The following is a 56,856-nucleotide window of genomic DNA, read 5'->3' on the forward strand; positions in this document are numbered from 1 at the left end:
GGCGCCGGGCCCACCGGACGTGCCCGCCGCTGGGCTCGGCGCCGGCCGTCAGGCGCCGCGGGGTCGGCGCCCAGGTCGGAGCCGCCGCCCCGCGGCACGGGCAGCACCGGCAGCACCGGCAGCACCGGCGGTACCGCCGCGAACGTGGCGGACATGCCCGTCACCCAGCTGTCCCCGCCGCCTGTCGCCTCGCCGCCGCCGATCCCAGCCCGGACCCCGCCGCCGATACCGGCCCGGACCTCCCCGCCGCGTGGACAGCCCGGGTCGGTACCCCCGCATCCAGCAGGAACCCCACACCCGCCGGCACCCAGCCCATCACCACCGGCCCCATCACCACCGGCCCCATCCAGGCTGCGGTGGTCTCGGACGGCACTGCTCGTCGCCGGACTCGCCATCGCGATCACCGCCGCAACGGTGCTGATCATCGTGCCGCGCGGCGGTGGCCCGTCGCCGGTGTCGGCGGCCGACCGCGCGTCCATCTCGTCGCGCCTGGCCGCGGACGCGGCGGCCCAGCGGGCCCGGCAACCGGACCTGGCCGGCCGGCTGAGCCTCGCGGCCTACCGGATCGCCCCGACGGAGGCCGCGCGCGCGGCCGTCCTCGCGTCCTTCGCCCAGTCCACCGCCGCGCGGATCCCCGCCGGCCCCGCGGCCTTCTCCGACATCGCGCTCAGCCCGGACGGCACGACCCTCGCCGGCACCGACGACACCGGCAGCCTCCACCTCTGGAAGGTCGACGCTGCCGGCCGGCCCACCGCCACCACCGGGGGCTCCGCGAACGACCATGCGCACGGCGTCGTGTTCGACCGCTCGGGCACCCGACTCGCGACGGGTGGGGAGACCGACGCCGGCCGGCTATGGGACATCGCCGATCCGGCGCGCCCCCGGCCGCTCAGCACGCTCGACCCCCAGGCCACGCCGGTCCATCGGCTCGCGTTGTCGAGCAGCGCGCATCTGCTCGTCACCGCCGGCGAGGACTGGTCGGTGGGGCTGTGGGACGTCGCCGACCCGGCGCGGCCCGTCTCGATCCAGTTGCTGATCGGCCGCGCCGGGCCGGTGACGGATGTGGCACTGCGGCCGGACGGCGCCGTCCTCGCCATCGCCGGCGCCGGCGGCCCCGTGCAACTGTGGAACGTCCGCGACCCCCGCAGGCCCGTCCAGACGGCCTCGGTGCCCGGCCACACCGGTGCGGTGAACACCGTCGCGTTCAGTCCGGACGGACGGCGGCTGGCCACCGGCGGCGACGACCGGATCCTGCAGGTCTCCGACGTCGGCGATCCCGACCATCCGCGGGTCCTGCGCCGGCTGTCCGGCCACACCGCCCCCGTCGCCGCCGTCGCCTTCACCACCGACGATCATCTGGTGAGCGCGGACGGCGGTGGCGCGGTCGCCTACTGGGACCTCTCCGCCCCCACACCCCCGATGACCCCCCTGGGCGTCCTGGACGCACCCGCCCGGGCGGTGGCCGGGACCGGCACCGAGACCGTCGCGCTGACCACCGACAAGGGGTCGGTCCTCCTCGGGACGCTCGACCCGGCCAGGCTGCGCCGGCTGGCCTGCGCCAAGCCGGGCGCGGCCCTGAGCCCGGCCGAATGGAGCCGGCTCGTTCCCCGCCTCCCCTACACCGACTCCTGCTCCGGTTAGGACCGCTCCCCGGTCCGGTTAAGGCCCGTTCTCCCGCTCCGGTGCGGACCGCTCCCCGGCGCCGTCCGGCACGTCACGCCCCGGGGCCCGGCGACGCCGACAGCCGAGCTCACCCGCACGCCCGGTCCTCACCCGCGGCCGCTCGCCGGTGACCGCCCCCGCACGCGGGGGCGGTCGGGGGCGGGGGCGGCTAGGCCGGTACGGGTCCCACGCCGGCCGTCAGGCTCGCGAGCTTGGCGACGTTCTCCCCGACCGTGTCGTCGTTGCGGGGGACGTAGTGCGCGTCGAAGGCGATCTTCCGGCCGTTCGCCAGGTAGTAGCGCAGGAAGGCGGCGGTCGCTGGCCGGCGCAGGGCGTCCGTGCGGGCGTAGACGAACAGCGGCTTGCACAGCGGCAGGTAGAGGCCGGTACCGACCGACACGGCGTTCGGCGCGACGCACCCGTCACCATTGTTGATTTCGACACCGCGCAGCTTGGTGCCGAAGGTCTCGTAGGTGGGGAAGTCGAGGTAGCCGATGGCCGAGCGGTCGGCGGCCACGTCGTTGGCGACCCCGCTGAGATCGGTCTGCCGGTAGTCGCGGGACCGGTCACTGGCGTCACTGATCGTGGCGTTGAACACCTGCGCCTGCACGGAGCCGCGCGGCGGCCCGACAAACGTGATCGGCTCGTCCGGGAACGACGGGTCGATCTGGCTCCACCGGGTGACGGCGGAACCGGCCCCCCACACCTGCTTGACCTGCTGCAGGGTCAGACAGTGCAGCCAGGTGTTCCGCGGGTTGACCACGATCGGCAGGGTGTGGTGCGCCACCTCGAACCCGACGACCTTCTTCTCGCAGTCGGGGTTCTTGATGAACCCGGGATTGAGTTCGAACGAGGCGTCGGCGATGTCGGCCTTGCCGCTGCACAGCGCGGCGAAACCGTCCTCGGTCGTCGTGGACTCGATGCTGACGGTGACGTTGCGCTGGACCTGACGAAATTCGTTATAGGCGGTCTCGGTAATCGGGGCGACCTCCGAGGATCCCGCCACCCGGACGAGGTTCGCGGCGGAGGCGGGTGGCCCGGTCGGGCCGGTGGCGGATGGGGCCGGCGACGCGGTGACCGCCGGGGCGGCCACCGCATCCGCCCCGGAGCCCGCCCCGGAGTCACGGCCGGTCAGCACCACGGCGAAGGTCGTCCCGAGAGCCAGGAAGAGGACCACGACAATGGCGGCGACGACCGCGGCCCGCCGGGAGCCGAAGATTCCCCGGCCGTCCCCGGCGGAGGCACCGTGCGGGCCGCCCACACCGCCCGTCGAGAAGTCCGAGGGCAGGTCGAGCTTCCCCGGCGGCCCGAGCAGAACGTGGTCCCGATCGGCGCCCACCGTCATGAGGCCGGGTGGGATCCGGTGACCGGACGTGTCGGACGGGCCCGGCCCGCCGACGACGATCCCCGGCGGCGGGGAATCCGCCGCGCCACCCGAGGAGATCATCGTGTCGTCCCCGGCGCCCAAGCCGTGCGGCGCGGAGCCGTCCGGGCCGCTGAGCACCGTCGCCGCGGCCGTCACGCCGTCCGCCTCCGGCACGCCTCGGATCCCGGCCGGACCCGCCGCGCCCGCGAACCCCCTCGGCCCGGACAGCCCCCTCGGCCCGGACAGGAAGGGCGGCCGCGAGACCAGGTCCGCGGCGTCCGGCGGCCGGATCACCGCGGTGACGTCGGAGGGTTCCTGAGCAGAGGGTTCCTGGGCGTCACCGACCTCGCCCGACGCGCCGAAACCGCCGGCGGTCACCGCCCCGACGGCTCCAAAGGCCGCGGGCGCACCCGGAACACCCGGAACACCCGGTGCACTCCCGGCGCCGACGGCGCCGAACCGGTCAGCGAGGTCGGCGGCGAGCAGTGCCGCGCCCATCGCCACATCCGCGTCCGAACCGTGGTCGATCCGGCCGATCCCGCTGAAGGTCTCCCGCAGCCGGCGGGCCACCAGCGGAAGGTGGGAGATCCCGCCGGACAACAGGATCCGGGACAGCTCGGCGGAGGTCACCGGCACCGAGCGGAGCGCCCGGCGAAAGGTCATGATTGTGTCATCGACAATCGGGCCGATGAGGGTCTCCAGCTCCGCCCGGCTCAGCGTGACGAAGGTATCGGCTCCGGGAAGGGAGACCGGAACGTCAACCTCGTCCTCACCGGAAAGGATCTCCTTCGCCTGCGCGCATTCCCGCCGCAGCCTGCCGAGCGCGGTCCGGATCATCGGGTCGGAACGGTCGAGCGCCGCACGCTCGACACCCGCGCCGGTCAGCACCCGGTCGACCAGGAGCTCGTCGAGCTCGAGGCCGGYGCCGTGGCGCAGACCCGCGGCCAAGCCGAGCAGCTGGAACCCGAACGGCGAGAAGGACAGGATCCCCGTGTCGAGGAAGCCGGCGCCGAAGTCGTACCATCCGACCAACTCGACGGTCTGGGTCGAGGAGCCGTGAGACAGCAGGGTTCCGATCGCGTCGGCGGCCGGGAACGCCGCGACGGGCACCGTGACATCGGAGAGCTGGCTCACGGCGTCCGCGAACACCTCGCGCCGGGCCGCCGACCAGAACGTCGGGAACGTCACGACGACCTGGTCCGGTTCCGACCCGAGCTGCTCGGTGGCGGCCGTGACGAGGTAGGACACCAACCGGGCAATCAGCCCCTCCCGGCTGTAGGCGGCACCCCCGAGCAGAACGGGACCGCTGTCCCCGAGCGGGCGCAGGAGGTCGGTTGCGGCACGCTCGGGGTCGACCAGCGACCGGCGGTCCGCCGAGCGCGCGAACTGCAGGCCACCGGCCGGGGCGGCGTAGATCACCGACGGCAGGCGACGCTGACCGCTCAGTTCGAGCACGCGGGGCCAGCCTCCGTCCGCCACCCCGACGATCGTGTTCGCGGACCCGAGGTCGATACCCAGCTGATAGCTCACCGCGTCTCCCGAAACCCACGCGATCATCACGGCGACCGGAGCCACGGTACTCCGCTCGGCCGCCGGAGATCCTTCCACTCCCGTTACCACGATCATCGTAGACGTTTGACCAGGCAATATTTGTGTCCGGGAGCGGACAAAATATTTCCGGCTCCCGTTGAGCCGGTGAGCAGGTCCCTGAGTTGCCGAATGGTGCCGGACGGTGCCGAATGGTGCCGAGCCCCGGCCCGACCGGCCTGCCGTGGGCGGAACTGTGGAGGGTTAGGCACAGTCCAGCGGCCGTGGGCCGTTCCTAACCCTCCACACTTTTCCGTCGTGGCTTTCCGTCGCGGCTTTCCGCGGCGTCGGAGGGTGCCGCGGCCCGGCCCTCGTGGGCGGCCAGGCCATCATGCGCGGCGAGGATGGCGTCGGCGGCCAGGCTCGGGGGGAGGGTGCCGTCGCGGACCCGCCGTTCAAGGTCCGGAGTGATCTCGCGGACCCCCGGATCGGCCCGCAGGCCCGCGAGCAGCCGATCGTGGACCATCGCCCACATCCAGTCGACCTGCTGGCGGCGGCGGCGGGCGGCGAGTTCGCCGGAGGCGTCGAGGGTGTCCTGATGCTTGACGATCTGCGCCCAGACAGTGTCCAGCCCCGTCCGCTCCACCGCGCTGCACGTCAGCACCGGGGTGTTCCAGTCCCGGAGACCGGCGGGGCCCTGCAGCAGCCGCAGCGCGCCGGCGAGTTCCCGGGCGGCACGGCGGGCGTCGAGCTCGTGCGGCCCGTCGGCCTTGTTCACCGCGATGACGTCGGCGAGCTCCAGCACCCCCTTCTTGATGCCCTGGAGCTGATCCCCCGTGCGGGCCAGGGTCAGGAACAGGAAGGTGTCGACCATGTCGGCGACGGTCGTCTCCGACTGGCCGACGCCGACCGTCTCGACCAGGACAACGTCGTAGCCCGCCGCCTCCATGACGACCATCGCCTCGCGGGTCGCCTTGGCGACGCCACCGAGCGTCCCCGCGGTGGGCGAGGGCCGGATGAACGCCGCCGGATCGGTGGACAGCGCCGCCATCCGGGTCTTGTCCCCCAGGATGCTGCCGCCGGTACGCGTCGAGGAGGGGTCGACGGCGAGCACCGCCACCTGGTTTCCCTTCCCGGTGAGCATGGTGCCCAGCGCGTCGATGAACGTCGACTTGCCCACCCCGGGCACCCCGGTGATGCCGATCCGACGGGCCTTGCCCGCGTGCGGCAGCAACGTCACCAGCAGCTGCTGCGCGAGCTCCTGGTGGTCGGGCCTGGTGGACTCGACGAGGGTGATGGCCCGCGCGATCCAGGTCCGCGACGAGGCCAGCACCCCGTCGGCGTACTCACCCGGATCGATCGGTCGTCGGGTCACCATGCCGGATACCATGCCGGATCTGCCGTCACTCGGGGCGGGTCAGGCCGCGGGGTGAGCGGGGTGAGCGGGGTGACCGAGCTGGGCCGACAGGGTCGCGAGCAGGTCCAGCGCGGCGTCGGCGATGACCGTGCCGGGCGGGAAGATCGCGGCGGCGCCGGCGGCCCGCAGCTCGTCGAAGTCGCCGGGAGGGATGACCCCGCCGACCACGATGAGGATGTCGGGCCGATCGAGCGCGGCGAGCTCCTCGCGCAGCGCGGGCACCAGGGTGAGGTGGCCGGCGGCCAGCGAGTTGACGCCGATGATCTGGACGTCCGCCTCGACGGCCTGGCGGGCGACCTCGGCCGGGGTCTGGAACAGCGGGCCGACGTCCACGTCGAAGCCGAGGTCGGCGAACGCGGTGGCGATCACCTTCTGGCCGCGGTCGTGACCGTCCTGGCCCATCTTCGCGACCAGGATCCGGGGCCGGCGACCCTCGGCGCGTTCGAAGGCGGCGGCGGCCTCGCGGGCGGCGACGATGTTACCGGCGGGTCCCGCCTCGTCCCGGTACACCCCGGAAATGGTACGGATCTGGCCCGCGTGACGCCCGTAGACCTTCTCCAGCGCGTCGGAGATCTCCCCGACCGTCGCCTGAGCCCGGGCCGCGTCGACGGCGAGCGTCAGCAGGTTCTGCTCCAGCCCGGGGCCGCGGCGCCCGTCGCGGGCCGCGTCGGCCGCCGCGGTCAGGGCGTGCAGCGCCGCCTCCACCGCGGCCGGGTCACGGTCGGCGCGCAGCCGGCGCAGCTTCTCGATCTGCTCGGCGCGCACCGCCGAGTTGTCGACCTTGAGCACCTCGATGCCCTCGTCCGCGTCGACGCGGTACTTGTTCACTCCGATCAGCGGCTGGCGGCCGGAGTCGATGCGGGCCTGGGTGCGGGCGGCGGCCTCCTCGATACGCATCTTCGGGATCCCAGCGTCGATGGCCTGCGCCATGCCGCCCGAGGCCTCGACCTCGTCGATGTGCTCCCAGGCCCGGCGGGCCAGGTCGTGGGTGAGCCGCTCGACGTAGTAGCTGCCGCCCCACGGGTCGATCACCCGGGTGGTGCCGGACTCCTGCTGCAGCAGCAGCTGGGTGTTGCGGGCAATACGGGCCGAGAAGTCCGTCGGCAGGGCCAGCGCCTCGTCGAGGGCGTTGGTGTGCAGCGACTGGGTGTGCCCCTGGGTGGCGGCCATCGCCTCCACGCAGGTGCGCACCACGTTGTTGAACACGTCCTGGGCGGTCAGCGACCAACCCGAGGTCTGCGAGTGGGTCCGCAGCGACAGCGACTTGGCGCTCTTCGGGGTGAACTGGTTGACCAGCCGCGACCACAGCAGCCGGGCCGCGCGCAGCTTGGCGACCTCCATGAAGAAGTTCATGCCGATCGCCCAGAAGAACGACAGCCTTGGTGCGAACGCATCGATGTCCAGCCCCGCGCCCAGCCCTGCCCGGATGTACTCGACCCCGTCGGCCAGGGTGTAGGCGAGCTCCAGATCGGCCGTCGCCCCGGCCTCCTGCATGTGGTAGCCGGAGATCGAGATCGAGTTGAACCGCGGCATCCGCCGCGAGGTGAAGGAGAAGATGTCCGAGATGATCTGCATCGACGGCTGCGGCGGGTAGATGTAGGTGTTGCGGACCATGAACTCCTTGAGGATGTCGTTCTGGATGGTCCCGGCGAGCTGCCCCGGGGCCACCCCCTGCTCCTCGGCCGCGACGATGTAGAGCGCCAGCACCGGCAGCACGGCGCCGTTCATGGTCATCGACACGCTCATCTTGTCCAGCGGGATACCGTCGAACAGCTGGCGCATGTCGAGGATGGAGTCGATGGCGACGCCGGCCATGCCGACGTCGCCGGTGACCCGTGGGTGGTCGCTGTCGTAGCCGCGGTGGGTCGGCAGGTCGAAGGCGACCGACAGGCCCTTCTGCCCGGCGGCGAGGTTGCGCCGGTAGAAGGCGTTCGACGCGGCGGCGGTGGAGAACCCGGCGTACTGGCGGATGGTCCACGGCTGGGTGACGTACATCGCCGGGTATGGGCCGCGCAGGAAGGGCGCGATCCCCGGGTAGGTGCCCAGGAAGTCCAGGCCCGCGGTGTCGGCGGCGGTGTAGAGCGGCTTCACCGCGATGCCCTCGGGGGTATCCCAGGTCAGCGCGTCGGCGTCCTTGCCGGTCGCCGCCTCCAGGGCGGCCCGCCACTCACCCTCCGCCGTGTCCGCCCCGGCCGGCGTGGTGCCCAGCTCCACCGCGGAGAAGTCCGGGATCATCGTGGCACGTTGCGAGCTGTCCGTGGACATCAGGCCACCCCAACCTCGGCGAGCGCCGCCCGCAGCACGGCGACGGCGTCGCATCCAGTGAACACGTACCCGCCGATGCCCGCGGCGGCGTCGGTCCGCGCGCGCGCACCGGCCTGGCCCGCGAGCCACACCCGGCTCGCCCCGGCGGCCCGCAGCGCCTCGGCGACCGGCCCGGCGTGCTCGGCGTATACCTTGTCGGCCGAGCACAGACAGGCCACGGTGGCCCCGGAGGCGCTGAACGCCGCCGCGATCGACGCCGGGTCCGTGCCCGGGCCGGACGTCGGAGTCTCGAACCCGCCCGCCTGGAACAGGTTGGCGGCGAAGGTGGCGCGCGCGGTCGAGGCCGCCGCGCTGCCCAGGGTGGCCAGGAAGACCACAGGCCGGCCGCCCGTCGCCGCCAAGTGCGCGTCGGAACGGGCGCGCAGCTCCTCGAAGGTGAGGTCGTAGGTGACCTCCGGCAGCCCGGCGCCCACCGCCGTGGCGGCCTCCCCGCCGGCGCCGGCGGGGCTCGCGGCGGGCACGGGGCTCGCGGCGGGCACGGGGCTCGCGGCGGGCACGGGGCTCGCGGCGGGCACGGCGGGCCGCTCGGGGAGCTTCTCGCCCAGGTTCGGGAACTCGCTCACCCCGGTGATCGGGTCCCGCCGGTGGGCGATCGCGTCGGAGCGCGTCGCCCAGGTGGCCGCGATCCGCTCGGCGACGAGCCCGGACCGCAGGCCGGCGACGATCCCGCCGGCCCGCTCGATCTCGGTGAACCAGGCCCAGGCCGCCTCGGCGAGCCCGGCGGTGAGCGACTCGACGTACCAGGAGCCACCGGCCGGGTCGGTCACCCGGATCAGGCTCGACTCCTCCTGCAGGAGGGCCTGGGTGTTGCGGGCGATCCGGCGGGAGAAGTCGTCGGACCGGCCGAGGCGCGTGTCGAACGGCAGGACAGTGACCGCGTCGGCGCCGCCGACACCGGCGCCGAAGCAGGCCAGCGTCGTGCGCAGCATGTTCACCCAGGGATCCCGGCGGGTCATCATCGCCGCCGAGGTGACCGCGTGCTGACGCTGGGCCCGGTCGGCCGGCTCAGCGCCGCACATCTCGGCGACCCGTGACCACATCCGGCGGGCGGCCCGCAGCTTCGCGATCGAGGAGAACTGATCGGCGGTGACCGCGTAGCGAAACTCGATCTGGGCGAGCGCCTCGGCAAGGCTCAGGCCGGCCTCGGTGAGCTCCCGCAGGTAGGTGACGCCGGTGGCCAGTGACGCCCCAAGCTCCTCGGCGTCACTGCCACCCGCGCGGTGGTACGGCTGGGCGTCGACGACGAGGGCGCGGATCCCGGGGAACTCCCGCACGCACCGGCCGGCGAGCGACACCGCCTCGGCGAGGCCCACCGGGCCGCCGGCCGGCAGGCCGGTCCGCGCGGCCAGACCGATCGGGTCGGCGCCGAGGCTGCCCGTGAGCTGCGAACCGGGCAGGCCGCGGGCGGCGACGAGGCCGAAGAACTCCTCGGCGGCCGCGGCGGTGAGCTCCCCCGCGTCCAGCACGATCGGCGCGAGGTCGAGGTAGACCTCGCGCAGCACCGCGCCGAGCCCGCCGATCGGCAGACCGGCGGGCCCCAGCCGCAGCCAGAGCGAGGTGGCGCCGTTCTCCAGATCGGCGAGGACCGCTTCGGCGGCGAGCGTGGCATCGGGGTTGTCATGCAGCGCGCGGACATCCCACCCGCCGGTGCCCGCGCCCTGCGCCCGCCCACCCCGCACGAACGGGGCGAACCCCGGCAGGCCCACCCCGCCGGCGGGGGTGTTCTCGGCGGTGTAGAGCGGACGGATCCRCAGACCGTCGTAGGTCCGCGTGGCCAACAGCTCCTCGACCTCGCCGGGAGTAGTCGCCTCGGTCGCCACGCCGGACTTGCRCAGCACCTGCAGGACGAGCGTCTGCCAATCGGCGCGCGTCGCCTCCGGAAAGTCTGCGGCCAGCGACAACCCGGCCGATGGAACGCTCATGTTCCGGATCGTAGGCCCGGGGGACCCAGGCGGCCTGGAATGTACTTCCCGTCACAACGCCTTGCGCGCGTTTCGCCGGATCGTGTCCCTGCTCACGATGCCCACAGCCGCTCAGCCACCGCGGCTGTGCCGGCGGCGGACGCCTCAGCGACCGCTCTGGACGCCTCGGCCCGCTCGGCCGCCCGCGCCGCCAGGACCCGGGTCACCGCCGAGACGACCCGCTCCGGATGCCAGGTCACGTCGGCCACGCTGAAGCGCAGCACCGTCCAGCGCAACGCGGCGAGGATGTTGCCGCGATGACGGTCCTGGTAGATCATCGCCGGCGGGCTGGTGGCCGAGAAGGTGTCCGCCTCCACGTCGAGTCGCTGCGCCGGCCAGGCGAGATCCAGCCGGGTGATGATCTGACCGGTCCCGTCCATGACCGGCCACTGCAATTCCACGGGCGCGAGCCCGTTGTCGGCCAGCAGCAGCCGCAGCCGGGTCTCCAGGGGGGTCTCGGCCCGGCCGTCGGCCAGCGACCACCAGTCGGTCGTCTGCCGGAAACCGCGCCGCCCCTCGGCGGCCGCCCGTGCCCCCGCCAGGCTCGGCACCAGGCCGCGGTGCAGGGCTGCGTCCAGGTGGGCGACCGCCACCTCACGCGACTGGGCGGCCAGCACGAGATCCGCCAGCGTCCGCTCCGGCGAGGTGAGTGGGATCCCACCCAACTCGACGCGCTGGTCGACGTCGAGATCGCTGAAGTGCAGCCGGATCCCGCGCGGCTGGGCCCGGGTCTGCCGAGCCGGAAGAAGAAGGTGCACGGGTTCGGCGGAGCTTTCCGGAACCTCGAGCGGAAAACCGTGGAGCCGGGCGGCGGTGATCCCGCAGACGACGGCTCGGGGACGCCCGATGAGCGCGGCCCTTACCCGTGCAGAAAATGGCGAGAAGAAGACCGGGAGAATCGGCGTTGTATTTTCACCGCCGACGACCGACGCCGCGTGTCCGGGGCCCGCGGTGATGGCACCATGGCGCTTTCTTCGTCGGCGCGCGACGTCGTTACGGACAAGTCCGGCGGATTCCTTCTCCCGGATTTCAGAATGCTCGGCGCGCCGCCGGTCCCCCGGCCGCGGGACGTCGTTGACGGAGCCGGGGAGCTCCGTCGGGCCGAGAGGTACGACGAAGACACCGCGCACCGGATGGCTCCACTGGCCAGAGTGGACGAGCTGGCGCAGCTGGCCGCGGGTCAACCCAGCGGCCATCGCCTGCCGGTAGGTGATCGCACCCCCCTGGCGACCGGCGATGCGGACCGCGGGGTCGAAACCGGGATAGCGCACGGGACGGGTCGGCGGGGACGAGGCCGAAGCGGAAAACGTCATGGACCGAGAATCCATCAGGTAGCCCCGGTAATCCAGCGCCACAGGCCACCTGTGGATAACTCCTCACAGGAGGACGACGAACGTAGGGCCCAGCGGTAACCCAGCCGGCTGTCACCGGAACCATTTCCTCAAGCTGGCTTCGGAAGCGTAGCCGCTACCTGGCCGAGTTGCTTGCGCGAATGTACGATAACGACGGCGTGCACCGTCCGATAACGTAAGATAGTCCACGGACGGCCGGTTCGACGGACGGCCGGCTGGTCAGCCACGGATCAGCAACGCGATCGCCACGGTCGCACCGAGCGTGATGACCACGCCACGTAGAACGTTCGGTCGTAGCCGGCGGGCCACCCGGGCACCGATCGTCCCACCGAGCAGGGATGCGACCACGAGGATGCCGGCGAACCCCCACGAGGCCTTCGCGGTGACCAGGAAGACCGCCACTCCCACCGCGTTGGCCCCGAACGCGAGCAGCGTCTTCAGCGCGTTGGTGCGCTGCAGGTCGTCGGTGAGCAGAATGCCCAGCACCCCAAGGAGCAGCACCCCGAGCCCCGCGCCGAAATACGATCCGTAGGCTCCCGCGACGAAGATCCCGAGCCGAGTCGGCCAGGTCACCCGGTCGGAGGCGAGCGAACCGGAGGCGGGCGACAGCAATGCGGCCGCGGGCGAACCGGATGGCCCGGATGGCGCCGACTCCGGCGGCCCGCCACCCGCCGCCGTGCTGGCTCTCCGGCGTGCCACCACGGCCGCGAGCCGGGACTGAGCCGCCAGAAGCAGACAGGAGACCAGCACCAGGTACGGAACCAGCGCCCGGAAGCTGTCGGAGGGCGTGGCCAGCAGCACAACGGCGCCGGCCAGACCGCCGAGCAGAGCCGGCGGTCCCAGGGCACGCAGCCGGACGGCCTGCCCGGCAAGCTCGCGGCGGTAGCCCAGCGCCCCACCGGCGTACCCGGTGACCAGCCCCACCGATGAGGTGATGTTGGCGGTCAGCGCCGGCAGACCGGTGGCGAGCAGCGCCGGGAAGGCGATCAGGGTCCCGCCGCCCGCGATCGTGTTCACCGCGCCCGCGAGCAGACCCGCCCCGCCCGCGAGCAGGGCATCGGCTGGTCCCACGTGTCCTCTATGCCGATGGAAGGAAGGGTGACGGGGTGACGGGGTGACGGGTTCGGCGCAGTGCGGCCGGTCCGGCTCAGAGGTCGAACTCCTCCGGGTTGATGCCGACCGCGAAGCACGCCTCCCGCACGACGGCCTGCTCCGTCTTGTCGAAGTTGCCATCGGCCCCGCCGATGACGATCCCGATCTGGAYGACCGCCCTGGCCTCCGCCGGCTTCTTCTTCGTCTTCCCGATCTCCTGGAGGATGGAGACCTTGCCGAACTCGAAATCGGCCTGCAGCTTGCCGACATAGTCGTTGAAGCGACGCTGGAGATCATCCGCGGGAAAGTTGTTGAGCACGTCGTTGGAGATGATCAGTGCGGCGACCCGCTGCCGCTCGGCCGGGTCGATGGTCCCGTCCGCCRCGGCGACCAATGCGCACATCGCCATGCTGGCATCGCGGAAGGCACCGCTCTTCAGGTCGTTTTTCTTGGCGTTCAGCTGGCCCTGCATCGTCTGGGCGGACTGACGCAGCTGGTTCCAGATCGGCACCTGGGCTCCCTCGCACGGTGACGTATCACTAGATGGTTCCTCGCAGGTCAACGCATGACCGCCCGGACATGCTCCCACCGGCTGGCCGAGGGTCAGGAACCGGCACCGCCGCGAACGCGGTTGAGCCGGTCCACCGCCGCCTGCGCGTCACCGATCGTGGCGAAGTCGACCGCGACGAACGTCGGGATCCGCCCGCGCTCCTGGCGACAACGCTGTGCCCGGGTAAACACGGTCTCGGCGGCGTTCGCGCCGAGGGCGGCACGGCGGCTGGGCGCGGCGGCGGTGAGCCAGTGGTTCATCAGGAGCAGCGAGGCACCGTCCACGCCCCGGTTGCGGGCGCAGGTTCGCAGATCCTCGGGTTTCTTCGCATCGAACGGAGTGTCCTCGGCATAYCGGTAGAAGCTGCGCAGGAACGTGCCCGGCAGGTCCTGCCGCTCGGTGAAGACCACCAGGCGTCGGCCCGAGGCGACCATCTCGCGCAGGGTCGGCCATCGGCCATGCGGATCCTCCGGCGGCGTCGTCACCATCCCCGCGAGGCCCGCGGCCGCCACGCCGCCGGCGATCTCGCTCGCCGGCACCTCATTATCCTGGATGATCAGCGTCACGACCTCGGTGGGATTACGGTTCATCCAGTCCCGGACCCGAGTCAGCTCCGCCACGAAGTCGAGGGAGCCGAGCTGGCACAGGTCATGGCACAGCCAGGTGCCGGGGCGTTCCGACCGGGCGCCTCGCGTCAGCGGGGCGAGCGCGTCGCGGGTCGCGGGCGGCAGGGTCTGCAGATAGGCGTCGACCTGGGTCGGCGATGTCCAGTGGTGCACGTCGAGCAGCAGGGCGCGCACCCCCAGGTCGAGCTGGTGCGTGATCGCCGGGTCCTGGGCAGGCCCGAGAAACCGGTCCTCGCTGGTGGCCATCGCGTTGTGGGTGGCCAGGTAGCTCACCTGGTCATAGCGCCGGTCGCACAGCGCCTGCTGGCTGTTGCAGAGCTTGCGGGCCTCGGCGGCGGCGCCCGGGAAGGCCGTCCAGGTCACGATGATCATCAGGGGCGCCGCGAGGGCGAACGCCGTGGCGACCCGGCGCCGCCGGCCGGTCCGGTTCCACCGGGCGGACACCGCGACGAGCCGCGACAATCCGTAGCCGACCAGGCCGGCCACCAGCGTCCAGGCCACGATCCGCAGGAAGTCGCTCTCGAGCGTGCCGTAGGCGCGCGAGGAGAAGTCGACCAGCACTGCGCCGGCTCCCGGCGGCAGGGGCGACGACGACCTGTCCAGCGAGGTCAGCGGATTCGGCAGCGCGATGCGCAGGACGACGCCGAGCAGCCCCGCACCAACGCCGGCGAGGACCACCGCACCGGTCGCGGCCCGGACCCGGGACACCCCCCGCCGCCCGGCCAGCACGACGATGCTGACCATGGCCGCCGTCATGATCAGGGCGAGCAGGAGGGAGACCCACACCAGGGTCGCGGCGACGTCGTGCAGCCGGTCGATCGCGACGATCATCGGCCGGTCACGCAGATCCGACAGACGGACCCCGAGATCGAGGGTGGATCCGTGGAGATACACCTGGAGCCGGCCGATGGCCGTCTCGTCGCCCCGGAAGACCTCCGGACCGACCAGCGCCAGCGCTCCGGCGATGTTGCCCGACCTCAGCAGGGCGCGCAGCGGAGCCTCGATGCGCGCCCGGGTGTCGGCGTCCACCCGGTCCAGCACCACGGGCAGGACGCGGTCGGTGTCCTGCGGGGAGAGCTCGATCGTGGGCAGGGACTTCGGCGGGCGCCCGGCGGCGATGTCGTCGAGCGCGGTGACGACACCGTGGGTGAACTCCTGCACGGTGGTGACCTGGTAGCTGGTGCCGGCGCCCAGTTCACCGGCGACGTACCGGTTGGCCAGGCCCGAGATGTTGTCGAAGATCGGCCGGAGATCGACGGCGAGTTCGACGTCGTCCGTGTCGGCCCGCAGGTAGGCGACGATCCGGTTGATCTGCTCGTCGGTCATCGCCTGGATCGTCGACGGGGGCAGCACCGTGCGCAGGTTCGCGGTGACGAGGGAGCTGTCGATCGGGAGGCCGGCCAGCAACGTGTCGACCGCGGGATCGGGCAGTACCTGGGTGTAGACGCGGTCGAAGGCGTCGGCCCGGTTCAGCGACTGCGAATAGAAGGCCGGGTTCAGCACGGTCCGCCACGCGGTGATGACGACGACCAGCGGCAGCCAGCAGAGCACGACGAGGGCGACGAGGGCGACGTGCGCGAGGCGCCCCCGCTCCCCTCCTCGGCGACCCATGGCCTACCGACAGACAGGCAGACCCGGATGGGCCCGCAGACCCGGATGGGCGACGTCCGCCAGCATCTCCTCGATGCGGGCCGCAACCTCGTCCGGGCTGCCGGAACCGTCCACCGTGCGCAGTAGGCCACCCYGCTGGTAGTAGCGGCGCAGTGGTGCGGTCTCCTGCTCGAAGACCTTCAACCGGCGACGGGCGGTGTCCTCCGCGTCGTCAACCCGGTCCTCGGTGCGGGACCGGCGCCGGATGCGGTCGAGCACCTCGTCGACGTCGACGTCGAGGTCGACGACCGCGTCGAGCGGGCCGCGGGTCGCCACGAGCATCCGGTCCAACGCCTCGGCCTGGGGGTAGGTCCGGGGGAACCCGTCGAACAGGAACCCCACCGCACAGTCGACGCCGCTCTCGAGCCGGTCGGCGACGATGTCGAGCACGATCTCGTCGGGGACCARCTCGCCCGCGCGGACGTAGCGCTCCGCGCGACGGCCCAGCGGCGTACCCGCGGCAATCTGCCGGTCGAACAGCCGGCCGGTCGAGATCGAGGGGATGCCGTGCCGGGCGCTGATGCGAGCGCCCTGGGTTCCCTTGCCGGAGCCAGGTGGACCGAGCAGCACGAGCCTCATGGCACTGAACGGTACCGCCGCAGGTCACCAGGCGGGTCGGCGAGTCCGGTCAATCGCCGCGGATCCGGCATGGAGCAAGGCAGATCACATGAATCTTCGGCCGAAAAGTGCTCCGATGTTCCGGCCGCACGCCGGGGCTGGCCGGCTCCCGGTCAGCGACGCGTCGGCGTGATGGGCTCGGGCAGGTCCGTCCTGCCCATCAGCCAGCGGTCAGTGGCGGCGGCCGCGGCACGTCCCTCGGCGATCGCCCAGACGATCAGCGACTGCCCGCGTCCCATGTCCCCGGCGACGAACACGCCGGGGACCGAGGAGGCCCACCCGGCGTCGCGCGCCACGTTGCCGCGCGCGTCCAGCTCCACCCCGAGATCGGTCAGCAGGCCGGACCGTTCCGGACCGGTGAACCCCATGGCGAGCAGCACCAGCTGGCAGGGCAGCTCGGTGTCGGTACCCTCGACCTTCTCGAACTTCCCGCCGACGAGGCGCACCTCGTGCATGCGCAGCGCCCGCACGTTGCCGTCCTCGTCACCGAGGAAGCGCTCGGTGGAGACGGCGAAGACCCGCTCGCCGCCCTCCTCGTGCGCGCTGGAGACCCGGTAGATGATCGGGTACGACGGCCACGGGTTGGCCGGGGCCCGCAGCTCCGGCGGCCGGGGCATGATCTCGAGCTGGTGCACGGAGAGCGCGCCCTGGCGGTGGGAGGTGCCCAGGCAGTCCGCGCCCGTGTCACCGCCGCCGATGATGACCACGTTCTTGCCCTTGGCGGAGATGGGCGACTCGGGCAGGTCCCCCTGCGCGACCCGGTTCGCGGGCACCAGGAACTCCATCGCCAGCTGGACGCCACCCAGCTGGCGGCCGGGAACGGGCAGGTCCCGGCCGACCGTCGATCCGCCGGCGAGGACCACCGCGTCGTGGGAGGAACGCAGCTCGTCCGCGGAGATGTCGAGGCCGACGTTGCAGGACGTGACGAACGACGTGCCCTCGGCCGCCATCTGCGCGAGCCGGCGGTCCAAGACCCGCTTCTCCATCTTGAACTCGGGGATGCCGTAGCGGAGCAGGCCGCCGATCCGGTCGGCCCGTTCGTAGACCACGACCTCGTGGCCGGCCCGGGTGAGCTGCTGGGCGGCGGCGAGACCGGCCGGGCCGGAGCCCACGACCGCCACCCGCTTGCCGGTACGCAGCGACGGCGGAACCGGGACCACGGTGCCGTCGGCCCAGGCGCGGTCGATGATGCTGACCTCGATCTGCTTGATGGTCACCGGATCGTCGCCGATGCCGAGCACGCAGRCCGCCTCGCACGGCGCCGGGCACAGCCGCCCGGTGAACTCGGGGAAGTTGTTCGTCGCATGCAGCCGCTCGATGGCGTCCACCCAGTCGCCGCGCCGGGTCAGGTCGTTCCATTCCGGAATGATGTTCCCGAGCGGACAGCCCTCGTGACAGAACGGGATGCCGCAGTCCATGCACCGGCTGGCCTGCGTGCGCAGATGCTCCTCGGGGAACGACTCGTACACCTCGCGCCAGTCGGTGATCCTGACGTCCACGGGACGGCGCTTCGGCAGCTCCCTGCGGTGCTTGAGGAAGCCGGTCGGGTCAGCCATGCCGCTCCTGTCGGGTCCGTGCGATCGCGATGATGGTCGGGTCGTGCTTGGCGGCCCGGTCAGCCACGAGCCGCCGCCATGATGACCTCGTCGGCGACGAGCCCCTGCTCCTGCGCCTGCCGGATGGCGGTCAGCACCCGCTTGTAGTCCCGTGGCATCACCTTACGGAACGACCCGCGCACGGTGTCCCAGTCGGTGTAAAGCCGGGCGGCCACCGTCGAACCGGTCTCCCGGCGGTGCCGGACGAGCAGGTCCCGCACGATCGTCTCGTCGGCGTCGTCCAGCGCCTCGACGTCCACCATCTCGGTGTTGATCCGCGCCTCGACCGGGTCGTACAGGTAGGCCACGCCGCCGCTCATGCCCGCGGCGAAGTTGCGCCCGATGGCCCCGAGCACCAGCACGGTGCCGCCGGTCATGTACTCGCAGCCGTGGTCGCCGACCCCCTCGACCACCGCGGTCGCCCCGGAGTTGCGCACGCAGAACCGCTCGCCGACGATTCCGCGGAAGAACGCCTCGCCGCCCGTCGCCCCGTAGAGCAGGACGTTACCGGCGACGATGTTCTCCTCGGCCCGCAGCGGGGACTCCTTCGGCGGGAAGACGAAGATCTTGCCGCCGGACAGGCCCTTGCCGGCGTAGTCATTCGCGTCGCCCTCGAGGGTCAGTGTCATGCCGCGGGGCGCGAAGGCGCCGAAGCTCTGCCCCGCGGAGCCGGTGAACCGCAGCTGGATCGTGTCGTCGGGCAGCCCCGCCGCGCCGAAGCGCTTCGTCACCTCGTAGCCGAGYATGGTGCCCACGGTCCGGTTGACGTTGCGGATCGGCATCTCCAGCCAGACCGGCCGGCCGTCGTCGAGCGCTCCCTCGCACAGCTGGATCAGCGAGTTGTCCAGCGCCTTGTCCAACCCGTGGTCCTGGCTGGACGTGCAGTTCAGCGAGCCGCCGAAGGGCCGCTCCGGGGTGTGCAGCAACGGGGTGATGTCGAGGCCGGAGGCCTTCCAGTGGTCGACGGCGGCGCGGGCGTCGAGCAGGTCGACCCGGCCGACCGCCTCCTGCAGGCTGCGGAAGCCCAGCGCGGCGAGGTAGGTGCGCACCTCCTCGGCGATGAAGGTGAAGAAGGCCTCGACGAACTCGGGCCTGCCGGTGAACCGCCTGCGCAGTTCCGGGTTCTGGGTCGCCACACCGACCGGACAGGTGTCGAGATGGCAGACGCGCATCATCACGCAGCCGGCAACCACCAGCGGGGCGGTGGCGAAACCGAACTCCTCGGCCCCCAGCAGCGCCCCGACGATGACGTCGCGGCCGGTCTTCAGCTGCCCGTCGACCTGCACGACGATGYGGTCGCGCAGGCCGTTGAGCAGCAGCGTCTGCTGGGTCTCGGCCAGCCCCAGCTCCCAGGGGGCACCCGCGTGCTTCAGCGAGGTCAGCGGCGAGGCGCCCGTCCCGCCGTCGTGCCCGGAGATCAGCACCACATCGGCGTGCGCCTTGGAGACCCCGGCGGCGACCGTGCCGACGCCGACCTCGGCGACCAGCTTGACGTGCACCCGGGCCTTGGGATTGGCGTTCTTCAGGTCGTGGATGAGCTGGGCGAGGTCCTCGATCGAGTAGATGTCATGGTGCGGCGGCGGGGAGATGAGCCCGACACCGGGCGTCGAGTGCCGCGTCTTCGCGATCCACGGGTAGACCTTGTGGCCAGGAAGCTGCCCCCCCTCCCCGGGCTTCGCCCCCTGGGCCATCTTGATCTGGATGTCGTCGGCGTTGGCGAGGTACTCGCTGGTCACCCCGAACCGGCCGCTGGCGACCTGCTTGACCGCGGAGCGGCGCAGGTCCCCGTTCGCGTCCGGCGTGAACCGCTCCGCGTCCTCGCCGCCCTCGCCGGTGTTCGACTTCCCGCCGAGCCGGTTCATGGCGATAGCCAGCGTCTCGTGCGCCTCGGCGCTGATCGAGCCGTAGGACATGGCACCGGTCGCGAACCGCTTGACGATCTCCGAGGCCGGCTCGACCTCCTCGATCGGCACCGGCGTGCGCACCCCGGTACGCAGCTCGAACAGACCCCGCAGCGTCGCGTTCTCCCGGGACAGACCGTCGACCCGGGCGGTGTACTTCTGGAAGGTCTCGTACTGCCGGGTGCGGGTGGCGTGCTGGAGCAGGAAGACGGTCTCCGGGTTGAACAGGTGCAGCTCACCCTCGCGGCGCCACTGGTACTCGCCGCCGACCTCCAGCGTGCGGTGCGCGTGCTCGGAGGCGATCGGCGGGTAGGCCCGCCGGTGCCGCGCTGCCACCTCCGCCGCGATGAYGTCGAGTCCGATGCCGTCGAGGCGCGACGGGGTACCCGCGAAATAGGCGTCGATCAGTTCCTGGGACAGCCCGATCGCCTCGAAGACCTGGGCACCGGTGTAGCTCGCCACCGTCGAGATGCCCATCTTGGACATCACCTTCAGCACGCCCTTGYCGAGCGCCTTGATCATGTTCTTCTCGGCCTGCTCCCGGGACACCCCGACGATCTCGCCCTCGGCGATGAGGCTGTCGATCGACTCGAATGCCAGGTACGGGTTGACCGCCGCGGCGCCGTAGCCGGTGAGCAGCGCGATGTGGTGCACCTCACGGGCGTCGCCGCACTCGACGATGAGGCCGACCTTCGTCCTGGTCCGCTCCCGGATCAGGTGGTGGTGCACGGCGGCGGTCAGCAGCAGCGACGGGATCGGGGCCTTGCGCGTGTCGGAGTCCCGGTCGGAGAGCACGACGATGCGGGCACCGTCGGCGATGGCCTCGCTGACCCCGGCGCAGATTTCCGCCAGCCGGGCGGCGAGCGCCGCGCCGCCCCCGTCGACGTCATACAGGCCACGGACCGTCACCGAGGCGAAGCCGGGCATGTCACCGTCGTCGTTGATGCCGATGATCTTCGAAAGCTGGCTGCTGCTGATCACCGGATAGGGCAGGTGCACCATCCGGCAGGACGCCGGGGATGGCGCGAGCAGGTTGCCCTCCGGGCCGAGCACCCGGCCCAGGCTCGTCACCAACTCCTCGCGGATCGCGTCCAGCGGCGGGTTGGTGACCTGCGCGAACAACTGGGTGAAGTAGTCGAACAGCAGCCGGGGACGGCTGGAGAGCACCGCCACCGGCGTGTCGGTGCCCATCGAGCCGATCGGCTCCGCGCCCGTGCGCGCCATCGGCGCGACGAGCACGCGCAGCTCCTCCAGCGTGTAGCCGAACACCTGCTGGCGACGCAGCACCGAGGAGTGCCCGTAGAGGAGCTGCTCCCGCTCGGGCAGGTCGTCCAGCTCGATCAGACCGGCGTGCAACCACTCCGCGTACGGCGCCGCGTTCGCGAGCTCGGACTTGATCTCCTCGTCGCTGACGATGCGCCCCTCGGCGGTATCCACCAGGAACATCCGCCCCGGCTGGAGCCGGCCTTTCTGCACCACCTTGTGCGGCGGGATGTCGAGCACGCCCACCTCGGAGGCCATCACGACCAGGCCGTCGTCGGTGACCCAGTACCGCGAGGGCCGCAGCCCGTTACGGTCGAGCACCGCCCCGATGACCGTCCCGTCGGTGAACGCGATGGAGGCCGGGCCGTCCCACGGCTCCATCAGCGTGGAGTGGAACTGGTAGAAGGCGCGCAGCGCCGGGTCCATCTCGGTGTGGTTCTCCCACGCCTCGGGGATCATCATCAGCACCGCGTGCGGCAGGCTGCGACCGCCCAGGTACAGCAGTTCCAGGACCTCGTCGAAGCTCGCCGAGTCGCTCGCCCCGTCCGCGCAGACGGGGAACAGCCGGGAGAGGTCACCGGGGATCAGGTCGCTGGCGAGCAGCGCCTCGCGGGCCCGCATCCAGTTCCGGTTCCCGCGGACAGTGTTGATCTCCCCGTTGTGGGCGACGAACCGGTACGGGTGCGCCAGCGGCCAGCTCGGGAAGGTGTTCGTGGAGAACCGGCTGTGCACCAGCGCGATGGCACTGGTGAACCGGGGGTCGTCGAGGTCGGGAAAGTAGGCCGAGAGCTGGTGGGTGGTGAGCATCCCCTTGTAGACCAGGGTCCGCGACGACAGCGACGCCAGGTAGACGCCGGTCTCCCGGCGGATCCGCTTGCGGGCGCAGAACGCCCGACGTTCGAGGTCGGCCTGGTCGAACCCGTTCCCCGCGCCGCCCTCAACCGGACCGGCGGCGGGCAGACTGCCGGGCAATGCGAGGAACAGCTGCCGCATCCGCGGCTCAACCTCGTGGGCCGCGTGCCCGACGATGTGGCTGACGACCGGCACCTCACGCCAGCCGAGGACCCGCAGCCCCTCCTGGCGGACGATGCGGCTGATGGTGCGCACGGCTTCGTCCCGCTCCCCCGAGACCTGCGGCAGGAAGGCGATCCCGACGGCGTAACGCCCCGGGGCGGGCAGCGTGAAGTCGACGACGTCACGCAGGAACAGGTCGGGGACCTGCACCAGGATGCCGGCTCCGTCGCCGGTGTCCGGGTCGCTGCCCGAGGCACCCCGGTGGTCGAGGTTACGCAGCACGGTCAGGCCCTGCTCGACCAGCTCGTGACTGCGCCTGCCGTGTACATCGACGACGAAGCCGACGCCACAGGCATCGTGTTCGAAGGTGGGGTCGTAAAGACCTTGCGCACTCGGCATCCGGCGAAGTCCTGTCCATCTTCAGGGGYTGAAGGGGGTGCGGACAACGCTGTCCGAGTGGTGTGACGGCACGGCGACGCTGGCCCGGCGCCCCGTGTCTCTACCGAGTGTGCCACGCGGCCCGCTCATGCGCCGCGATCAAATATGTCCAGGAGATCACCGCCAGATGACGTCATACCTCCCCGCCCGGCCTCGGTCACTACAAGTAGGGGAAGGTCGACGGTCCAGCCGACGCCCGGGGCCCCGCCGGAGACGGCGTCTCCGGCGTCTCCGGCGTCTCATCAGGGCAGCTGCGGCTCCTCCGGCGGAACGGCCGACGTGTGCCCACCGCTCGCCGGCAATCTCGTCGCCAGGCCGCGGCTCTGCTGCGAACCAGCCGGTACGCCGGTGGTGGCAGTGGTGGCAGTGGTGGCAGTGGTGGCGGTAGTGGCGGTGGTGGCGGTGGTGGCGGTAGTGGCAGTGGTGGCGGTCGACCCGGAGGCATCGGGCACCGCGGCGGCGGGCACCGACCCGGCGGAACCAGGATCGGCCGGATCGGGACCGCCCAGATCAGGATCGACCGAATCGGGACCGACCGAATCGAGAGCGGCCGAATCGGGACCGGCCGAATCGGGAGCGGCCGCCCGCTGGTCGGCGGTACCGGCGGTCGTCACCGTGGACCGCGCCGCGGGCCGGGAACGGGCGATTCCGAGGGCCTCCTGCTCCTCCCTGGACAGATTCGGATCCACGGGACTGCGGGTGACCGCCAGCGCCAGCAACGCCCCCAGACAGACGACGATCGAGGTCCAGATGTTGACCCGCAGCCCGAGGATCTGGTTCGCCGTGTCGATGCGCAGCATCTCGATCCACAACCGGCCGAACGTGTAGAGCGCGACGTAGAGGCAGAACAGCTTGCCGCGGCCGAGCCGGTGCCGCCGATCGACGACCAACAGGATCCCGGCCACCACCAGGTTCCACAGGCACTCGTAGAGGAAGGTCGGCTGATAGGTGGACACGCCGGGGATGATCTGGTGCTTCTCGTCGATGCGCACCGCCCAGGGCAGGGTGCTCGCCTTGCCGTACAGCTCCTGGTTGAACCAGTTGCCCCAGCGTCCGATCGCCTGGGCCAGGATGATGCCCGGCGCCGCGGCGTCGCCGAACAGGGCGAGGCTGATGCCGTAGCGCCGGGTCGCCAGCCACGCGCCGAAGGCCCCGCCCGCGATGGCGCCCCAGATACCCAGCCCGCCGTTCCAGATCTTGATGACGTCCAGCACGTTGCCGTCCCGGCCGAAATAGGCGGCCGGAGTGCTGACCACGTGGTAGACGCGGGCGCCGACGATGCCGAACGGGACGGCCCAGTAGGCGACCTCGCTGGCCACCATGGGATCCATGCCGCGAGCGCGCAGCCTTCTTCCCRTCACGAATACGGCGACGAAGACGCCAATAATGATCATCAGGGCGTAGGCACGCAGCGGCACCGGCCCGAGATGCACCACGCCACGCGATGGGCTAGGAATAGCGGCGAGAACCACGGTCGCCAGGCTATCCCGTGGACCCGTCCATCACGCGCGGGGTGCCCCGGCCACGTGTCGCACAGTCACGTGTCGCACAGTCACGTGTCTCGCTCGGTGCGCGGCGGGGTGATATATGCGGCGCTCGATGTGGGCAATACTCGATGTGGGCAATACTCGATGTGGGCGACAGATGTGACGGCCGGGTCGGGGCGGCCGGGAGTTCACGCCGGAACGGGAGCGCRCACCCCTCCGGCGAGTTCCGCGGCGAGCCGACGGATTCCGGCGAGGCCCGCTGAGGCGCCGGCTCCGGAACGTTCCGCCTCAAGCAGGACCTTCACCAGCGCGGAGCCGACGATCACACCGTCGGCGAAGCCCGCGACCTCGGCGGCCTGCGCCGCGGTGCTCACTCCGAGCCCCACCGCCACCGGGAGCTCGGTGGCGGCCCGCACCCGGGCGACCAGATCGGCCGCCCGCTCGCCGACCGCCGCCCGGGTCCCGGTGACACCCATCAGCGAGGCGGCATAGACGAAGCCGCGCGCGACGCCGGCGACCAGCCGGAGACGGGTGTCCGAGGAGCTGGGAGCGACGAGGAACACCGGGGCCAGGCCGTGCGCGGCGCACGCGTCGAGCCAGGGCCCGGCCTCCTCGGGCGGCAGGTCCGGAGTGATTGCTCCGGCGCCCCCGGCGGCGGCCAGATCGGCCGCAAACGAGGCCGCGCCGTAGCGGTCGATCGGGTTCCAGTAGGACATGACCAGGGCCGGGGCCCCCGTCGCGGCGACGGCCTCGACGGTGCGGATCACGTCCCGCGTCGTGACCCCGCCGCGCAGGGCCGCATCCGCCGCGTCCTGGATCACCGGACCATCCATGGTGGGGTCGGAGTAGGGCAGGCCGACCTCAACAACGTCGACTCCCGCCGCCACCATGGCCCGCATGGCCTCGATCGCCCCGTCCACCGTCGGGAATCCCGCGGGCAGATAGCCGACCAGCACCGACCGCCCCTCCTCGCGGGCCGCCGCGAACACTGCGTCCAACCGACTCTGCACCGTGCGTCCGTTCCGTCGAGCCCGAGGGCCTTTATGGCCTGTCTGTCCTGCGCGTTCTGTGCGTCCTACGCGTCCCGTGCGTCCCGTCTTGGTTGCTGCCGGTCCCGAGACAGGATCCCTCAGGGTCCCTCAGACCGGTCGCGCCGGACCGCCGACGGGGCCCCCGCCGGCATCGGCCTCGTCGAGGAGGTCGAACCAGCGGGCGGCGGTGTCGACGTCCTTGTCCCCCCGACCGGAGCAGTTGACGACGACAGTCGTGCCCGGACCGAGCTTCCGGGCGACGTCGAGGGCACCCGCGAAGGCGTGCGCGCTCTCGATCGCGACCAGGATGCCCTCGGTACGGGCCACCAGCGCGAGCGCCTCCATCGCGGCGGTGTCGTCCACGACCCGATAGCTCGCCCGACCGGTCTCGTGCAGCAGGGCATGCTCGGGGCCGATGCCAGGGTAGTCCAGACCCGCCGAGATCGAGTGGGAGACCTGGGTCTGCCCGAACTCGTCCTGCAGCAGGAACGTCCGCATGCCGTGCAGCACGCCCGCGGAACCGCCGGCGATCGCCGCGGCGTGCCGACCGGTGGCGACCMCGTCCCCCCCGGCCTCGCAGCCGATCAGCGCGACCTCGACGTCGGGGATGAACGGGTGGAAGATGCCCATCGCGTTCGAGCCGCCACCGACGCAGGCGACGACGGCGTCGGGCAGTCGGCCGACACGATCGAGCACCTGGGCGCGCGCCTCGACCCCGATGATCCGCTGGAAGTCGCGGACCAGCATCGGGAACGGATGCGGGCCCATCACCGACCCGATGCAGTAATGGGTCGTGTCAACGGTGGCCACCCAGTCGCGCATGGCCTCGTTGATGGCGTCCTTCAAGGTTCGGCTGCCGGAGGTGACCGCAACGACCTCGGCGCCGAGCAGGCGCATCCGGGCGACGTTTAGGGCCTGCCGGCKGGTGTCCTCCTCGCCCATGTAGACGACGCAGTCCAGGCCGAGCAGGGCGCAGGCGGTGGCCGTGGCAACACCGTGCTGACCGGCTCCGGTCTCGGCGATAACCCGGGTCTTGCCCATCCGCCGGGTCAGCAGGCACTGCCCGAGGACATTATTGATCTTGTGGGAACCGGTGTGCGCAAGATCCTCACGCTTGAGCAGGATGCGGGCACCGCCAACGTGCGCGGTGAGCCGGTGGGCGTCGGTGAGCGGAGTGGGCCGGCCCGCGTAGCTCGCCAGCAGCCCGTCCAGTTCCGCGGTGAAGCCGGGATCCACCCTGGYCGCCGCGTAGGCTGCGGTGAGCTCGTCCAGCGCCGCCATGAGGGCCTCGGGGACGAAACGACCACCGAAACGCCCGAAGTGCCCCGAAGAGTCGGGGAACRCCTGCCAGCTCGACGTGTCCGGACGGACCGGACCGGAGCCCGACGGCGTCCCGGTTCCGGCGGCCGCGGGGCGAACTGACTCGGCAGCGGTTCGGGTGGTCACGGTGCGACTGTATAGGGCCGAGCCCCGGATACCGGGGCACGGGCGCCGGCGGCCTCAGCGCCCGACCCGGGCCGCCGGATGCGCGCCGGCCGCCACCAGATCGGCGACCGTCTGACGAGGATCGCCGGTGACGGCTGCCTCGCCGACCAGTACCACGTCCGCCCCCGCAGCGGCGTAGGCGAGCAGATCGTGYGGCCCCCGGATGCCGGACTCGGCGACCGCGAGCACTTCCGGGGGCACCATCGGCGCGAGCCGGGCGAAGGTGCTCCGATCGATCTTCAGCGTGTGCAGGTCGCGGGCGTTCACCCCGACCAGTTGGGCGCCGGCGTCCAGCGCCCGCACCATCTCCGCCTCGTCATGCACCTCGACCAGCGCCGTCATGCCCAGGGACTCGATCCGCTCGCGCAGGCCGACGAGCCGCGGCTGGTCCAGCGCCGCGACGATGAGCAGGACGATGTCCGCCCCGTGCGCCCGGGCCTCGAAGACCTGGTAGGGCGACACGATGAAGTCCTTGCGCAGCAGCGGGACGTCCACCGCGCGACGCACGGCGTCGAGGTCGGCCAGGGAGCCGCTGAAGCGCCGTTGCTCGGTCAGGACACTCACCGCGGCGGCGCCCGCCGCCTCGTACTCGGTGGCGAGGGCAGCGGGGTCGGTGATGGTCGCCAGCTCCCCCTTCGAGGGGGAACGGCGCTTCACCTCGGCAATCACCGAGACCCGGGAGTCCCGGAAGACGGCAAGCGCGTCCTTCGGGTCGGGAACGCGTTCCACCCGCCGCTTGAGATCTGCCAGAGAGGTCTGTTGCTCGCGGGCGGCAAGATCGATCCCGACCCCGTCGAGGATCTCGGTGAGAACGCTCATCGCCCCGCGCTCGCGACTGTCGCGGTCATGCCGCCGATGGTAGGCCAGGCAGGCACGGTGTGCCCGGCCCCCCCACATGCGGCTACGATCCACGACTCCACATAGTTGACTTTCCCGTGAGGAATCGGGTAGCGGCCCGAACGCACCCATCTTCACGKACGCTGCACTGTCAGCCACTTCGGATCCGCCTGCACCGATCAGCTACGGTCCGCAATCGATCTTGCGTCGTGAGCCCGTTGACAGAGTAACGCGACGAGGCCGGTGAACCACCGTGTGCAGAGGCACCACCGGGTTACCACCTCGATYGTCGGGCGACGACATCACGAGATCCGGGCGGCCGCACGACAGGTTCTCGGGATCGGCGGCCGCAACGCGCCGCGCACACTCGGGACCGCCGCGCCTTCGCCGACCGGAAACACGCATGGCACGCCGCACATGTCCTCGGGCGGACCCGAACCCTCGGGCGGACCCGGGCAGCGCCCCAGGGACGGCGTGGCGGGCTGGCGTCGATCGTCGGCGCCCCCTATACTCGAACATGAGTTCGACACCGAGGAGAGTTCCGATGGACAGCCGCCCCCTCTCGTCCCCCCTCTCGTCCCCCCTCGGCGCCGCCCGGGTGCCCGCGGCGCGCGACGCCCCGGGCGCGCACCGGCGGCCCCGCCTCGAGCCCGAGCTCGCCGAGCAGCTCGACGAGCTGTCCCGCTGCCTGATCCGGATGGACGCCGTCATGATGATGCTCGAAGCCGACCTGGACCGCCGGGCGCTGGCTCTCACGGAGCTGGTCGACCCGTTTCCCGACCTCCCACCCGCGGACCTGGCGCCCGCCGACCCGCTGGCCGACCCGCTGGCCGGTGGYGCTCCCGGTTCCGGCTGGCCGGCCCGCCAAGCCGGGCGTCGCGGAGACGCCAGGTGATCAGGTCGGGTCGTGGCCCCGCTCGATCGCGTCCCAGGCGTCGGCCRGAGTGGCATCGCGGGCCTGGTAGCGGCCGGACATTGCGGGCCATGACCGGCCGCGCAGGACGACGAGGGCGCCGACGAGGATGAGCAGCAGCCCGCCCGCAAACGACAGCCAGGGAGCGATCGTCTGGCTGACGTCATCGATCCGCGCCTGGCCACCGGGCACGAGCTGGCGGACCTGATCGGTCTCGCGCAGCGTCGGGAGTGGATCCCAGCCGATGCGTCCGGCCACGTAGGCGATACCGGCCCCGGCGGCCGCGGTGAGCACACCGATGACCAGCCGCCCGATGCGCCGGGTGGCCACGATCGCCACGGCCGCGGCAAGCCCGACCAGGGCGAGAGCGGTCGCCGTCGATGCGAGCGCCCCGCCGGTCCAGTGCACGGCGAGTGGCGCCGCGACGGCGCCGCMGTCCGCCCCACCGCGGGGCCCGCTCACCCGAGCGGACACCCAGGTCGCACCGCCCGACACGAGCACGACGCCGGCACCGAGCAGACATCCCAGCACCGCGAGGGTGCGTTCCCGGTGGCCGCGTCGCATCGCCTCGGCCGCGTGCACATCGCCTCCGGGACGGTGGCCCGGCGAAGGYGGCTCCGCGGTGCCGGCCCGGTCGCGCGGGGAGGATGGGCGCCCCGCGGGGGGGGACCCTGCGGCCGTCATGACGGCGGTCGCAACGACTCGGCGACCTCGACGGCGCGCAGGACGGCGGCGGCCTTCGCGYGGCTTTCCAGATCCTCGGTGTCGGGATCGGAATCCGCGACGATGCCGGCTCCGGCCTGAACGTAGGCCATACCGTCGCGCATCACTGTGGTGCGGATCGCGATCGCGGTGTCCAGATCACCGCCGAAGTCCAGGTAGCCGACCACGCCCCCGTACAGGCCCCGCCGGGTCGGCTCCAGCTCGTCGATGACCTCCATCGCCCGCACCTTGGGCGCCCCCGAGAGCGTCCCCGCCGGAAACGTCGCGGCCAGCACGTCCACGGCGCTGCGGTCCGGAGCCACCTCACCGATCACCGTGGAGACAATGTGCATGATGTGCGAGAACCGTTCGATGGCCGCGAACTCGACGACCCGGACCGAACCGGGGTTGCAGACCCGCCCGAGGTCGTTGCGGACCAGGTCGACCAGCATCACGTGCTCGGAGCGTTCCTTCGGATCCGCGAGAAGCTCCGCCGCAAGCTCGGCGTCCTGTTCGGGAGTGCCTCCCCGGGGCCGGCTGCCCGCGATGGGGTGCAGCAACGCCCGGCGGCCGGTGACCTTGACGTGCGCCTCCGGGGAGGATCCGACGACGTCGTGGTCGGCGAAACGCAGCAGGTACATATAGGGACTCGGATTCGAGGTCCGCAGCACCCGGTAGACGTCGAGCGCATCCGCGGTCGTCCGCCGTTCGAAGCGCTGCGAGACGACGATCTGGAAGCACTCRCCGGCGCGGATCTCCTCGATGGCCCGCTCGACCGCGGTCTGGAAGGCACCGGGAGGCGTGGCGGAGACGAAGTCGCCGACCCCCGCGGCGGTGCCCGCCGTGGTCGCCACGGTCGGCTCGTTCCACTTCGCGAGATCGCTGGTCATGGCCTCCAGCCGGGCCACCGCGTCGTCGTAGGCGGCGTCCAGGTCGATCCCGGCCGGKTGTGCGGCGGCGTCCGCGTCCCCACCGGTGGTGCCGGTGGCGCCTGCGTCACCGGCACCATTCCCGCGGCCGGTGAAGACGTTGGCCACCAGCAGGCAGGAACCATCCCGATGGTCCAGCACGGCGAGATCGGTGGTGAGCAGCATGCGCAACTCGGGAAGGCCGAGGTCGTCGACGGCGTGCGCGGGGAGCCGCTCGATGCGGCGCACGATGTCGTAGCCGAGATAGCCGACCAGACCACCCATGAGCGGAGGGGCCTGTGGGCTGTTCGAGGCCTGCAGAGTGCTCTCCACCGCACGCAGGATGTCGAGCGGGTCACCGTCGACCGGCACTCCGGGAGGCGGCGCACCGTCCACCCACACCGCCTGCCCGTCGCGCTCGGTCAGCGTCGCCGCGGCCCGCACACCGATGAACGAATACCGCGACCACACCCCGCCATGCTCCGCCGATTCCAGCAGGAACGTCCCGGGGCCGCCGGCGAGCTTGCGGTAGACGCCGACGGGTGTCTCCCCGTCGGCGAGCAGCCGACGGGTGACGGCGACGACCGGATGCGCCGCCGCCGCGGCCCGGAACTCCTCCCGGCCGGGGATGATCTGCCCGGTCGTCATCGGTCCGCGCCGGCCTTGCTCACGCCGGCCCTGTCCACGCCAGCGGGGTCACCGGCGGCACCGGAAACGCTGGCGGCACCGGAAACGCTGGCGGCACCGGAGAGGTCGCGGGGCCGGGCGGTATCCGCGGCCTCGACGGTCACCGTGGGCAGAAGATTGCCGTCGAAGCAGGTCCGCGTGCCCGTGTGGCAGGCCGGGCCCACCTGGTCCACCCGGACGAGGACGGTGTCCCCGTCGCAGTCGAGCGCGACCGACCGCACCCATTGCCGGTGCCCGCTGGTCTCCCCCTTGACCCAGTACTCCGCGCGGCTGCGGCTCCAGTACGTGGCCCGGCCCGTGGTGAGGGTCCGGTGCAGCGCCTCGTCGTCCATCCACCCGAGCATCAGCACCTCGCCGGTGTCGTACTGCTGGGCGACGGCGGGGAACAGGCCCGCGTCGTTGCGGCGCAGCCTACGGGCGATGGCGGGATCCAGAGCGGAAGGGCGAATGGTCACCCCACCATTCTGCTCGCGCCCGGCGCCGCAGCGGTGCCGGGCGACGGGCCGCCCGCCGCTCCCGTCCCGACCCCCGCCGCCCAGGATCGGTGCAGGCGCTGGTACACGCCGCGCATCGCGATCAGATCCCGGCGCGGACCGCGCTGGACGATCCGTCCGGCGTCCACGACGACGACGTCCTGTGCCGCCTCGGCCGTCGGCGCCCCGTCGGCGCCCCGTCGGCGGACGCGCCTGGTCAGCGCACGGGTACACCCGCGCCGCGCAGCGCCGTCTTCACCTCGCCGATGCGCAGCTGCCCGAAGTGGAACACGCTCGCCGCGAGCACCGCGTCCGCGCCCGCGTCGATCGCCGGCGCGAAGTGGGCCAGGTCGCCGGCCCCGCCGCTGGCGATCACCGGGACATCGACCTCGGCACGCACCGCGCAGATCATCTCCAGGTCGTAGCCGTCCCGTGTGCCGTCGGCATCCATCGAGTTGAGCAGGATCTCCCCGGCGCCGAGCTCGACCACCCGCGCCGTCCAGGCCACCGCGTCGATGCCGGTGCCCTTGCGGCCGCCGTGCGTCGTGACCTCGAAGCGCGGACCGTCGGGACCGGGTGGGCGCCGGGCGTCCACCGAGATGACGATGCACTGGTTACCGAACCGGTGGGCGCACTCGCGCACCAGCTCGGGCCGGGCCACCGCCGCCGTGTTGATGCCGACCTTGTCGGCCCCCGCCCGCAGCAGGCGGTTCACGTCGTCGACCGAGCGGACCCCGCCACCCACGGTCAGCGGGATGAACACCTGTTCGGCGGTCCGCCGCACGATGTCATAGGTGGTCTCCCGATCGCCGCTGGACGCGGTGATGTCGAGGAACGTCAGCTCGTCGGCACCCTCGGCGTCGTAGAGGCGCGCCATCTCGACCGGGTCGCCGGCGTCGCGCAGGTCCGTGAAGTTCACGCCCTTCACGACCCGGCCGGCGTCAACGTCGAGGCAGGGAATCACCCGGACCGCGACGCTCATCGACCCACCGCACCCGCACATCCGTTTCCGATATTCCCGATATTCCCGGCAACGGCCAGGGCCTCGGGCAGCGTGAAGGCGCCGGCGTAGAGCGCCTTGCCGATGATCGCGCCCTCCACTCCGGGCACCACGGCGATCGCGGTGAGGTCGTCGAGCGTGGCCACGCCGCCGCTGGCGACCACCGGCCGGCTGGTGGCCGCGGTCACGGAGCGCAGGAGCTCGACGTTCGGCCCGGTGAGCGTGCCGTCTCGGCGCACATCCGTCACCACGTACCGGGCGCAGCCGTCGGCGTCGAGGCGGGCGAGCACATCGAACAGCTCGCCACCGTCCCGCGTCCAGCCCCGGGCCGACAGCGTGGTCCCCCGGACGTCGAGACCGACCGCGATACGGTCACCGACCCGGTCGATGGCCCGGCGGACCCAGTCGGGATCCTCGAGCGCAGCCGTGCCGATGTTGACCCGGGCCGCGCCGGTGGCCAGCGCCGCGTCGAGCGATGCGTCGTCGCGGATGCCGCCGGAGAGCTCGACGGCCACGTCCACCGCGCGTACCACCTCGGCGATGAGCTCCCGATTCGACCCCCGGCCGAAGGCAGCGTCGAGATCGACCAGGTGGATCCACTCGGCGCCGTCGCGCTGCCAGGTCAGCGCCGCCTCCCGCGGGTCGCCGTACGAGGTCTCGGAACCGGCCTCGCCCTGGACGAGTCGGACGGCCCTGCCGTCGGCCACGTCCACGGCGGGCAGCAGAGTAAGCGTCACATCGGCCACCCTACGGTCCAGCGGGGCGCTGGAGCCGCCCTAATTACAGGACATCCGCATTACAGGACATCCGCCCTCGCGTTCACGCTCACTCAGACCAGGGCTCGCTCAGACCAGGCTGCCGAGCCAGTTCGCCAGCAGGTGCGCTCCGGCATCCCCGGACTTCTCCGGGTGGAACTGGGTCGCGGCGAGCGCACCCCGTTCGACGGCGGCGGCGAACGGCTCGCCGTGCTCCCCCACGGTGTCCCCGGCGGCCGGATCGGCCTTCGCCGCGTACGAGTGGACAAAGTAGAACCGCGTGTCCGCGGGCAGTCCGGCGAACAGGATCGATCCGGCGGGCGGCGCCACAGTGTTCCAGCCCATGTGCGGCAGGATGTCGGYGGCGAGCCGGCGGACCTCGCCAGGGATCACGCCGAGCCCGACCGTCCGCACCCCGTGCTCGTCACCGAGCTCGTACAGCACCTGCATCCCGACGCAGATCCCGAGCACGGGCCGTCCCGCCGCTACCCGCTCCCGCACCACGGGCGCGGCGCCCACGGCGTCGATGCCTGCCATACAGGCCGCATAGGCGCCCACGCCCGGTACGACCAGGCCCGCCGCGCCGCGGGCCACGTCAAGATCCGCGGTCACCGTCACGTCGGCGCCGACTCGGGCGAGCGCGCGCTCGGCCGACCGCAGGTTTCCCGAGCCGTAGTCCAGGACAACCACCCGGGGACGCCGGCCGGGTCCGTCTCCGCTCACAGCACACCTTTCGTGGAGGGTATCCCGGCGACGCGGGCGTCGAGCGCCACCGCGTCGCGCAGAGCCCGCGCGACCGCCTTGAACTGGGCCTCGACCACGTGATGGGCGTTGCGGCCGGACAGCACCCGCACGTGCAGCGCGAGCCGGGCGGACGCGGTGATCGACTCGAAGATGTGCCGGGTCAGCGTCGTGTCGTAAGTTCCGATCATCCCGACGAGATCCGGTTCGACGTGCACGCAGTACGGCCGGCCGGACAGGTCGACGGCGGCTTGGGCGAGCGCCTCGTCCAGCGGGACGGTGGCATCCCCGAACCGGCKGATACCCGCCTTGTCGCCGAGCGCCTCGCGCAGGGCGGACCCGAAGGCGATCGAGGTGTCCTCGACGGTGTGGTGGGCGTCGATGTGCAGATCCCCCCGGGTACGCACGGTGAGGTCGAACCCGCCGTGCTTGCCGAGCTGGGACAGCATGTGGTCGAAGAACGGGACGCCGGTGTCCGACGAGGAGATTCCCGTCCCGTCGAGGTCGAGCTCGACCAGGACGTCCGACTCCAACGTCTTGCGTTCGATTCGCGCGGTGCGTGCCATCGGGGGCTTCCTCGGTCTCTGTAGATCTCAGGCCGGGCCAGGGGCTCAGGCCGGGCCAGGGGCTCAGGCCGGACCAGGGGCTCAGGCGGTGGCGAGGCTGATGACACCGTCCGCGCCGATGACGCTGCCGGTGAGAGTTCTGCCCAGCGCCCCGAGAAACGCGTCCACCTCGTTCGGCAGCCCGGCGGTGACCCGCAGCCAGCCGGTCAGACCGACATCGCGGACCAACACTCCCGCGTCCAACAGGCTCTGCCACACCGCCCGCTGATCGGCGAACCGGCCGAAGAACACGAAGTTGGCGTCGCTCGGAGCCAGCCGCAGACCGAGCGCCGGCAACTCCCGGACGATGCGGTCGCGCTGGGCCTTGACCGCCTCCACCGTGCCGAGCAGCTCGTCGGCGTGCGCGAGCGCCGTGCGCGCGACGGCCTGGGTGAAGCTCGACAGGTGGTAGGGCAGCCGCACCAGGTACAGCGAGTCCACCACGGCGGGGTGCGCGGCAAGATAGCCTACCCGGGCACCGGCCAGCGCGAACGCCTTGCTCATTGTCCGGGTGACGACGAGCCGCGGATGACGGGGCAGCAGCGTCAGCGTGCTGGGCACGCCGGCCCGGCGGAACTCGGCGTAGGCCTCGTCGACGACGACCATGCCGCTGCCGGTGGCCTCCACCGCCTCACAGGCGGCGGCGACGACCTCGGGCGGCAGGGCCGTGCCCGTCGGATTGTTCGGTGAGCAGAGGAAGACCAGGGCGGGTCGGTGCCGGGCGATCGCGTCGGTGACCACGGCCGGGGAGAGCGTGAAGTCCTCCGCTCGCTGCCCGGCCACCCACTCGGTGGCGGTGGCCAGCGCGATGAGGCGGTGCATCGAGTAGGACGGCTCGAACCCGAGCGCCACCCGACCGGGCCCGCCGAACGCCTGGAGGAGCTGCTGGAGGATCTCGTTGGAGCCGTTGGCGGCCCAGACCTGACTGGTGTGCACGCCGAAGCCGGCGTCCGGTGTCAGGTAGTAGGCGAGGTCGGCACGCAGCGCCTCGGCGTCCCGGTCGGGATAGCGGTTCGCCTCGGTGGCGGCGAGGGCCGCGGCCTTGCCGATGGCGTCGACCAGCCCGACCGACGGCGGGTGCGGGTTCTCGTTGGTGTTGAGCCGCACCGGCACGTCGAGCTGCGGAGCGCCGTAGGGCGAGAGCCCGCGCAGGCTGTCGCGCAGCGGCAGGCCGTCAGCGTCCCACGGGCGCCACGGCCGGTCCTCGGCACCGCTCCCGGCCGCCTTGAATATCATCGGAGTCGAACCTCCACCGCGTCGACGTGAGCTGTGAGGTCCTCCGCCCCGCCGAGCGCGGCGATACGCGGGGCGACGGCGGCGAGCCCCTCCCGCGTGCACTCGACCACCTGGACCTGACGTTGGAAGGCGGTGACCGCCAGACCGCTGGAATGCCGGGCGGTGCCGCCGGTGGGCAGGACGTGGTTGGACCCGGCCAGGTAGTCGCCGAGCGGGACGGGAGCGTAGTCGCCGACGAAGACCGCTCCGGCGTGGCGCACCCGGGCGGCGACCGCGGCGGCGTCCGCGGTGTGGATCTCCAGATGCTCGGCGGCCCAGCCGTCCGCCACCGCGAGACCCGCGTCGACGTCCGCGACGAGCGCGACCGCCCCCTGGCCGGCGAGCGACTCCGCCACCCGCTCCCGGTGGCGGGTGGCGGGCACCTGCTTGCCGAGCTCGACGTCGACCGCGTCGGCGAGTTCCACCGACGGGGTGATCAGCAGGCAGGCGGCCATCGGGTCGTGCTCGGCCTGGGCGATGAGGTCGGCTGCGACGAAGGCCGGATCCGCGGTGGCGTCGGCGAGGATCGCGACCTCGGTCGGGCCCGCCTCGGCGTCCACCCCGACGACCCCACGCAGCAGGCGCTTGGCCGCCGTGACGTAGACGTTGCCGGGCCCGGTGATCACATCGACCGGCGGGCAGCTCGTGGTCCCGTAGGCGGCCATCGCCACGGCCTGGGCTCCGCCGGCCGCGTAGACCTCCTCGACACCGAGCAGCGCGCAGGCGGCGAGGATCACCGGATGCGGCAGCCCGCCGTTGTCCTTCTGCGGCGGGGAGAAGACCGCGAGCGAGCCGACCCCGGCCTCCTGGGCGGGCACGACGTTCATCACGACGCTGCTGGGGTAGGCGACCCGCCCGCCCGGCACGTACAGGCCGACCCGCTCCACCGGCACCCAGCGCTGCGTCACCGTGGTGCCGGGCGCGACCTCGATCGCCACCGGCTCCCGCAGCTGCGCACGGTGCACCAGCCGAGTCCGGCGGATCGCCTCGGTCAGCGCGTCGCGCACGGCCGGATCCAGGACATCCGCGGCGGCGGCGAGAACCTGGGCGGGCACCCGCAGGCTCGGCGGGCGGACCCCGTCGAACCGCTCCGCGGCGGCGAGGACGGCCGCGTCGCCGCGGTCCCGCACGTCCGCACAGACCGGCCGGACCGCATCGACGGCGACGTCGACGTCGACGTCGGCCCGCGGCAGTAGCCGTCGGATCTCGGCTGCGGCAGGCACCGCGCCACGCAGATCAAGCCTTCTGAGCACGACAAGAGATTAGCTGGCCTCGGCGGGACCGGTAGAATCGTGTGTCCGCCGCAGGTGCGACGCTGGTTGCGTGTCCCCTCCACATACCCTGTCAGGACCGGATCACCCGGGCCGGGCGCCGGGTCCGGCCGAATCCGGCGAGTCGTTGGCGACCCTGCTGGCGGGCTACCGGGTGCATGCCCGGGCGCCTCGCGCGGCGGTGGCGGCGCTGACCGAGCAGCCACGCACCCTGCGCCAGCTGGTCCAGAGTTCGGGCCTGCCCCGACGGAGCGTGGAGGAGATCCTCGCCAGCCTCGGCGACGATCTGCGGACCGGCCCCGACGGGCGTCACGTGCTGCGCCCCGCGTCGATCGACCGCTACCGCGGCCTGATCCGCTATGACGAGCTGAGCGGACAGACTCCGCTCGATCCCCTCGCCGCCGTGATCACCCGCCACGGTCCGCTGGTCACGACCATGCATGATCTCATCGCTGCCGCGCCCCGACCGCGGGCCGACCTCGACCACGTACCCGCGACGGCGACGACCGTCGTGCGCCGGGCCGTCTGGCTGCGGACGCGTTACGACCTGCGCGGCGCGCATCTGCTGTGCATAGGTGATCATGATCTCACCTCGCTGGCGGCGGTCTCGTTGATCGACGGGCTCACCGTGACCGTCGTCGACATCGACGACGAGCTGYTCGCCTACCTGGACAGCTCGGCCCGGTCGTTGGACGTCCGGCTGCGGTGCCTCTACGCCGACCTGCGCTTCGGCCTGCCGCCGGCGGTGGTGGGCACAGCCGATCTGGCATTCACCGATCCGCCCTACACCCCGGAGGGCGTGGCGCTGTTCACCGGGCGCGGCGCGCAGGGTCTCGCGGACCGCGAACATGGTCGCGTCCTGCTGGCCTACGGGTTCAGCGACCGGGTACCGACGCTGGGTTGGAAGGTGCAGCGGGCACTGATCGATCAGGGCTTCGTGTTCGAGGCCATCTGGCCAGGCTTCCACGTCTACGAGGGCGCGGAGGCGGTGGGCGCCAGAGCCGACATGTACGTCTGCCAGCCGACCCCGGCCACCTGGAAGCAGCTGGACCGCTCGGCCACGGCGGCCACAACCGCGACGGCCGCCATCTACACCCGGGGCCGGCAGTCCACGCAGAGTCGGCCGACGCGCCTGACTGCCCCGGTCCTCGACGCGGTGGCCGCCTTCCTCGCCACCGGCCCGGCGGGTCGCGCCGTGTTCGTTGGCGAGCGGCGGGAGGTCGACGCGGTCCACGTGCGTCTCGCGACCGTGTTCGACCGGGGGCTGCCCGCGTTCGCCTCGACCGGCCCCGGCTCCTCGACCGGCCCCGGCGCCTCAACCGAGGACGGAACGGTCAGCGTGGCCACCGACCTGTCGGACGATCCGGGCCCCTGGCTGACCAGGCTCCTCCTGGCGGTCAACGCGGACCGGCTCGCCGTCGTCGTCTCCTCCGATCATCCCGATCTGGGCGTCCGCCGCCGGCGGGCCCAGGATGACCCGCTGCGGCAGCTGCGGGCGAAGTGGACCGCCACCCCCGCCCGGGACCTCGGGGACCTGCGGCTCGTGACGTTCACGGCCGTCGGCCCGGCGGCGCTCGCCCCCGCCGACCGGCTCGCCCGGTGGCTGCTGGACCGCCCGCATGGCAAGATCGGCAACGTCTGGCGGGACGGGCTCATCCGGATCGTCCGGGAGGATTCGGGGCGCACGCTCTCCCAGCGCGACGCCCGGGCCGCCGTGACCCGGGCCGCGCGCGATCCCGACCTGCTGGCCGCCCGACTGATCGATCTTCCCCGGCACGCCCTCGAGGGAATCCTCGCCGCGGTGTCGTCCGGCGACACGCTGCCGGCCGAGCCGGTGAGACCGGGCTGGATCCGGCAAAATGGGCAGACGCTGCGAAACGAGTAGATATTGACGGAATCGGAGCTGGCGACGGCGGAATCGCGGTGGCACCCGCGGGGCCGGCGGCCGGACGCGCCCGGCGCCGCCTACTGTCATGCTATGGCGACGCTTGCAGGCAACGGCTCCCGAGCACACGCATCAGACCTGCAGCGGCATCCCGATCCCGCCGGCGCCCGGGTACTGGTGGTCGAGGACGACGACGGCCTCGGTACCCAGCTCGTGCGCGGTCTGGACCGGGCCGGCTACACCGCCGACCGGGTGCGGACCGGGGAGGCCGCGCTCGCCCGGGTCGAGGGCGTGTCCCCGCCCGACCTCGTGCTCCTGGACCTGGGGCTGCCCGACATCGACGGCGCGGAGGTGTGCCGGCGCATCCGYGAGCGCGGGGACACCCCCGTGATCGTGGTGACGGCTCGGGGGGACGAGGCGGACCGGGTCGAGGCCTTGGACCTCGGTTCCGACGACTACCTGGTCAAACCATTCGGATTCGCCGAACTGCTGGCCCGGATACGGGCGGTGCGGCGGCGCRCCGCCCGGGCCACCGGTGAGAGCTCCGACGTGGTCCGGCACGGACCGCTCGTCCTCGACCGGCGCAGCCGGCGGATCTCCGTCGACGGCCGTCCGGTCCAGGTGACGGCGCGGGAGTACGATCTGCTGGCCTTCCTGGCCCGCGATCCCGGCCGGGTCCGGACCCGACGGGAGATCTTCACCGCTGTCTGGGGCGACTGGTTCGGCTCATCGAAGGTCCTCGACGTACACATCGGCGCGATMCGCCGCAAGCTCGGGATTCCCGAACTGATCGAAACGGTGTACGGGGTCGGCTTCCGCCTGGGCGGGCCGCCGACACCCGGCGCCGATCCGACCCCCGGTGACCGGAGCGCGCCACCCCTCGGCCGATGACCCGGCACATCCAATGACCCGGCGCATCCTGGCCGCCCAGCTCGCGCTCACGACGGCGCTGCTTGTCGGCCTGTGCGTCCCGATGGGGCTCGACGCCACCCGTCACGACCGGGCGCTGTTCGGCCTGCGGCTCACGGCCGCGATGCAGGCCTACTGCGCCGAGGTGAAGTGGCGGCGACTGTCCGCCGGCGCGGCCCCGCTGCCCGCCGCCGTACGCGACAGTACGGCCGTGCCACCGGACGAGCTCCGGMTGTTCGACCCGAACGGTACGCCCGTGGCCGACACCGGTGACGACATCCCGATCATGGGCTKGGATCTGGATCGGGCCCGCCGGGAGAACGTGGTCATCAACCCGAACGCGGCCAATCGACACCGGATGATCCTTGTTGCTCCGGTGTCCAACGCGCAGGGTCTGGTCGGCATCCTGGCCGTCGCGCGCAGCGATGCCGGGCTGCGCGCCTCGATCATCCACCGGTGGACGATGATCGCCCTCGCGGGCGTCCTGGTCACGCTGGCCGCATTGGGGATCTCGATACTGCTGGCCCGCTGGGTGGGCCGGCCGCTGCGCCGGCTCGAGCAGGCAGCGACCGAACTCGGTGCCGGTGATCTCACGATCCGGGCCAGAGCCGTCGGTGGCCCGCCCGAGGCACGCAAACTTGCCACGACGTTCGACGCGATGGCGGGACGGCTCCAGTTGCTGGTCGACAGCCAGCGCCGGTTCCTCGCCGACGTCTCCCACCAGATCCGCACCCCGCTGACGGCGATGCGCCTGCGCCTGGAGCTGCTGCAACAGGACGTGGACGCGGACACCACCGACGAGGTCGCGGGCACCCTGGTCGAGGTGCACCGGCTCTCCCGGATGGTCGACGGGCTGCTGGCGGTCTCCCGGGCCGAGCATGCGCCGATCCCGACCCAGCCGATCCCCCTCGCGGTCGTCGCCGAGGAACGATGCCTGATCTGGCGACCGGTCGCAGCCGCCGCCGGAGTGACGCTGACCTGCGACGTCGACGCGGACCAGGTCGTCCAGTGCACCCCGGGGCACCTGGAGCAGATCCTCGACAATCTCCTCAGCAACGCGCTGGAGGCCACCCCGTCCGGCGGCCGGGTCAGCGTCACGTCCGGGACGAACCCACCGGCCCAGCCACGCCCGGTGGGCGCCGGAGGCACCGCGGAGGCGGGCCTCGGGACGGGGAGCGCCGCGGACGAGWTGGACGAGATGAACGTCACCGGGCCGCAGAGCACCATGACGGCGGAAAGCATGACGCGGCTCACGGTCGCCGACAGCGGACGCGGCATGAGCGCCGAGCAGCGGGCCGCCGCCTTCCGCCGGTTCAGCTCCAACCTCAGTGCCGACCAGCGAGAAGCCGACCAGCGAGGAGAGGTGCCCGGCCGGGCCGATCGGCGCGGGAACGGCCTCGGGCTCRCCATCGTGCATGCCCTGACGACCGCCGACGGCGGGACGGTCACTCTGGCCGAGGGTGACAACGGGGGTCTGTGCGTCGTCCTTGACCTGCCCCGGACACATCCAGACCGACGGCCGACGGCCGCCCGGCCGGCACCCGCGCAGAGATCCGTGGACGCGGCGGGCGGCACCCGCATCGCGGCCACGCCGGGTTCTGGGGGCACGGACGGCCCGGGCCCTCGGCGGACATCGGCCACCATCCACGAACTACTGGAAGTAGTGGATTACGTCACGACAGATTACGCCATGGCCGACGACAGGCCGTGACGACCGGACAACGGCTTCACCGGACTCCCGATTAACTAGATGATCTTTACTGGTTCTTTCCGAGCCGAGGAGCGGTCCGTAACCACAATGCGCCCCGGGCCAGTTATTTTCGAACTGAGCCACCAGGGATGGAGTTCCACTGATCATGGCAAAAAGTCCGGCACAGAAGATTCGTGAAGTCGCGACAACCGGCGTCGGCACGCTTCGCCGCGAAGGCGCAAAAAACGGCAAGGGATTGAAATCAGCCTATCTGGCCGATCCGATCCACAGCTATCTGACGGAGCACAGCTCACCTCCGGATCCGATCCTCGACGCGCTCTCCGCCGTGACGGCGACGCTCCCCGAGGCGGAGATGCAGGTACCGGCCGAGCAGGGGACGTTCCTGACCATCCTGACGGCCTCGATCGCCCCGCGCCGCGCGGTCGAGATCGGTACCTTCACCGGCTATTCCGCGCTGTGCATCGCACGGGGTCTGCCCCCCGGCGGCCGACTTCTCTGCCTGGACATCAGCGCGGAATGGACCTCGATCGCCCGCCAGTACTGGGCTCGGRCCGGTGTTTCCGATCACATCGACCTCGCCCTCGGACCGGCGGCGGACAGTCTCGGCATGCTCCCCGAAGAACCCACCTTCGACCTGGCGTTCATCGACGCGGACAAGACCTCGTATAGGAGGTATTACGAGCTTCTCTTTCCCCGGATGAACCCGAACGGGGTCATCATCGTCGATAATGTGCTGCAGTATGGGCACGTGGTGCGCTCCCACTCGGACAATCCTGCTGTCGTCGCCGTCAAACAGTTCAACGAGCTTCTCGCCGGCGACTCCCGGGTACAGGTTGTCATGCTGCCCATTGCGGACGGACTGACCATCGTCCGGAAACTGCCCTCGCCGCGGACACCCGTATAGGCTCCCCCGGCCGGGGGTCCGCGGTCGCCATGAGGAGACCGGCACCGGCCGGTGCCGGCCAGTGCCGGCGCGGTGTCACACCCCCGGCCGCGCTCCCGCCGAGGTCTGACCTCGGCAGGCGGCACCCGTGGGACGCAGGTGCCGTCGGGACAATCTTCTACGAAGAGTAGAAGGCAAGATGGTCGGGTGACCGTCACCTCGACAGGCGCGCTCCCATGCACCTGACCCAGTCGACCGACCTGGCGCTGCGGGCGCTTATGCTCACGGCCACCCGGGAGGATCGCCTCACCGTCCGCGACCTCTCGAAAGCCCTCGATGTTCCGCTCACCCACATGGCGAAGATCGTGCAACGCCTCCAGCGGCTCGACCTCGTGGTCACCGTGCGCGGGCGCACCGGCGGGGTACTGCTCGCCCCAGGCGCGACGCAGGTCACCGTCGGGCACATCGTCCGTGCCCTCGAGGGCACGGACGAGTTCGTCTCCTGCGACGGTCCCCCGTGCCCGCTGYGATGCGCCTGCCGACTGCGCCCCCTCCTGCGACGAGCCCAGGAGAACTTCCTGGTCACGCTCGACGAGGTGACCCTCGCCGAGCTCACCGACKAACCCGCCGGTGAACTCCTGCGCTCCCTCGCGCCACCGGTCCGCTGACACCCGGCCCCGCCCGCCACGAAACACCCTGGAACTATCCGGGGCTGGACGAGCGGACCCCCCCGTTCCGTCGGACCTGCGGGATAGAATCGYCTGGAACGCAGGCCGGTTACGGGAGGGATCCCCCCACAACGTCTCGGCGTCAGGCCGGCGCCTCGGACCCGAGGCCCGCCAGCACCGGCCCTTCCGCACATTCCCTCGGTTCGTTTTTCCCGCTACTGCTCCGCTTTATCGTGCTCCGCCCCGGCGAATACCCGAGGTCACCCTCGTCAGTTTCCGTAGGCGGCAATGAAGGGCGTGTCAGCCTTGATCTTGCCGAGTTTCGTGGCGCCACCCGGCTCGCCGAGCGGCGCGTCCCGACCGGGCAGGACGGCACTGAAGAACAGCGCCTCGCTTTCGATGAACTCCTTGTCCTTCGCGGGAACACGGTCGTCGCTGATGGCCGCGCCGACCGGGCAGGACACTGCGCAGGCGCCGCACTCCGTGCACTCATCCGGATTTATGTACATCTTACGGTCACCCTCGTAGATGCAATCGGCCGGGCACCCCTCCAGGCAGGAGCCGTCCTTGACATCGATACACGCGGCGGTGATGACAAATGGCATGAGAGCCCTCACTTCCGATCGACCATACCGGACCACATCCGGACGGCAGTCAATCTCATGGCTGGCCTCCGACTGCTTCTCGGCTGGTTTCGACCGAGACGGATGGCCGTGCGGCGAACCCGAATTAATGGTATAGGTTCGCGGGGCGCCGGCAGGTCGTGCACCGTGAACGGCATGTAAACAAATTATCCACGAGGCAGGCCTCATGGATATCCCCGAAATCCACTCGAAGGAAAATCTCAAAGATATTTTTATCAATAACATTATCTTGACCCGAATCACGCTTGAATACCCGCCAACATTTCCCGGAGGACGCCATCACGGTACCGACCCGGCACGAGGCAGCGGGGTAGCGGGCTAGCGGGCTAGCGGGGTAGCCCCCGGGAAAAATCCGGACGCCGGTACCCGCCGGCCGTACCCATCGGGCGTACCCACTGATCACACTCCGGGAAGGACGCTGATCATGCGACGTCACCGGCGTTCTCCAGACCCCGTCCGGGCGGGGATTCRAGATCCAGACGGAGGTTCGAGGGCCCGAGGGGCAGTCGCTCGTTGCAGGTGGGACGGAATTTCCATCCGGACGATCTCGCCGTAGGCGAGGAATCTCATGAGCACGAAGAACCAGTGCGCCGGCCACACCTGCAGTCGGACGGGGGGTTGGCCGGCAAGCATGATGACCATGCTGTCGCCGTCCACGCCGGACGCCCGCAGGTACGGGTAGCCGATATCGATCCAGCCGGTCGTGAGCGCCAGCGCGAGGCGCCAGTTCGTCAGAAAAAGATGCCCCTGGCAGACAGGGCGCCACTGGACCGCGGCGAGCGCCTCGGCGCGCCTGCGCTGGCTGCCGTTGTACAGGGCGCTGCCGAGCAGGGACGCACCGAGTAGAAGGGGACTACCGAAGGCGACGAACCACCCCTGGTTGTAGGTGACGTTCTGGCCGATGTACTGCCAGACGCGGACGGGTGCCTGGGCCAGCACGGCCTCACCCGCACCCAGCGCGATCTGCACGGGTTGTGCCCGCGGACGCCATCCGCGCGTGAGCGCCTCACCGAGTTCCRCACCGGCCAGCCAACTCTCCTCGTACGAGGTGCGCGGTCCCGGCCGCATCGGACGATGTCGGGGCAAGGTCACCAATCCCACGTCGCGCGATCGCTGTCAGCCTTGATTGTCCATCATTGCCGTTCATCAGCGGATTCCCAGCGGTCTACCTCGAGGAACAGGCAGAGATGATTCTTGATCCGTTGAGTGTGCCATGCTGATCGCCGCGATCTCGGCCGGGCGCGAACAGGCCGGGTCACCTGGTGGAACGGGTGATTGTCACAGTTGTGCCACAGCCGCCGAGACGATGCCGATCGTCAACACCGTGCTGTAATGCCCCCATGGCGACATTCGGTGCGGTGCGGCGGCACCGGGAGCGGCACAGCACGAACCGTTCGGGCTGGCTGCGCGCGGCCGTCCTCGGCGCGAACGACGGCCTGGTCTCCACCTCCAGTCTCATCGTCGGCGTCGCCGCGAGCGGCGCCTCCACCGGCGCGGTCCTGACCGCCGGGATCGCGGGTCTGACCGCGGGGGCGATGTCGATGGCGGCCGGGGAGTATGTGTCGGTGAGCTCCCAGGCCGACGTGGAACGCGCGGACCGGGCCAAGGAGAGCGCGGAGCTGGCGGCCGACCCGGTGGCCGAGCTTGCCGAGCTGGTCGGCATCTACGAGCGGCGCGGCCTTCCGCGCGACCTCGCCACGCAGGTCGCCGTGACACTGACCGAGCGGGGTGCGCTGGAGGCGCACCTGCGCGACGAACTCGGCCAGAGTGAGGCCACCCGGGCGCGCCCGGTCCAGGCCGCCGTCGCGTCGGCGGGCAGCTTCACGGCCGGCGGGCTGGTGCCGTTCCTCGGGATGTCGGCCCCGGCGGGGGCGGGCCGCCTGATGCTCGTCGTCGTGGTTACGGTGATCGGTCTCGCCGTCGCGGGCATACTCGCCGCGCGGGCCGCCGGTATGGCGCTGCTGCGTCCGACCCTGCGCGTCGTGCTGGGCGGCGCCGCGGCCATGCTGGTCACCGCGCTGGTCGGTCTGATCACCGATGCGGCCGGCGGCTGACCGACCGCCGGGACATACCTTGCCCACCACCGATCCACCGCTGGTCCGCGGGCTCATACCGTTCCTCGGTGGACGCGGGGGCGAACCATGGACCGTCGGCACCGGCGCCGCCGGGTCTGGTAGGCGGCTACATCCGGTGTTCGACGATCACGTCGGCGGTCATCGCCAGCGCGCCAGGGCTGCGCGGGCTGCGCACCACCACGAGGGCGAACAGGGCGTCGAGCACCGACAGGTGCACGATCYGGCTGGTCATCGCCTCGATGCGATACGCCGTCTCCCGACTGCCCACCACCACCGCGTGCCGCACCAGCTCGGTCAACGGTGACCGGGCAAAGCTCGTGATCGCGGCGGTATGCGCCCCGGCGTCCACGGCCGCCCGCATCGCCGCCAGTGTCTCCGCCGTCGAGCCGGTGTGGCTGACCGCAACGCACAGATCACCCGCCGCCAGCATCCGGGCGGTGACGTGCTGCACATGCGCATCCCCGGCGAACCGCGCATCGACCCCGACCGTGGTCAGCCGGTAGGCGGCATCCATCGCCAGCGGCGCCGACGTCCCCACCGCCACGAACAACGTCCGCGGCGCGGCGACGACCAGGTCGGCGATCGCCGCCAGCACGCCACCGTCGATCCCCCGCGCCGCCTCGGTCAGCGCACTCGCCGCCCCGCCGAGCACCTTCCCGGCAATCTCATCCGGGCCGTCGGCCGCGGACACCTCGTCCACCAGCTGCCGCTCCACCGGCAGCGTCTCCCGGATCAGCGCCAGCTTGAGTTCCTGGTAGCCCCGAAGCCCCAGGCTCTGGCAGAACCGCACCACCGTCGCCGGCGAGCTTCCCGACACCTGCGCCAGCTCGCTCACCGACTGGTGGATCATCGCAACCGGGTCCGCGAGGACCTGCCGCGCCACCCGCTGCTCCGCCGACGACAACGACGCCGACAAAGCCCGAATGCGCTCCAACACGGCGGGCGCGGCAGCGTCGCCCTCGACCCTCACAGTCACGTCACTAGTCACGACACGTCACGCTAAGCGCGTAGGCGCAACGGTCAGATACCCAAAGGTAAACCAAGAATGAATCTTCTACAGTAGAAGAGATCATGAAAATCCGTTTCAGTCAACCCGGTCGCTCCCGGCCAGGATGAGGGGCCCCGAGCTCGTCCGACCCTCAGCGCATGATCCCAGTATGGCCGAGGGAGTAGCGACCGGGTTGCGGCCAGACCGCGAGACCGTGCGGCTCACGGCCGACGGGGATCCGAGCCAGCAGCCGGCCGGCCTTCGGCTCCGAACCTCCGGGCCCGCCGGTGTCGAACACGTACACGACGTTGCTGCGGCGGCCGGACAGCCACAGCCGCGAGCCGTTGGCATCGACGTTGCCCATGTCCGGGGTTCCCCCACCGGGGATCGGCCAGGTGGCCACGACGGTCCGGGTGGCGAAGGAGATGACCGAGACCGAGCCCTGGTCGCCGGAGTGCGGGAACGGCGGTTTCATGGAGTCCATGTGGCCACCCCGGTTGGCGACGTACAGGAATCGGCCGTCGCGGCTCGGGTACAGGCCGTGGGTCTCCGGCCCGGTCCGGACGAAACCGACCCTGGTGAAGCGATCCCCGTCAACGAGGTGGACACCGTCGGCGTTCATGTCCGCCACGTACCAGATCCGGCCGGCCGGATCGATCTTGATGTCCTGTGGAGCGGCGTCCCGGCCGAGGTCCAGATATCCGATGACCCGCTGACGCGGGATGTCGATCTTGACGAGTCGTCCGGCGAACTCGCAGGTGGCGATCGCATAGGAGCCGTCGACGGAGAAGTCGACGTGGTTGACGCCCGCGCAGGCCGTGCCCACGTCCAGGCTGTGCCGTAGGGCGAACGTGTGCGGATCACGGAAGTCGATGTGGTGGTTCGCCTCGGCGATGACCATCGCGTTGGCCCCGTCGGGGGTGAAGTACAGGTTGTACGGGTCCGCGACCGGTACCGCGGGCCCGGCGGGCCGACCGGTCCGCGGATCGATCGGTGACAGGCTGTTGCCGCGGTTGTTGTTCACCCACAGGGTCCGCAGGTCCCAGGAGGGGACCACATGCTGAGGCTCGCGGCCGGCGGCGTAGGTGTCCACGACCCGCAGCGTGCGCTGGTCGATGACCGTGACGGTGCCGTCGCGCAGGTTCGGGACGTACACGAGAGGCGGATCGTCGCGGACCACCGGGCTCAGCATCCCGGCACGCGCGTGCGCGTACACGTCCACGACGCCGCCATCGCCACGGGGCAGGGCAGAGTCGGCTCCCCGGCCCGGCGCGGGAACGGAACCCGGCGGGCGGGCGGCACCGGCCCCCGTAGCCTGGTCGCTCCTGACCCGGATCAGCCACACCACTAGCAGTGCGACCACCAGGGCCGCCAACCCGRCCAACATGATCAGACCACGCCGCCGGGACCTGGTCCCCGGCTGGCGGCGCTGCGCTGTCGACCCCTCCGGCATGCGGCCAGAGTAGAAGGCCTGAGCGGGCGAAGCCACGATCGACGGCGCGGCCGTCCAGCTCGACCCACCAGGACTCCGCGGTACGCGGCACGCTCACACTCATCTGGCGGTGGGGGTACGCAGTGCGGGCAGGTCCCGGAGCTGGCGACGGGACGTGATGCCGAGCTTGCGGAAGATATTGCGCAGGTGGGCGTCGACGGTGCGGGGGCTGATGAACAGCCGTGCCGCGACCTCCTTTGACGTGGCGCCGTCCGCGACCAGGCGGGCGATGTGGGTCTCCTGCGCGGTGAGGTCGTCGGTGTTGCCCGACGTGCGGCCGCGCACGTCGGCGCCGGCCGCACGCAGCTCGGCGGCGGCGCGGTCGGTGAAGGCCGCCATGCCGATGTCGGCGAACCGGTCGTAGGCGGTACGAAGCTGCCGGCGGGCGTCGCGTCGCCTGCCCTGGCGGCGCAGCCACTCGCCGTAGAGCAGGTGCGCCCTGGCCAGATACGGGGCGAGCGGGCTCTTCTCGAGGTGACCTATGGCCGCGGCGAAGTCGTCCTCGTCGCCGGTGACGAGTGCGCGGGTGTAGGCGCCGACGCCCAGCGCCCACGGTGTGCCGCTGCCCTCGGTGCGTTCGGTGAGCGATACCGAACCCGACCGGGCCACCTCGTGCTCGCCGCAGCGGACCGCGGCCTCGACCAGTTCCGGCAGGGCGATCGCGGCGACGAACAGGTCGCCGTGCCGGGTGGCCGCCTCGGCGGCGGCAAGTGCCGCCGGGTAGTCGGTGAGGCCGTTACTCAGGACGGCCGTGGCCCAGTCGGCGTTGGCGATCGTCTGCCCGGTGCCGCTCGCGGTCGCCTCGGCGGTGAAACTGTCGATCACCGCCCGCGCCTGTGCCTCCCGGCCACGCAAGGCGGCGAGGTGCAGCTGCGGATACGCCAGCGGCTCCACCCCGACCGCGTCCGCCACCGCCTCCTCCTCGGCGATCGCCGACGTGGCGGCGGCGAAGTCACCGGTGTGCACCGCGCCGGCCGCCGCCATGCCAAGACCGAGGCGGAGCGTGAGCGGCGACCCCGACTCTCGGGCGGAGGCCAGCACCCAGTCGGTGATCACGCCGTGTGCCTCGGCGTCCCAGAGCTCCACGGCGAGCATCCCGGCGAGCGCCGGTCGCCGTGTCCACTGTGGACGGGAGGCGAGGATCTCGCGGACCGGCCGCGCCGCCGCGTGGTGTCCTTCCGTCGCCAGCCGCAGCAGCGCGTCCAGGAGGTCCGGCGGGCCCGATGCCGGCGGCGCCGAGCGCGCTGCCTCGACGACCATGTCCATGACCCCGCTGGCCCGGCCGACGACCAGGGCCATCTCGACGGCGTCGAGAAAGCAGTCCCGCGACCACCGTGGGTCGGTCGCGGCGAGGCGCTGGGCCGCGCGCAGCATGAACGCCGGACCGTCGCCGTCGCGCCGGCGCACGAACGTGATCCGCCCGCGCATCAGCTCCACCCTGGCCAGCGCGACGGGGTCGGTCCCGTCCACCGTGACCGCGGTGAGCAGGCCGTCCGCCGCGTCGAGTGCACCGGAGTCGAGGTGGGCCTGCGCGGCCGCGAGTGTGCGTTCGGTGCGGCGCGCGGGGTCACGGGATAGGGCAGCGGCCCGCGCGAGGAACGCCGCGGCAGCCGCCACTCCCCCACGTGCCGCGGCACGGGTGGCGCAACGGTTCAGTTCCGCGGCGGTGTCCTCGTCGGGGCCGGCACCGGCCTGCGCGCGATGCCAGGCCCGCCGGTCGGGGTCCCGTTCCGGGTCCGTGACCTCGGTGAGCGCCTGGTGCGCGGCGTGGCGGTCCTCGACGGCGGCGGCCTGGTAGACCGCGGACCTGGCGAGCGGGTGGCAGAACCGCACGCGCGGGCCGAGCTCGACCAGCCCGGACGCCTCGGCGTGCGCGCCGGCCGCCGGGCCGACACCGAGTCGTTCGGCGGCGGCCCACAGCAGGCCGGGGTCACCGGTCGGGTCGGCGCTAGCCACGGTCAGCAGCAATCGCACGTCCTCGGGCAGGGGCACGAGACGATCCTGGAAACTGCGTTCGACCCTGCTGGGCACCGAGGACGCGTCGGGCAGGGCAAAGCCGCCGGCGCCGGGCAGTTCGAGTAGCGCGAGCGGGTTGCCCCTGGCCTCGGCGAGCACGCGGTCCCGCACGGTCTCGTCCAGCGTGGCGCGGGTGTCCACCAGCAGCCGGCGGGCGTCGTCGTCGGCCAGCCCGGTCACCTCGACGCTCGGTAGCTCGTCGAGTCCGTGCCGTGCGGCTAGCACCATCGCCACCGGTTCGGCCGAGATGCGCCGCGCGAGGAACGTCAGTATCCGTGTCGATGCGTCGTCGAGCCAGTGGGCCTCGTCGACGAGGCACAGCACCGGTTCCGACCCCGCCGCGGTGACCAGCAGTTCCAGGGCCGCCATGCCGATGCGGAACATCTCTGGTGTGCCGTCGGCGAGGCCGAACGCTGCCTCCAGTGCCGCGCGGTGTGGCGGGGGTAGTGCCGCGAGGTCGCCCAGGGCCGGGACGCACAGCTGGTGCAGCGCGGCGAACGGGAGCTCGGTCTCAAACTGGGATCCGGTCGCCTCGATGACCCGCATCCCCTGCGCCGAGCGCCGCAGGTGGTCGAGCAGAGCGCTCTTGCCGATGCCGGCCTCGCCGCGGAGCACCAGCACCCCGCCCTCGCCGTTCTTGGCGCCCGCGACCAGCACCTCGAGCCTGCGGCGTTCCTCGCCCCTGCCGACGAACGTCCGGACCGGTGTCCCCACAACGGGAACAGTATGCGCGCCGATGTAGGTGGTTTTCACCGACGCGGGCGGTGCCGGACCAGTGCGAGCCTCGTGTCGAGCCACTACCCGACTCGACGGCGGGAGTCCCGGTGTCCATGACCACGGGCCACCTGTGCGAGTCCCCGACGCGCGCCGCTCGGGCGACCGTGCTCGCGGCGGCATCGAGGTCTCCGGCGTCGCCGGAGCCTTCACCTGGACCGGGATCGCGGCCCTCGCGGGCGCGATCGCCGCGGCACTGCTGATCCGTTCACCCCATCTAGGAAAGGACGACACCCGATGATCTACCACACGGTCCGCATGACCCTTCGCCCCGACGCCCCGGCAGACAAGGTGGAAGAAGCGGTCGAGAGCTTGCGCAACCAAGGTCGTGTCATCCCGTCGGTGACCTCGTTCGTGGTCGGCCGCGACGTCGGCGGCGAGTTCGCGTGGGGCGCGACCTATGTCATCGAGGACCTCGACGGATACTGGGAGTACCTCAAGCACCCCGCCCACCGGCATACCGACGAGATCGGGCTCCCGTTGGTCGACACGTTCGTGTCGTTCGACGTCACCGACCACAAGGACCCGGAGATCGCCGAGAAGATCGCCGCCCTGCACAAGCGTCGCTACGAGGAGGACCCCGCCCTCGCGAAGCTGGTATCCGGTCTTGCCTCCTACACCGGCAGCAGCGCTCCCGGCACGCACGCCTACTGACCGCTCCGACGAATCGAGACACCGTGGCCCGCCGAGCCCCTGACGTCCAACACCGAACCTATGGATGGTTCTCCCTTGTTCAGCTGGGATGTCAGTAACTGCCCACGTCGAGCAGTGCACCAAGCAGTTCCTCGGGCGTCTCGACCTGCGGCAGGTGGCCGGACCGGGGCAGCAGCGTGAACGTCGACAGTGGGATCGCGGCGGCATAGGCCCTGCCGTATTCCGGGTCAACGATGCCGTCACTTTCGCCCCACAGAACGTGGGCTGGGATGTCGAGACCACCCAGCCGCTCGGCCAGCGTCGGGTCCGACATGACCGGGCCCGTGTACCCGACCAGCGCTCGCACATCCGGGCTCGGCCCGGCATCGCCGGTACCCGGCGAAGCAGGCATCTTGCTCGGGTCATGGAAGGAGAACGACCGGATCTCAGTAGGCGAGAGACCGCGGACATCGAGCATCGGATGGCCGTCGACGTCAATACCAATACCGTCGATGATCACCACGCCGCTGACCCGGGGGCTCTGCTGCAAGGCGATCTCGGCAGCGAGCCACCCACCGAAGGAGTTGCCGACGACGGTCACATCCGTGAGGTCGAGTTGCTCGATCATCGCTACATATATCCGGGCGAGCTCGATGACTCCCGTCAGCGCTTCGGCCTTCGGCGTACCGCCGAAGCCGGGGTGAGTGGGCAGCAGTACCCGGGAGTGGGTGCGCTCGGCGAGCAGATCGGCGAAGCCGGTCATGGTGACCGTGCCACCTCCACCGTGCAGGAGCAGAAACGGCCGGGTGCGGTCGCGGTCCTGGACGGTGATCTCGACCGCTCCCGCGGAGCCGACCTGGAGCGTGTGGGTGTGGGTGTGGGTGTGGGTGGGCCGGAGGGAGCCGGCCATGATCGGAGTACTCATGATTCCTCTCTTATTGACAGGAATATAAGTAACCTTATATCAGCTTCATGATACAAGCAACCTTACTCGACGCGCTAGGCTCAGGCCGTGAGATACCGCACCGCGGACGTCGCCTTGTCCGTCAAACGCCTGCAGTACCGCCATCACCGCGCGCTGAGCCGCKCGCTGGCACCATTGGGACTCTCACTCGCGCAGTGGGACACCCTGCGTCACCTGCACCGGCACCCGGACGCATCGCTGCACGACCTCGCAGTGCTGACGTTCCAAACCGACCAGTCCTTCGGCTCCCTGGCGGCCCGGATGGCCGCCCGCGGGCTGATCGAGCGGGTTCCGGGGCCGGGCCGTGCCGTGCGACACCGGCTCACCGAGGAGGGCGCGCGGCTGCGCGCGGCCGGCCAGGACGCCGTGGACGCCGTCTTCGATTCCTCGTTCCGCGCCCTGTCGGCCGACCAACTCGACCAGCTGGGCGCGCTCCTGGACGCGGCCCTCGGGCCCGACCCGACCGCGTAGTGGAAGGCCGGCCCAAGCCCTCTGGTGCCGCGCCGCCTGCCCGGCATGATCACGCGAGGCGCACATGGTCAGCCCGCGGCGAGCAGGTCGACGGCCGGTCGAGTCGGGACCGCCCGCTGCCGCTCCGCGGCGAGGAACGGCCCTTCGCCGCTCGGGTCCATCACGCCGGACTCGGCCCAGCTGAAGCGGCCCGCGAGCACCTCCTGCGCCGCCGTGTAGTTGCGGGCGTCGTCGTTGCGCCACAGCGCCGCGAAGGACGCCTCGACCCGGCGTCGCGCCTGCCGGCAGAACAGGTCGGCCAGGTCGGTCGCGGTCGGCTCGCCCTCCTCGTCGAGCATCCGGGCCCGCACGACCGCCGCGCTGATGGCGAACAGTTCGGCGCCGATGTCGACGAGACGCCCGAGGAACGCCTGCTTCTTCTCCAGCCCGCCCTGCCAGCGAGCCATCCCGTAGAAGGTCGACCGGGCGAGCTTGCGCGCCGAGCGCTCCACGAAGCGCAGGTGCGTGCTGAGCCGGCCGAATTCGAGGAACGAGCGCGGCGACGTCCCACTGCCGACGGCGAGGCCGGGCAGCCAGCGGCCGTAGAAGGCAGCCGCCCGTCCGGCGCTGCGGGCCTTCGCCGCGACCGGCGCGTCCGGGGAAATGATGTCGCCGGCCACCGCGAGGTGGGTGTCCACGGCCTCCCGCGCGATGAGCAACCGCATGATCTCGGTGGAGCCTTCGAAGATCCGATTGATGCGCAGATCGCGTAGCATCTGCTCGGCCGGTACCGGTCGTTCCCCCCGGTTGGCCAGGGACTGGGCGGTCTCGTACCCGCGGCCGCCGCGGATCTGGACCAGCTCATCGGCGATCAGCCAGGCCATCTCGCTGGCATACAGCTTGGCCAGGGCAGCCTCGATCCGGATGTCCCCGCGTCCCTCGTCGGCCATCAGGCCGGACAGCTCCAGCATCGCCTCCAGCCCGAACGTGGTGGCGGCCGTGAACGCGATCTTCTGGGCGATGGCGTCGTGCTGGCCGATGGGCCGGCCCCACTGGACGCGGTCCCGCGACCATTCCCGGGCGATGCGCAGCGCGTACTTGGCGCCGCCCACGCAGGTCGCCGGCAGGGCGAGGCGGCCGGTGTTCAGCGTCGTCAGGGCAATCTTGAGCCCATCGCCTTCCCGCCCGAGGCGGTCCGCGGCCGGGACCCGGACCCGCTCGAAGCTGGTCACCCCGTTCTCGATGCCGCGCAGACCCATGAACTCGTTGCGGTGCTCCACCTTCACGCCGGGTGCGTGGGCGTCGACGATGAAACACGTGATGCCACCGCGATGACCGGCCGAGCGCGGGACGACCGCCATGACCACCAGCCGATCGGCGATCACACCGTTGGTGGTCCACAGCTTGCGGCCGCTCAGCTCGTAGGCGGCGCCGCCCTCGACCGGCACCGCCTRGCTGCTCATCCGGGCCGGGTCGCTGCCCACATYGGGCTCGGTCAGCAGGAACGCGCTGATCTCCTCGCGGGCCACCTTCGGCAGATACGTCCGCTTCTGCTCCTCGGTACCGAACCCCAGGACCGGCTCGGCCACGCCGATCGACTGGTGCGCCGAGAGCAGCGTGGGCAGGCTCGAATGCCACGAGCTGGACAGTTCAAGCGCCCTGTTGTAGTACACGGTGGTCAACCCGAGTCCGCCGTACTCCTCGGGGATCTTCATGCCGAGGGCGCCTATCCGCCGCAGCCCGTCGATCACCTGCTCGGGCAGCCGCCCGTCCCGCTCGATCTGCAACGGGTCCACCGTTTCCCGCAGGAACGACTCGAGCTGGGCCAGGAACGCCTCCCCCCGCCGCCGGTCGCCCTCCTTCGGCCGCGGGTGCGGGGAGATCAGATCGAGCCGGAGATGACCGAGGAAAAGCTCCTTGCCAAACGAGGGAAGCCGCCACTCGGCCTCCCGGGCCGCCTCGGCGACCCTGCGCGCTTCCCGTTCTCCCACCTGCGCCATGTCTCGCCTCCCCGTCCGTGAGCGRCATCCCGTCCGTCAGCGGTATGCAGTCCGTCAGCGGTATGCAGTCCCTGCCTACCCGTACTCCTACCCGCACCGCGCCCATCCGCACGAGCTGGGTGAGCCCCACCGAGCGGTGTAGATCGGGGCTGCTGGACCCCCATCCCCAACACGATCATCAGCCACCCAACGCTGAGCGGGTACGCGCGGATGATCCTGATCTGGCTTCTCTMCCACACACCCGAGTACTTGGCCACCGTCAACGCGGACGCTGTCGAGCGCGAGTTCCGGGGCTGGGGTCGGCGGGTCGTTGCCGCCGCTCTCAAGGAGCTTGAATCCTCCGGGCATCTCGTTCGGAGACGGGTTCCGGGTCCAGGTGGTCGGGTGATCTGGGCTCCGTTGGCGGTCCGGGCCATGCCAGAGAGTGGTGATGCGAACACGCCAGCGGAACTACCGGTTTCGGATGGTCCGTCAGCGGAACGTCCGTATGTGGATAACCCCAACCACAGGGCAGAAACCACCCCGCCCGACCCGATCGAGGCCAGCACCGCGGAGGACGACCCGCCGGATCCCCGCCCCTCGCTGCCCTCTCCCGACCCCAGCGCGGCCAGCTCCACCACAGGCAGCAAGGCAGGCGGGGAGTCAGCTCCCGCCGTACCCGCCGGTGCCGACCTGGTCCAGACGCTGATCGACCTGGTCCGTGCGGTGACCGGGCAGACGATCGACCGGGACCTTGCCGGCAAGGGGGTGGCGATGGTCCTGCGGGCGAAGGACGGCACACCGCGGCCTGTGTCGGATCCGGTGGCCTACCTGCGGACAGCGGTCGAGACGGCGCCCACACGGTTCCTGGAGACGTTCGTCCCGCCGCGTGCGGGCAGCGCCCACAGCCGGCCGCGGCGCGGCTTCGACCCGAACGCGACGATCCACGAGCCGCGTGGCATGACCGGCCTGGACATCGACCCTGCTWCGGGGTGGCCGGTCGACATGAACCCGGGTGGACGCCCGCTGCGCCGGAAGGAGACCGCCCGCGCCTTCGAGGCTGAGCAGGCCCGGGTCACAGCGTCCGGTCCGGCCGGTGACCCGTCGAAGCTGGTGTGCCTCACCCACCCGACGGCCACGTTCCACCCGGACGGGACGTGCCCGGAATGCCGCCCAGCAGCCACGCACACCGCCGAACCGGGATGGACGGCGTGGATGTCTGCGCCCACGCCCCGTACGGCCAGCACGGGCCTGCCTGCGTGGTGTGGCTCCTGCGGTGGGGACGCCGGTCACTCCCCGGCCRTCATGCAGGCCAACCCGTCGTACCGGACGGACACCGGCCGGCCCCGCGGCACCCCTTGCCCCCGGTGCCACCCGGATGGGATCCGCGCCAGCGCATGAACGGGCATCGGACACCCCTCGGGCCGGTCACTGGCGCTGGCGTGGTCGGCGTGCGCCGGCCCGGCGCGGGTCACCAGCGACCGGTCCGTGTAGGCGCCGGCGAGCTGACCCCGGCGCAGCATCCATGCTCCGCCGTCACGTTCCCACCAGGACGGCACGAGCAGATGCCGCGGGGTGTCGGCGATCTGCTCGTGCCAGCGGGAGCCGGGATGCGTCACCTGGCCGGCCAGGGCGCGGGCATGAGCCCGCCACTGTTCCGGCGCCATCAGGACAGGATCTCCGCGGCGACCCGGTGGAGGGCGGGGCAGAGCCCGACCTCGTCCCGGTAGTGGGTGAAGTCGGAGAGGATGTMGGCGGCGTTGACGAGGATCGCGTACCGGCCGGACGGGCTCGACAACACGTCCGCGAACGTGGTGTAGATCCGGGAGGCAACGTCAGGGACGGCCAGGGCGGTGCAGTACAACCGGGCCGCGCCGTAGCCGGCGACGTTGGTGCCCCAGTGCTCCCAGTCCAGGATCATCAGGTTCGGGACGGTGACGTTGCCCCAGTGCAGGTCGAGATGTTCGGTGCTGCCCCACCCTGGCACGGCATCGGCCGGTGCAGGACGACCGAACACGGCGTGCAGCAGGTTGGTGTACCGGTCGATCCGGTTTCCCCAGATCTCCCGCCCGGTCGGCTGCCGGGAGAGCGCGTCCARCGATGCACGCAGGTCCGCCAGCCACGCCGAGGACAGGTYGAGCGGCCGCCCCAGGTACTGATCCCCGGGTGTGGCGGGCGGGTCCGGCACGTAGGTCATCAGCTCGGCGCAGACCGGCACCGGCACAGGGTCGGGGTGGGTCCATTCGGCGCTGTCGAGC

The 56,856-nt window shown here is 71.6% G+C and carries 45 protein-coding genes (1 of these 45 cut by a window edge); 12 read left to right on the forward strand and 33 right to left on the reverse strand.

From position 1 onward, the window contains the following. A protein-coding gene (locus tag CcI156_RS11435; protein ID WP_076805587.1) for a WD40 repeat domain-containing serine/threonine protein kinase crosses the window boundary here: on the forward strand, nucleotides 1–1,641 show its 3' portion. 894 nt of this gene lie to the left of the window's left edge; the window shows 1,641 of its 2,535 coding nt (coding positions 895–2,535); its start codon lies beyond the left edge, outside the window; it ends in the stop codon at nucleotides 1,639–1,641. Between the two features lie 190 nt (nucleotides 1,642–1,831). On the opposite strand, the gene CcI156_RS11440 is transcribed toward CcI156_RS11435, so the two are convergent. From CcI156_RS11440 to trpC, 15 genes are all read right to left on the reverse strand, one after another. Beyond that, nucleotides 1,832–4,603, reverse strand: a complete 2,772-nt coding sequence (locus tag CcI156_RS11440) for an Hsp70 family protein (RefSeq protein WP_083718460.1) — start codon at nucleotides 4,601–4,603, stop codon at nucleotides 1,832–1,834. Nucleotides 4,604–4,850: 247 nt separating this feature from the next. After that, on the reverse strand, nucleotides 4,851–5,933 hold the full coding sequence (gene meaB / locus CcI156_RS11445) for a methylmalonyl Co-A mutase-associated GTPase MeaB (protein ID WP_049761101.1): 1,083 nt from the start codon (nucleotides 5,931–5,933) through the stop codon (nucleotides 4,851–4,853). A 39-nt stretch (nucleotides 5,934–5,972) separates the two neighbouring features. Beyond that, nucleotides 5,973–8,237, reverse strand: coding sequence for a methylmalonyl-CoA mutase (gene scpA / locus CcI156_RS11450; protein WP_011437390.1), 2,265 nt, complete (start codon nucleotides 8,235–8,237; stop codon nucleotides 5,973–5,975). Continuing rightward, on the reverse strand, nucleotides 8,237–10,219 hold the full coding sequence (locus CcI156_RS11455; protein WP_076805589.1) for a methylmalonyl-CoA mutase subunit beta: 1,983 nt from the start codon (nucleotides 10,217–10,219) through the stop codon (nucleotides 8,237–8,239). The genes scpA and CcI156_RS11455 overlap by 1 nt, the downstream gene beginning before the upstream one ends. A 92-nt stretch (nucleotides 10,220–10,311) precedes the next feature. Further along, nucleotides 10,312–11,571, reverse strand: coding sequence for a type IV toxin-antitoxin system AbiEi family antitoxin domain-containing protein (locus CcI156_RS11460; protein WP_232235051.1), 1,260 nt, complete (start codon nucleotides 11,569–11,571; stop codon nucleotides 10,312–10,314). 258 nt (nucleotides 11,572–11,829) lie between these two features. Then, on the reverse strand, nucleotides 11,830–12,681 hold the full coding sequence (locus tag CcI156_RS11465) for a sulfite exporter TauE/SafE family protein (protein WP_011437393.1): 852 nt from the start codon (nucleotides 12,679–12,681) through the stop codon (nucleotides 11,830–11,832). Nucleotides 12,682–12,757: 76 nt separating this feature from the next. Next, nucleotides 12,758–13,213, reverse strand: coding sequence for a tellurite resistance TerB family protein (locus CcI156_RS11470; RefSeq protein WP_076805591.1), 456 nt, complete (start codon nucleotides 13,211–13,213; stop codon nucleotides 12,758–12,760). A gap of 92 nt (nucleotides 13,214–13,305) precedes the next feature. Further along, a complete protein-coding gene (locus tag CcI156_RS11475; RefSeq protein WP_011437395.1) occupies nucleotides 13,306–15,489 on the reverse strand; it encodes a membrane protein in 2,184 nt (727 codons plus the stop codon). 3 nt (nucleotides 15,490–15,492) lie between these two features. Then, nucleotides 15,493–16,107 (reverse strand): adenylate kinase, encoded by a 615-nt coding sequence (locus CcI156_RS11480; RefSeq protein WP_076805593.1) that lies wholly within the window; start codon nucleotides 16,105–16,107, stop codon nucleotides 15,493–15,495. Nucleotides 16,108–16,259: 152 nt separating this feature from the next. Next, entirely contained in the window at nucleotides 16,260–17,702 is a 1,443-nt protein-coding gene (locus CcI156_RS11485) for a glutamate synthase subunit beta (protein WP_076805595.1), read from the reverse strand. A 59-nt stretch (nucleotides 17,703–17,761) separates the two neighbouring features. Further along, the gene (gene gltB / locus CcI156_RS11490) at nucleotides 17,762–22,318 is read right to left on the reverse strand and encodes a glutamate synthase large subunit (RefSeq protein WP_076805596.1); all 4,557 of its coding nucleotides are present in this window, start codon (nucleotides 22,316–22,318) and stop codon (nucleotides 17,762–17,764) included. A 281-nt stretch (nucleotides 22,319–22,599) separates the two neighbouring features. Next, complete coding sequence (lgt, locus tag CcI156_RS11495) at nucleotides 22,600–23,829, reverse strand: prolipoprotein diacylglyceryl transferase (RefSeq protein ID WP_076805598.1); 1,230 nt, start codon at nucleotides 23,827–23,829, stop codon at nucleotides 22,600–22,602. 203 nt (nucleotides 23,830–24,032) lie between these two features. After that, on the reverse strand, nucleotides 24,033–24,854 hold the full coding sequence (gene trpA, locus CcI156_RS11500; RefSeq protein WP_076805600.1) for a tryptophan synthase subunit alpha: 822 nt from the start codon (nucleotides 24,852–24,854) through the stop codon (nucleotides 24,033–24,035). 129 nt (nucleotides 24,855–24,983) lie between these two features. Further along, nucleotides 24,984–26,321 (reverse strand): tryptophan synthase subunit beta, encoded by a 1,338-nt coding sequence (gene trpB, locus CcI156_RS11505; protein ID WP_076805602.1) that lies wholly within the window; start codon nucleotides 26,319–26,321, stop codon nucleotides 24,984–24,986. 54 nt (nucleotides 26,322–26,375) lie between these two features. Beyond that, nucleotides 26,376–27,179, reverse strand: a complete 804-nt coding sequence (gene trpC, locus CcI156_RS11510; RefSeq protein ID WP_035732068.1) for an indole-3-glycerol phosphate synthase TrpC — start codon at nucleotides 27,177–27,179, stop codon at nucleotides 26,376–26,378. A 562-nt stretch (nucleotides 27,180–27,741) separates the two neighbouring features. Here trpC and CcI156_RS11515 point away from each other — a divergent pair. After that, complete coding sequence (locus CcI156_RS11515) at nucleotides 27,742–28,092, forward strand: hypothetical protein (protein ID WP_011437403.1); 351 nt, start codon at nucleotides 27,742–27,744, stop codon at nucleotides 28,090–28,092. Here CcI156_RS11515 and CcI156_RS11520 read toward each other — a convergent pair whose 3' ends face one another. From CcI156_RS11520 to hisD, 10 genes are all read right to left on the reverse strand, one after another. After that, nucleotides 28,093–28,692 carry a Trp biosynthesis-associated membrane protein gene (locus CcI156_RS11520; protein ID WP_076805604.1) on the reverse strand — a complete coding sequence of 200 codons (600 nt, stop codon included), beginning with the start codon at nucleotides 28,690–28,692 and terminating at the stop codon, nucleotides 28,093–28,095. It abuts the gene before it with no gap. A 98-nt stretch (nucleotides 28,693–28,790) separates the two neighbouring features. Then, nucleotides 28,791–30,368 carry an anthranilate synthase component I gene (locus tag CcI156_RS11525; RefSeq protein WP_076805606.1) on the reverse strand — a complete coding sequence of 526 codons (1,578 nt, stop codon included), beginning with the start codon at nucleotides 30,366–30,368 and terminating at the stop codon, nucleotides 28,791–28,793. Continuing rightward, complete coding sequence (gene hisI / locus CcI156_RS11530; protein WP_011437406.1) at nucleotides 30,365–30,862, reverse strand: phosphoribosyl-AMP cyclohydrolase; 498 nt, start codon at nucleotides 30,860–30,862, stop codon at nucleotides 30,365–30,367. Before hisI ends, CcI156_RS11525 begins: the two co-directional genes overlap by 4 nt. Further along, nucleotides 30,859–31,029 (reverse strand): hypothetical protein, encoded by a 171-nt coding sequence (locus tag CcI156_RS11535; protein ID WP_023840792.1) that lies wholly within the window; start codon nucleotides 31,027–31,029, stop codon nucleotides 30,859–30,861. Before CcI156_RS11535 ends, hisI begins: the two co-directional genes overlap by 4 nt. Nucleotides 31,030–31,097: 68 nt before the next feature. Further along, nucleotides 31,098–31,862, reverse strand: a complete 765-nt coding sequence (gene hisF / locus CcI156_RS11540; RefSeq protein ID WP_011437407.1) for an imidazole glycerol phosphate synthase subunit HisF — start codon at nucleotides 31,860–31,862, stop codon at nucleotides 31,098–31,100. After that, nucleotides 31,859–32,617, reverse strand: coding sequence for a bifunctional 1-(5-phosphoribosyl)-5-((5-phosphoribosylamino)methylideneamino)imidazole-4-carboxamide isomerase/phosphoribosylanthranilate isomerase PriA (gene priA, locus CcI156_RS11545; protein WP_011437408.1), 759 nt, complete (start codon nucleotides 32,615–32,617; stop codon nucleotides 31,859–31,861). Before priA ends, hisF begins: the two co-directional genes overlap by 4 nt. Before the next feature lie 108 nt (nucleotides 32,618–32,725). Further along, entirely contained in the window at nucleotides 32,726–33,358 is a 633-nt protein-coding gene (gene hisH / locus CcI156_RS11550; RefSeq protein ID WP_076805608.1) for an imidazole glycerol phosphate synthase subunit HisH, read from the reverse strand. Then, a complete protein-coding gene (gene hisB / locus CcI156_RS11555; protein ID WP_076805610.1) occupies nucleotides 33,355–33,942 on the reverse strand; it encodes an imidazoleglycerol-phosphate dehydratase HisB in 588 nt (195 codons plus the stop codon). The genes hisH and hisB overlap by 4 nt, the downstream gene beginning before the upstream one ends. An 81-nt stretch (nucleotides 33,943–34,023) precedes the next feature. Then, nucleotides 34,024–35,217 carry a histidinol-phosphate transaminase gene (locus CcI156_RS11560; protein WP_011437411.1) on the reverse strand — a complete coding sequence of 398 codons (1,194 nt, stop codon included), beginning with the start codon at nucleotides 35,215–35,217 and terminating at the stop codon, nucleotides 34,024–34,026. Beyond that, entirely contained in the window at nucleotides 35,214–36,509 is a 1,296-nt protein-coding gene (hisD, locus tag CcI156_RS11565) for a histidinol dehydrogenase (protein ID WP_011437412.1), read from the reverse strand. The genes CcI156_RS11560 and hisD overlap by 4 nt, the downstream gene beginning before the upstream one ends. 70 nt (nucleotides 36,510–36,579) lie before the next feature. Between hisD and CcI156_RS11570 the strand changes: the two genes are divergently transcribed. From CcI156_RS11570 to CcI156_RS11590, 5 genes are all read left to right on the forward strand, one after another. Next, entirely contained in the window at nucleotides 36,580–38,412 is a 1,833-nt protein-coding gene (locus tag CcI156_RS11570) for a bis-aminopropyl spermidine synthase family protein (protein WP_076805611.1), read from the forward strand. 93 nt (nucleotides 38,413–38,505) lie between these two features. After that, entirely contained in the window at nucleotides 38,506–39,303 is a 798-nt protein-coding gene (locus tag CcI156_RS11575; RefSeq protein WP_076805613.1) for a response regulator transcription factor, read from the forward strand. 13 nt (nucleotides 39,304–39,316) lie between these two features. Then, a complete protein-coding gene (locus CcI156_RS11580) occupies nucleotides 39,317–41,032 on the forward strand; it encodes a HAMP domain-containing sensor histidine kinase (RefSeq protein ID WP_076805636.1) in 1,716 nt (571 codons plus the stop codon). A gap of 145 nt (nucleotides 41,033–41,177) precedes the next feature. Next, on the forward strand, nucleotides 41,178–41,936 hold the full coding sequence (locus tag CcI156_RS11585) for an O-methyltransferase (RefSeq protein WP_076805615.1): 759 nt from the start codon (nucleotides 41,178–41,180) through the stop codon (nucleotides 41,934–41,936). A gap of 215 nt (nucleotides 41,937–42,151) precedes the next feature. After that, nucleotides 42,152–42,583 (forward strand): Rrf2 family transcriptional regulator, encoded by a 432-nt coding sequence (locus tag CcI156_RS11590; protein WP_076805617.1) that lies wholly within the window; start codon nucleotides 42,152–42,154, stop codon nucleotides 42,581–42,583. A gap of 269 nt (nucleotides 42,584–42,852) precedes the next feature. Here CcI156_RS11590 and CcI156_RS11595 read toward each other — a convergent pair whose 3' ends face one another. After that, nucleotides 42,853–43,188, reverse strand: a complete 336-nt coding sequence (locus CcI156_RS11595) for a ferredoxin family protein (protein WP_011437418.1) — start codon at nucleotides 43,186–43,188, stop codon at nucleotides 42,853–42,855. Between the two features lie 471 nt (nucleotides 43,189–43,659). After that, nucleotides 43,660–44,319, reverse strand: coding sequence for a hypothetical protein (locus CcI156_RS11600; protein WP_254847380.1), 660 nt, complete (start codon nucleotides 44,317–44,319; stop codon nucleotides 43,660–43,662). A gap of 248 nt (nucleotides 44,320–44,567) precedes the next feature. Between CcI156_RS11600 and CcI156_RS11605 the strand changes: the two genes are divergently transcribed. Beyond that, entirely contained in the window at nucleotides 44,568–45,281 is a 714-nt protein-coding gene (locus CcI156_RS11605) for a VIT family protein (protein WP_023840787.1), read from the forward strand. A gap of 127 nt (nucleotides 45,282–45,408) precedes the next feature. Here CcI156_RS11605 and CcI156_RS11610 read toward each other — a convergent pair whose 3' ends face one another. The 3 genes from CcI156_RS11610 to CcI156_RS11620 form a co-directional block, all read right to left on the reverse strand. Then, nucleotides 45,409–46,290, reverse strand: a complete 882-nt coding sequence (locus tag CcI156_RS11610; protein WP_076805619.1) for a MurR/RpiR family transcriptional regulator — start codon at nucleotides 46,288–46,290, stop codon at nucleotides 45,409–45,411. A gap of 151 nt (nucleotides 46,291–46,441) precedes the next feature. After that, a complete protein-coding gene (locus tag CcI156_RS11615) occupies nucleotides 46,442–47,743 on the reverse strand; it encodes a YncE family protein (RefSeq protein WP_076805640.1) in 1,302 nt (433 codons plus the stop codon). Between the two features lie 99 nt (nucleotides 47,744–47,842). Continuing rightward, the gene (locus tag CcI156_RS11620) at nucleotides 47,843–50,695 is read right to left on the reverse strand and encodes a LuxR family transcriptional regulator (protein WP_082456688.1); all 2,853 of its coding nucleotides are present in this window, start codon (nucleotides 50,693–50,695) and stop codon (nucleotides 47,843–47,845) included. Here CcI156_RS11620 and CcI156_RS25615 point away from each other — a divergent pair. Together CcI156_RS25615 and CcI156_RS11625 are read left to right on the forward strand one after the other, a co-directional pair. Further along, nucleotides 50,646–50,813 (forward strand): hypothetical protein, encoded by a 168-nt coding sequence (locus CcI156_RS25615; RefSeq protein WP_162238922.1) that lies wholly within the window; start codon nucleotides 50,646–50,648, stop codon nucleotides 50,811–50,813. The genes CcI156_RS11620 and CcI156_RS25615 overlap by 50 nt on opposite strands. After that, a complete protein-coding gene (locus CcI156_RS11625) occupies nucleotides 50,810–51,226 on the forward strand; it encodes a Dabb family protein (RefSeq protein WP_011437424.1) in 417 nt (138 codons plus the stop codon). Before CcI156_RS25615 ends, CcI156_RS11625 begins: the two co-directional genes overlap by 4 nt. A gap of 91 nt (nucleotides 51,227–51,317) precedes the next feature. On the opposite strand, the gene CcI156_RS11630 is transcribed toward CcI156_RS11625, so the two are convergent. Further along, nucleotides 51,318–52,130: an alpha/beta fold hydrolase gene (locus CcI156_RS11630; protein WP_023840784.1), complete on the reverse strand. Its 813-nt coding sequence runs from the start codon at nucleotides 52,128–52,130 to the stop codon at nucleotides 51,318–51,320. Between the two features lie 87 nt (nucleotides 52,131–52,217). Here CcI156_RS11630 and CcI156_RS11635 point away from each other — a divergent pair, with 87 nt between their 5' ends. Beyond that, a complete protein-coding gene (locus CcI156_RS11635) occupies nucleotides 52,218–52,640 on the forward strand; it encodes a MarR family winged helix-turn-helix transcriptional regulator (RefSeq protein ID WP_076805621.1) in 423 nt (140 codons plus the stop codon). Nucleotides 52,641–52,708: 68 nt separating this feature from the next. On the opposite strand, the gene CcI156_RS11640 is transcribed toward CcI156_RS11635, so the two are convergent. Next, a complete protein-coding gene (locus tag CcI156_RS11640; protein WP_076805623.1) occupies nucleotides 52,709–54,619 on the reverse strand; it encodes an acyl-CoA dehydrogenase family protein in 1,911 nt (636 codons plus the stop codon). Between the two features lie 489 nt (nucleotides 54,620–55,108). On the opposite strand from CcI156_RS11640, the gene CcI156_RS11645 reads away from it, so the two are divergent. Beyond that, a complete protein-coding gene (locus CcI156_RS11645) occupies nucleotides 55,109–55,999 on the forward strand; it encodes a hypothetical protein (protein ID WP_139341482.1) in 891 nt (296 codons plus the stop codon). A gap of 265 nt (nucleotides 56,000–56,264) precedes the next feature. Here CcI156_RS11645 and CcI156_RS11655 read toward each other — a convergent pair. After that, the coding region (locus CcI156_RS11655; protein ID WP_076805642.1) for a hypothetical protein at nucleotides 56,265–56,856 on the reverse strand (592 nt) is incomplete at its 5' end.

The sequence above is a fragment of the Frankia sp. CcI156 genome (assembly GCF_001983015.1).
Lineage (GTDB): Bacteria > Actinomycetota > Actinomycetes > Frankiales > Frankiaceae > Frankia > Frankia casuarinae.

What these genes read in the sequence shown, in the direction of transcription:
- CcI156_RS11625 (WP_011437424.1), top strand. Translation starts at nt 50,810, where the DNA reads ATGATCTACCACACGGTCCGCATGACCCTTCGCCCCGACGCCCCGGCA.
- CcI156_RS11460 (WP_232235051.1), bottom strand. Translation starts at nt 11,571, where the DNA reads ATGACGTTTTCCGCTTCGGCCTCGTCCCCGCCGACCCGTCCCGTGCGC.
- scpA (WP_011437390.1), bottom strand. Translation starts at nt 8,237, where the DNA reads ATGTCCACGGACAGCTCGCAACGTGCCACGATGATCCCGGACTTCTCC.
- CcI156_RS11630 (WP_023840784.1), bottom strand. Translation starts at nt 52,130, where the DNA reads ATGAGTACTCCGATCATGGCCGGCTCCCTCCGGCCCACCCACACCCAC.
- CcI156_RS11595 (WP_011437418.1), bottom strand. Translation starts at nt 43,188, where the DNA reads ATGCCATTTGTCATCACCGCCGCGTGTATCGATGTCAAGGACGGCTCC.
- CcI156_RS11605 (WP_023840787.1), top strand. Translation starts at nt 44,568, where the DNA reads ATGGCGACATTCGGTGCGGTGCGGCGGCACCGGGAGCGGCACAGCACG.
- hisF (WP_011437407.1), bottom strand. Translation starts at nt 31,862, where the DNA reads ATGAGCGTCGCGGTCCGGGTGATTCCCTGCCTCGACGTTGACGCCGGC.
- meaB (WP_049761101.1), bottom strand. Translation starts at nt 5,933, where the DNA reads ATGGTGACCCGACGACCGATCGATCCGGGTGAGTACGCCGACGGGGTG.
- CcI156_RS11560 (WP_011437411.1), bottom strand. Translation starts at nt 35,217, where the DNA reads ATGATATTCAAGGCGGCCGGGAGCGGTGCCGAGGACCGGCCGTGGCGC.
- CcI156_RS11620 (WP_082456688.1), bottom strand. Translation starts at nt 50,695, where the DNA reads ATGCCGCCGCGAGCACGGTCGCCCGAGCGGCGCGCGTCGGGGACTCGC.